The 57,671-nt window shown below is 37.6% G+C and carries 44 protein-coding genes and 1 pseudogene (2 of these 45 only partly in view); 35 read left to right on the top strand and 10 right to left on the bottom strand.

Annotated elements, in window-relative coordinates; all coding sequences use genetic code 11:
* On the top strand, positions 1–777 hold the 3' portion of the coding sequence (locus tag ACTQ5J_RS05270) for an extracellular solute-binding protein (protein WP_441751192.1). Its footprint begins 858 nt before the window's first position; 777 of the gene's 1,635 nt are visible here — the last part of the coding sequence; its start codon lies beyond the left edge, outside the window; it ends in the stop codon at positions 775–777.
* 2 nt (positions 778–779) lie between these two features.
* A complete protein-coding gene (locus tag ACTQ5J_RS05265; protein WP_441751190.1) occupies positions 780–2,219 on the top strand; it encodes a glycoside hydrolase family 32 protein in 1,440 nt (479 codons plus the stop codon).
* Positions 2,220–2,341: 122 nt separating this feature from the next.
* Here the strand turns inward: ACTQ5J_RS05265 and ndk are convergent, their stop codons facing one another.
* Positions 2,342–2,740 carry a nucleoside-diphosphate kinase gene (gene ndk / locus ACTQ5J_RS05260; RefSeq protein WP_366927783.1) on the bottom strand — a complete coding sequence of 133 codons (399 nt, stop codon included), beginning with the start codon at positions 2,738–2,740 and terminating at the stop codon, positions 2,342–2,344.
* A 650-nt stretch (positions 2,741–3,390) separates the two neighbouring features.
* Between ndk and ACTQ5J_RS05255 the strand changes: the two are divergent.
* From ACTQ5J_RS05255 to ACTQ5J_RS05235, 5 genes and pseudogenes are all read left to right on the top strand, one after another.
* A pseudogene (locus ACTQ5J_RS05255) lies at positions 3,391–3,579 on the top strand (DapH/DapD/GlmU-related protein); the annotation flags it as partial.
* Positions 3,576–4,316: a type I methionyl aminopeptidase gene (gene map, locus ACTQ5J_RS05250; protein WP_441751188.1), complete on the top strand. Its 741-nt coding sequence runs from the start codon at positions 3,576–3,578 to the stop codon at positions 4,314–4,316. The pseudogene ACTQ5J_RS05255 and the gene map, both read left to right, overlap by 4 nt.
* A 149-nt stretch (positions 4,317–4,465) precedes the next feature.
* Positions 4,466–5,407, top strand: a complete 942-nt coding sequence (locus tag ACTQ5J_RS05245; RefSeq protein ID WP_441751334.1) for an AEC family transporter — start codon at positions 4,466–4,468, stop codon at positions 5,405–5,407.
* Between the two features lie 357 nt (positions 5,408–5,764).
* Positions 5,765–6,109, top strand: coding sequence for a DUF6176 family protein (locus ACTQ5J_RS05240; RefSeq protein WP_441751186.1), 345 nt, complete (start codon positions 5,765–5,767; stop codon positions 6,107–6,109).
* A 432-nt stretch (positions 6,110–6,541) separates the two neighbouring features.
* Positions 6,542–7,474: a 2-keto-3-deoxygluconate permease gene (locus ACTQ5J_RS05235; protein ID WP_441751184.1), complete on the top strand. Its 933-nt coding sequence runs from the start codon at positions 6,542–6,544 to the stop codon at positions 7,472–7,474.
* Positions 7,475–7,864: 390 nt separating this feature from the next.
* On the opposite strand, the gene ACTQ5J_RS05230 is transcribed toward ACTQ5J_RS05235, so the two are convergent.
* A complete protein-coding gene (locus ACTQ5J_RS05230) occupies positions 7,865–8,767 on the bottom strand; it encodes an ArsR/SmtB family transcription factor (RefSeq protein ID WP_441751182.1) in 903 nt (300 codons plus the stop codon).
* Positions 8,768–9,153: 386 nt separating this feature from the next.
* Here ACTQ5J_RS05230 and ACTQ5J_RS05225 point away from each other — a divergent pair, with 386 nt between their 5' ends.
* The 15 genes from ACTQ5J_RS05225 (at position 9,154) to ACTQ5J_RS05155 (ending at position 31,822) form a co-directional block, all read left to right on the top strand.
* Positions 9,154–10,110 carry a glycoside hydrolase family 43 protein gene (locus tag ACTQ5J_RS05225; protein WP_441751180.1) on the top strand — a complete coding sequence of 319 codons (957 nt, stop codon included), beginning with the start codon at positions 9,154–9,156 and terminating at the stop codon, positions 10,108–10,110.
* Positions 10,111–10,134: 24 nt separating this feature from the next.
* Complete coding sequence (locus tag ACTQ5J_RS05220; RefSeq protein ID WP_441751178.1) at positions 10,135–11,589, top strand: alpha-N-arabinofuranosidase; 1,455 nt, start codon at positions 10,135–10,137, stop codon at positions 11,587–11,589.
* Positions 11,590–11,625: 36 nt separating this feature from the next.
* On the top strand, positions 11,626–13,125 hold the full coding sequence (gene arfA / locus ACTQ5J_RS05215) for an arabinosylfuranosidase ArfA (protein WP_441751176.1): 1,500 nt from the start codon (positions 11,626–11,628) through the stop codon (positions 13,123–13,125).
* A 28-nt stretch (positions 13,126–13,153) separates the two neighbouring features.
* Positions 13,154–14,668, top strand: a complete 1,515-nt coding sequence (locus ACTQ5J_RS05210; RefSeq protein WP_441751174.1) for a family 43 glycosylhydrolase — start codon at positions 13,154–13,156, stop codon at positions 14,666–14,668.
* A 55-nt stretch (positions 14,669–14,723) separates the two neighbouring features.
* Complete coding sequence (locus tag ACTQ5J_RS05205) at positions 14,724–17,639, top strand: extracellular solute-binding protein (protein WP_441751172.1); 2,916 nt, start codon at positions 14,724–14,726, stop codon at positions 17,637–17,639.
* Positions 17,629–18,537 carry a carbohydrate ABC transporter permease gene (locus ACTQ5J_RS05200; RefSeq protein WP_441751170.1) on the top strand — a complete coding sequence of 303 codons (909 nt, stop codon included), beginning with the start codon at positions 17,629–17,631 and terminating at the stop codon, positions 18,535–18,537. The genes ACTQ5J_RS05205 and ACTQ5J_RS05200 overlap by 11 nt, the downstream gene beginning before the upstream one ends.
* A gap of 13 nt (positions 18,538–18,550) precedes the next feature.
* The gene (locus ACTQ5J_RS05195) at positions 18,551–19,420 is read left to right on the top strand and encodes a carbohydrate ABC transporter permease (protein WP_441751169.1); all 870 of its coding nucleotides are present in this window, start codon (positions 18,551–18,553) and stop codon (positions 19,418–19,420) included.
* An 8-nt stretch (positions 19,421–19,428) separates the two neighbouring features.
* A complete protein-coding gene (locus tag ACTQ5J_RS05190) occupies positions 19,429–21,492 on the top strand; it encodes a hypothetical protein (protein ID WP_441751167.1) in 2,064 nt (687 codons plus the stop codon).
* Entirely contained in the window at positions 21,482–23,875 is a 2,394-nt protein-coding gene (locus ACTQ5J_RS05185) for a DUF5696 domain-containing protein (RefSeq protein ID WP_441751165.1), read from the top strand. The genes ACTQ5J_RS05190 and ACTQ5J_RS05185 overlap by 11 nt, the downstream gene beginning before the upstream one ends.
* A gap of 3 nt (positions 23,876–23,878) precedes the next feature.
* Complete coding sequence (locus ACTQ5J_RS05180; RefSeq protein ID WP_441751332.1) at positions 23,879–24,868, top strand: carbohydrate ABC transporter permease; 990 nt, start codon at positions 23,879–23,881, stop codon at positions 24,866–24,868.
* Complete coding sequence (locus tag ACTQ5J_RS05175) at positions 24,834–25,844, top strand: carbohydrate ABC transporter permease (RefSeq protein WP_216650274.1); 1,011 nt, start codon at positions 24,834–24,836, stop codon at positions 25,842–25,844. Before ACTQ5J_RS05180 ends, ACTQ5J_RS05175 begins: the two co-directional genes overlap by 35 nt.
* A 130-nt stretch (positions 25,845–25,974) precedes the next feature.
* Complete coding sequence (locus ACTQ5J_RS05170; protein WP_441751163.1) at positions 25,975–27,363, top strand: ABC transporter substrate-binding protein; 1,389 nt, start codon at positions 25,975–25,977, stop codon at positions 27,361–27,363.
* A gap of 64 nt (positions 27,364–27,427) precedes the next feature.
* Entirely contained in the window at positions 27,428–28,969 is a 1,542-nt protein-coding gene (locus tag ACTQ5J_RS05165; protein ID WP_441751161.1) for a family 43 glycosylhydrolase, read from the top strand.
* Between the two features lie 80 nt (positions 28,970–29,049).
* Complete coding sequence (locus ACTQ5J_RS05160) at positions 29,050–31,416, top strand: beta-L-arabinofuranosidase domain-containing protein (protein WP_441751159.1); 2,367 nt, start codon at positions 29,050–29,052, stop codon at positions 31,414–31,416.
* A 271-nt stretch (positions 31,417–31,687) separates the two neighbouring features.
* On the top strand, positions 31,688–31,822 hold the full coding sequence (locus ACTQ5J_RS05155) for a hypothetical protein (RefSeq protein WP_441751330.1): 135 nt from the start codon (positions 31,688–31,690) through the stop codon (positions 31,820–31,822).
* A 523-nt stretch (positions 31,823–32,345) separates the two neighbouring features.
* Here the strand turns inward: ACTQ5J_RS05155 and dcm are convergent.
* Positions 32,346–33,647, bottom strand: coding sequence for a DNA (cytosine-5-)-methyltransferase (gene dcm / locus ACTQ5J_RS05150; RefSeq protein WP_441751158.1), 1,302 nt, complete (start codon positions 33,645–33,647; stop codon positions 32,346–32,348).
* A gap of 79 nt (positions 33,648–33,726) precedes the next feature.
* Positions 33,727–35,097: a Sau3AI family type II restriction endonuclease gene (locus ACTQ5J_RS05145; RefSeq protein ID WP_441751156.1), complete on the bottom strand. Its 1,371-nt coding sequence runs from the start codon at positions 35,095–35,097 to the stop codon at positions 33,727–33,729.
* A 266-nt stretch (positions 35,098–35,363) separates the two neighbouring features.
* On the opposite strand from ACTQ5J_RS05145, the gene ACTQ5J_RS05140 reads away from it, so the two are divergent.
* The 3 genes from ACTQ5J_RS05140 to ACTQ5J_RS05130 all read left to right on the top strand — a co-directional run bounded on the left by ACTQ5J_RS05140 (position 35,364) and on the right by ACTQ5J_RS05130 (position 39,414).
* The gene (locus tag ACTQ5J_RS05140) at positions 35,364–36,968 is read left to right on the top strand and encodes a hypothetical protein (RefSeq protein WP_441751154.1); all 1,605 of its coding nucleotides are present in this window, start codon (positions 35,364–35,366) and stop codon (positions 36,966–36,968) included.
* A gap of 101 nt (positions 36,969–37,069) precedes the next feature.
* Positions 37,070–38,290, top strand: coding sequence for a DNA cytosine methyltransferase (locus tag ACTQ5J_RS05135; RefSeq protein WP_441751152.1), 1,221 nt, complete (start codon positions 37,070–37,072; stop codon positions 38,288–38,290).
* A 134-nt stretch (positions 38,291–38,424) separates the two neighbouring features.
* The gene (locus ACTQ5J_RS05130) at positions 38,425–39,414 is read left to right on the top strand and encodes a DNA cytosine methyltransferase (protein WP_441751150.1); all 990 of its coding nucleotides are present in this window, start codon (positions 38,425–38,427) and stop codon (positions 39,412–39,414) included.
* A 193-nt stretch (positions 39,415–39,607) separates the two neighbouring features.
* Here the strand turns inward: ACTQ5J_RS05130 and ACTQ5J_RS05125 are convergent, their stop codons facing one another.
* Entirely contained in the window at positions 39,608–40,525 is a 918-nt protein-coding gene (locus ACTQ5J_RS05125) for a LysR family transcriptional regulator (RefSeq protein WP_441751148.1), read from the bottom strand.
* Positions 40,526–40,724: 199 nt separating this feature from the next.
* On the opposite strand from ACTQ5J_RS05125, the gene ACTQ5J_RS05120 reads away from it, so the two are divergent.
* From ACTQ5J_RS05120 to ACTQ5J_RS05095, 6 genes are all read left to right on the top strand, one after another.
* On the top strand, positions 40,725–42,005 hold the full coding sequence (locus ACTQ5J_RS05120; RefSeq protein WP_441751146.1) for a YeeE/YedE family protein: 1,281 nt from the start codon (positions 40,725–40,727) through the stop codon (positions 42,003–42,005).
* A gap of 24 nt (positions 42,006–42,029) precedes the next feature.
* A complete protein-coding gene (locus ACTQ5J_RS05115; RefSeq protein WP_441751144.1) occupies positions 42,030–43,736 on the top strand; it encodes an FAD-dependent oxidoreductase in 1,707 nt (568 codons plus the stop codon).
* Between the two features lie 41 nt (positions 43,737–43,777).
* Positions 43,778–45,583, top strand: coding sequence for an ABC transporter permease subunit (locus ACTQ5J_RS05110; protein ID WP_441751142.1), 1,806 nt, complete (start codon positions 43,778–43,780; stop codon positions 45,581–45,583).
* 10 nt (positions 45,584–45,593) lie between these two features.
* Positions 45,594–46,367: an ABC transporter ATP-binding protein gene (locus ACTQ5J_RS05105; protein WP_441751140.1), complete on the top strand. Its 774-nt coding sequence runs from the start codon at positions 45,594–45,596 to the stop codon at positions 46,365–46,367.
* 579 nt (positions 46,368–46,946) lie between these two features.
* On the top strand, positions 46,947–47,384 hold the full coding sequence (locus ACTQ5J_RS05100; RefSeq protein WP_441751138.1) for a helix-turn-helix transcriptional regulator: 438 nt from the start codon (positions 46,947–46,949) through the stop codon (positions 47,382–47,384).
* 2 nt (positions 47,385–47,386) lie between these two features.
* Positions 47,387–47,731, top strand: a complete 345-nt coding sequence (locus ACTQ5J_RS05095; protein ID WP_441751136.1) for a hypothetical protein — start codon at positions 47,387–47,389, stop codon at positions 47,729–47,731.
* Positions 47,732–47,793: 62 nt separating this feature from the next.
* Here the strand turns inward: ACTQ5J_RS05095 and ACTQ5J_RS05090 are convergent, their stop codons facing one another.
* The gene (locus ACTQ5J_RS05090) at positions 47,794–48,804 is read right to left on the bottom strand and encodes a Gfo/Idh/MocA family oxidoreductase (RefSeq protein ID WP_441751134.1); all 1,011 of its coding nucleotides are present in this window, start codon (positions 48,802–48,804) and stop codon (positions 47,794–47,796) included.
* Between the two features lie 292 nt (positions 48,805–49,096).
* On the opposite strand from ACTQ5J_RS05090, the gene ACTQ5J_RS05085 reads away from it, so the two are divergent.
* Positions 49,097–51,721, top strand: coding sequence for an HAD-IC family P-type ATPase (locus ACTQ5J_RS05085; RefSeq protein WP_441751132.1), 2,625 nt, complete (start codon positions 49,097–49,099; stop codon positions 51,719–51,721).
* 55 nt (positions 51,722–51,776) lie between these two features.
* Here the strand turns inward: ACTQ5J_RS05085 and ACTQ5J_RS05080 are convergent, their stop codons facing one another.
* The 4 genes from ACTQ5J_RS05080 to aroE all read right to left on the bottom strand — a co-directional run bounded on the left by ACTQ5J_RS05080 (position 51,777) and on the right by aroE (position 54,359).
* On the bottom strand, positions 51,777–52,838 hold the full coding sequence (locus tag ACTQ5J_RS05080; RefSeq protein WP_441751130.1) for a hypothetical protein: 1,062 nt from the start codon (positions 52,836–52,838) through the stop codon (positions 51,777–51,779).
* Entirely contained in the window at positions 52,753–52,947 is a 195-nt protein-coding gene (locus tag ACTQ5J_RS05075) for a helix-turn-helix domain-containing protein (protein WP_441751128.1), read from the bottom strand. The genes ACTQ5J_RS05080 and ACTQ5J_RS05075 overlap by 86 nt, the downstream gene beginning before the upstream one ends.
* A gap of 96 nt (positions 52,948–53,043) precedes the next feature.
* Positions 53,044–53,553: a shikimate kinase gene (locus ACTQ5J_RS05070; protein ID WP_441751126.1), complete on the bottom strand. Its 510-nt coding sequence runs from the start codon at positions 53,551–53,553 to the stop codon at positions 53,044–53,046.
* Positions 53,550–54,359 (bottom strand): shikimate dehydrogenase, encoded by an 810-nt coding sequence (gene aroE / locus ACTQ5J_RS05065; RefSeq protein ID WP_441751124.1) that lies wholly within the window; start codon positions 54,357–54,359, stop codon positions 53,550–53,552. Before aroE ends, ACTQ5J_RS05070 begins: the two co-directional genes overlap by 4 nt.
* Positions 54,360–54,796: 437 nt before the next feature.
* On the opposite strand from aroE, the gene ACTQ5J_RS05060 reads away from it, so the two are divergent.
* The 3 genes from ACTQ5J_RS05060 to aroB all read left to right on the top strand — a co-directional run.
* Complete coding sequence (locus ACTQ5J_RS05060) at positions 54,797–55,606, top strand: prephenate dehydratase (RefSeq protein WP_441751122.1); 810 nt, start codon at positions 54,797–54,799, stop codon at positions 55,604–55,606.
* 102 nt (positions 55,607–55,708) lie between these two features.
* The gene (aroF, locus tag ACTQ5J_RS05055; protein WP_441751120.1) at positions 55,709–56,743 is read left to right on the top strand and encodes a 3-deoxy-7-phosphoheptulonate synthase; all 1,035 of its coding nucleotides are present in this window, start codon (positions 55,709–55,711) and stop codon (positions 56,741–56,743) included.
* Between the two features lie 15 nt (positions 56,744–56,758).
* Positions 56,759–57,671: the 5' portion of a 3-dehydroquinate synthase gene (gene aroB / locus ACTQ5J_RS05050; protein WP_441751118.1), read on the top strand. Its footprint extends 176 nt past the window's final position; the window shows 913 of its 1,089 coding nt (coding positions 1–913); it begins with the start codon at positions 56,759–56,761; the stop codon falls past the right edge of the window.

Raw genomic sequence — 57,671 nt, 5'->3', positions numbered from 1 at the left:
GGCTTAGTAGATGAAGAAGTCTTTGAGCAGAACTGGAACTCATATGTTTCAAAAGGAAATGATCAAAGATACGGTGTATATTTCACATGGGATAAAGCCAATGTTACTGGTGCAAATGATAGCTATGATGTTTTACCAGTTTTAGAAGGGCCACACGGAGATAAGAAAGTGACTAGAACCAATAACTTTGGATTCTTTAGAGGTCGTTTTGTCGTAACAAGTGCTAATAAAAATTTAGAATTAACAGCAAGATGGGCAGATAAAATGTATGAGCCAATCCAATCGGTACAGAACAACTGGGGTACTTATGGTGATGAAGAGCAACAGAACATCTTTACATTAGGCACGAACGAAGCAGGAGAGCCAATGTTACAACATGCACCATTAGAGGGAACAGCACCAGGAGAACTAAGACAAAAAACAGAAGCGGGTGGCCCATTAGCTGTACTAGATGAGTATTACGGAGTGTATACGACATCACCAGATGACGCGCAATGGAGACTAGATTTAATGCATGAGCATTATTTAGAGTTTATCGAAAATGACTATAACTTCCCTCAAATGTTTATGAATGTTGAAGATGCCAATAGAATTGATCAAATTCTTGCAGACTTAAATCCATATATTTATCAACAAAGAGCAGAATGGATTATTGGTGGCATAACCGATGAATCTTGGGATAATTACTTAGCAGAATTAGAAAGATTGAATCTACCAGAATTAATGGAAATTTATGAAAGAAATTATGAAGCATACGTAAGCAACTCGGAGGAATAAAAATGAATCTATTGGAAAAAGCGAACGCATTTGTAAAAGATAATAAAAAAGACATGGTTGAAAAATTTAGACCAAAGTTTCATTTAGCGCCTGAATATGGATGGATGAACGACCCCAATGGTTTTGTCTATTATCAAGGGGAATACCATTTGTTTTACCAATCTAATCCATATGATAGCAAGTGGGATACGATGCACTGGGCACATGCTAAATCAAAAGATTTAGTTGAATGGGAGTATCTTCCAATAGCAATCGCACCCGATCAACCCTATGATAAAAATGGCTGTTTCTCAGGTTCAGCTATCGTCGTAGATGATAAATTGGTTTTGATGTATACGGGGGTATACGAGGAAGATGGAATCGTCAGTCAAGTTCAATGTATTGCGACATCGACCGATGGCATCCATTTCGAGAAACATGTTAACAATCCAGTCATTGATCAAGCAAATCTTGGTGAAGTAGGAACGACAGTTGACTTTAGAGATCCTAAAGTCTTCAAAAGAGGAGACACCTATTATTCAGTAGTTGCGTCAAAAACGCTGGATGAACAGAAGTCTCAAGGACAAATATTTATTTTTAGTTCAAGCGATTTAATCGAATGGTCACAAGCGTCTGTGCTTCTTGAAGGAAATGATCAATTAGGCAATATATGGGAATGTCCTGATTTATTTGAAATTGACGGAGAAGACATCCTTGTGTTAAGCCCAATGAACATGCCGATGGAAGGGAATCAATATCAAAACCTAAATTCATCAATAGCCTTCTTAGGAAAAGTCGATTGGGAAACTCTTTCATTCGAAGTGAAAAGCTACCACGAAATTGACCATGGGCTAGATTATTATGCGCCTCAAACGTGTCTAGATGATCAAGGACGAAGAATCATTGTGGCTTGGCAACAAATGTGGGGTCGAACTAACGTATTGGACGAACTACAACATGGTTGGTCAGGTATGATGACATTCCCTCGAGTGTTATCTGTAGAAGACGGTAAATTAATTCAAACAATTCCAACTGAATTTTACGATCGCTTATCAACTTTGGGCGATGATAAAGAAGAGTTTAAAGAGCAACACTTCATTGAGAATGAAAAGGTTAACTATCTTAAAATTGAATCAGCATCTGAATTAACTGATCTGTCGATTAAAATTGGGAATGACACAGAAGAGTATTTCTCGATTAACTTGGAAGAAAATGTTGTTTCGATTTCAAGAAAGTATGTGAATCCTGAGATTACAGGGGAAGCAACCTATACTAATGAGCGTTCAATGGACATCAATCCAGTTAAAGTTGTTGAAGTTTTAATTGATACGTCTTCAATTGAAGTATACGTTGATGGAAAAGCGATGAGTAGCACGGTTTATTTCGCTTCGCCAATTAAAACAATTGAAATACACAGTGAAACTAAAGAAACTAAAGAAGTAACGATAAGTGAAATTAATTAATCGTTAAACTCATTTATATAAAAAAGAATTTAAACTACACACATATATATAAATATGAACAAAAACGCTCCTATAGCTAGCTTTGGCTAAACATAGGAGCGTTTTGTTCGTTTATCTACGAATCAGTAAAAAAATCGCTTGATTTCTGCTTCAGCCGTTTCAGGCGTATCTGATCCATGAATGAGATTGTAAGTCACATCAGTCGCATAGTCTCCGCGAATGGTTCCAGGCGCTGCTTCAAAGACATTGGTTGGCCCCATCATGGCACGCATGCCTCGAATAACGTCTTCACCTTCAAGAACCATGCCAAAGACAGGGCCAGATAACATATAGCGTTCCAGTTTAGGATAGAAAGGCTGGTCAGTTAAGTGGGCATAATGCTCGGCAATGATAGGCGCATCAAGTGTCATCAATTTGGCTTGTACGATACGGTAACCTTTCTTTTCAATACGTGAAATCACGTCACCCATCATGCCACGCTTGACACAGTCTGGTTTCAACATGATGTATGTTTGTTGAATGGTCATCTGATCACTCTCCTAAAGCTTATTTTTACCATTATATCAAGAAAATGATGACAATGCGCTTGACTGACTTTTATTGTAACTTCTTTTACCTCACTTTCGTGTTGTGTGAAAAATATGGCGAACTAGCCATTTATCAGTTAGAATTAGGTAGAGTCATAAAGATAACACAAGCCAATTTAATTGAACGGTTCACTATAGCATGTCAAAGAATCAGTACGCAATAAAATGCAGTAAGGAGACTAAGGATGTTAACAGAATTATTAGAACACTTAAATGCAGGCAAGGCTTTATTGCCAGGTAGTGATTTAAGTCAGTTAATGAACGAGATTAGTTCAGATACACGTAAAAGACTAGGAGAGGCCAATACCGCTGGATATCTAAACGAGGACGAAATGCATGAGATAGTTCAAGGGGTTTTAAATTATGATATTCCCAAGTCTGTCAAAATTTGGCAACCTTTTTATATGGATTTCGGGCGTAATATACGCTTTGGTGAAAATGTGTTTATTAACGCGAATGTGCATATGCAAGATCAAGGAGGCATTCAAATCGGTAACAACGTATTAATCGGTCACCAAGTGGTCTTAGCAACTTTAGACCATGACTTGTTACCGGCAGATCGAGGCGTTCTACATCCAGCTAAAATCGTCATAGAAGATGATGTATGGATTGGGTCAAACGCGACTATTACAAAAGGTGTGACGATTGGACATGGTTCAGTCATTGCGGCTGGAAGCGTCGTAACAAAAGACGTACCGCCATTGTCGATTGTTGGCGGTGTTCCAGCAAAAGTGATTAATAAGATAAACAAACTAAAAAGAGGGATTATATGATTGCAAAAAATGAAGAAGAAATTAATGGGCTAAAAGAAATTGGTAGAATTTGTGGCATGATTCGTAATGAATTAGTCGCATATACTAAGCCGGGGATAACGACTCAAGAGTTGGATGATTTAGCCAAAGATTATTTTGAAAGAGAGGGCGCTCAATCGGCGCCAATTGAAATTTATGATTTTCCCGGCAATGTGTGCATTAGTATTAATGAAGAAGTTGCCCATGGAATTCCCGGCGATCGCGTGATTGAAGAGGGCGATATTGTCAATATTGATGTGTCGGGTTCTAAGGATGGTTATTTCGCGGATACGGGGATTTCTTTTGTTGTGGGCGAAGGACATCCACATGCGCATTTAGTGTGTAAAGTTGCCAAGGAAGCCTTCGATGCTGGTCTTCTTAAAGCAAAACCAGGTTCTAAGTTAAGTGGTCTGGGTAAAGCCGTTCATAATACAGCCCGTCGTCATGGCTTGACGGTCATTAAAGATTTGACGGGGCATGGTATCGGTCGTTCGATTCATGAGGAGCCAGAACACGTCTTAAACTACTTTTCGCGTTGGGATGATGAGATACTAGTCGATGGCTTGGTGATTGCCTTTGAACCCTTTATTTCGACCTTGGAAGAAGAAGTGGAACAAGCGGATGATGGCTGGACCTTATATACAGAAGAAAGCATCGTGGCTCAATATGAACACACGCTGATCATCACCAATGAAGGGCCAATTATAACGACCCTTTAAGGGGGGATATGACTATGAAGCAGCTACCGCAACTTAAAAGAGTTGGAGGTGGCTGTTTTGTTTAGGTGGTGTCGGCTAGCGCTTTGCCTACTTATATAGTAAGATAATGAAGTATGAAAATTCTTGAGCAAGCAAAGAAAGGTGGCGTCATGGGGACAGTCTATATCAATATTGTCTTTATATTTGTCTTAATGTTTCTAGGTTACTCTTTGACCTACAAGGGCTGGTTTAATGATACCGTTGGAGATGCTTTCTCTAAGCTGGTACTTCAAATTGCCTTGCCGTCTAGTATGTTTCTGACGATTACACGTAATTTTACGCAAGCAGAATTTCTGGAATTAGCCAAAGGAACGATTGTGCCACTTGTTTCGATGCTACTGACATTTGTGGTCAGTTTTATTTATATTAAAGTCTTTAAGGTAGCTGTTTCAAGGCGTGGTATTTTTTCAACCGCCTTTACTTGTTCCAACACAATTTTTATAGGTTTACCGATTAATTATGCAATCTTTGGTAGTCGCGCCATTCCCTTTGCTTTGTTATATTATATCGTCAATACGACCTTATTCTGGACAGTGGGTATTTATTTAATTGCCAGCGACAACCCTCAATTTACCAAAGAGAAAGTTCAATTTAATCCACTGGTTGCTTTGAAGAAGATATTCTCACCAGCGCTCGGCGGTTTTATGCTGGGAGTGACTTGGGTCTTAATCCAGTTGCCTTTGCCTGAGTCAGTCACAACCTTCCTAGCTTATTTGGCTAATTTAACGACACCACTGTCGATGTTTATTATTGGTATTATTGTTTATGGTGTTGGGATTACTAAACTGAGCTTGGATAAAGAAATTATTGGGGTTTTGGTGGGACGCTATCTAATCTCACCACTACTAGTTTGGGCTGTTGGCCAGTTTGTCACCGTGCCACCTCTGATGTTATCGGTATTTATTATTCAAGCAGCTATGCCTGTGCAGAATTCTATTCCGATTCTAGCGCGTTCTTATCAAGCGGACCAGAAATTTGCGGCTTCAAGTTTAGGCTATTCAGTCTTACTTTATTTACTGTATATTCCAGTGTTATTGAAAATTATATTGTAGTCATATGAAATGAAAAACCTTCTGCCGCTATCCTATAAAGGGAAGTGGTTGGAGTTTTTTTGTGAATAGCTATATAAAAGAAAAACATATCTTCAAATTTTTGATCCAAAGCAATACAGATTCTATATTATAAATATTATGCTGCTCTCAAAGTCCTACCAAGTGACTATTATTATTAGCAATGGATTCCTCCTTGTACCGCTTTGGAAAACAAGTCGCTGAGCTGCGCAGGATAGTTCAAAAAAATATTGATGTATTATCAAGTTAAAACTAATAAACGGAATTTAAAGGACTTGGATTTGTACGGATTTATCTAGTCTATTAGAAAGATAAGAATGGAAGTAAGAGGAGCATTCGATGAATGTAGAATTGACAAGGTTTAGAGTAAAACCTAGTAAGAGCCAACAAGTCGATGAATGGTTGGCCTTTCTAAATGGCAATATGCAAGATGTCTTAGTCACATTAGAAGGCGAAAAGATGTATATTGAAACGATTTTCAGAGAAATTTTAAACGGTGAAGAATACTTATATTGGTACTCTGTCCAAGGTGAGGGTGGACAAGACGTTGGAACCTCAAGTCACTGGATTGATAAAAAGCACCTAGAATATTGGGAAGAGTGTATCGATCCGACTTTTATTCCAGTAGACTTAACGCCTGAAGTCGTGATGATTCCTGAAAAAGTCCGTAATAGCATGAACTGAATCTATTAATAGAATATATATTGTGAGGTGAGCTAGAGCTTGCCTTTTTGAGTTTTATAAGGAATAAACACCGCTTATACTTCGCCCAGCTTATTGTTTTTCCAAGGCGGTAGTCGCATTCAAAGTCTCACGGTTGTGAGGGATTTTCCAGTTCAAGCGGCTAGGGTATGACTACTTCGTTGTGCTACGTGTGGTCGTTCAACAAAAGTAGTTTTGTATTATCAAGTTAAAACTGATAGACGGAATTTAATGACATCGAGCGTAGGGATAGTATTTAAAGGGATTGAGATGACAGACTCTGTGCACCTTACTCCGCTATTAATAATTTATTTGCAACTTTTTAATAACTGTTGCATATAAAGGAAATAAAATTGGTTATGTAAGCGTTATAAATATACAATGAGAATTAATAAAATGGAGGAGTTGAGACTTATGTTGAAATTAATCAATAAAGTACCAGCCGGAACATTTCTCGTTCCACTAATAATTAGTATGGTGCTATATACTTTTTGGCCTGATTTATTTAAAGTAGGTGGTTTTACTGAAGCGATGTTTAGTAGTGCGGGTGTGAATCTTATTTCAGGTTTATTAGCTTTTGCGACAGGCTCACGAATAAACATTCAAATTTTGAAGCGTCTATTAAAGCATCAAGGAGCCTTATTGTTAGTCAAAATCGTCATCGCAACTATTTTGTCATTTGCTTTCTTGGCTTTATTTGGGCATCAAGGGATTTGGGGAATTTCAGGAGTTGCATTTGTAGCAGCTATGTTTAGTGTCAATCCCGCTATGCAGTTGTCTATCTTAGAAGAATACGGTTATGAAGAAGACGGCATGATTATAGGTCTATCAACGTCAGTGACTTTGCCGATTTTGCCCATGATTATTTATAGTACGTTCTTTTCAGCAGAAGGATTGACGGGTATTAATTGGTCACCGATATTGTCCGCACTATTCCCATTAATAATCGGTTTTATCTTAGGGAATATTGATCCCGCTTTCGGCAAGTTGTTCGGTCCATTAGTTGGAGCCTTATTACCATTTTTAGGTTGGAATTTAGGTCAAAGTATGAACTTTATGGAAGCTTTGAAATCCGGTGGTGCAGGAATCCTATTAACTGTCATTTTCTTGTTGGTAATGTCAGTTCTGTATGTAGCAGATACTAAATGGTTGAAACATGACGGTTTATCGGCTTTTGCGATGATGTCAGTGGCTGGGGTGTCAACAATCGTGGCACCAACAATTGCGCATGTATTCCCAGAAATTGAACCATTTGTCACATCTGCTAGTTCACAAATACTATTTGCCTCAATTATTACGTCACTCTTTATTCCGTTTGTAATTGGGAAAAAGTATAAGAAGGTGTAGCAAGTATAAATTAGAAAAAATGTTAATTTATTTGATAGGCATATGATATGCCAACGCAACTTAGTATATAAATACTTTATAACAAACAAAACCCAGCTGTTTATTTAACGGCAGGGTTTTATTTATGTGTGTGTAAATATTAATAATTTTAGAAATCAAAGTGTGTAACAGTTAAATTTTCCTCAGCAATGTAATTCACATCTTCTAAGCTTACTTCAGGGTATAAAATTAAACAATTAACAGTCGAAAAAGCAATAACTCGTTTAACTGTTCGCTATACTAAAAGGCTTTGCTCAAAACTAAGAGTTCGAGCAAAGCCTGTTTTTGATTATTTGACGAATTGAGTAAATACGAATGGAGTGTGAAAGAATACTATATCTCGAAATAAATCTAAGAATAGTAAGTTTTTACAACAATATCTTGCTCATGATTACCAAAATTTTTACCAAATAGCGTTAATCCACCGACGTTTTCAGCATCTTGATTTACTTCAAACTTTAGATTCCAGACTTCGAAACCTTGATGAATGTCATCAATAGTTATGTCTGATAGTAAGTCCCCATCTATATAGGTACCATGTTTAGTGATTCGAATGGTTTTAAGTAAGCCATATTGATTTAAGTTATCTGGCCAGTAATCTGGATTGAGTTTACCTCTAGTATCTGCAAAATCTCCAGGGCTAGTCCAAATACCAAGTTTAATGTCATTGAGACAGAAAGTAATGTCTGATGGCCAAACGTCATTTGAGAAAGGGAATTCAGAACTTAACTCCATGCTGATATCAATTTGCTGTAAAGTGTCTGCTTCTTTAAGCAAATTAGGTGTTTTATATTCAACATATCCTGATGTAAACCACAGAATATTTGCATTCATGCGTCTTGAATCCATGAAAAACCTAGGCTCATCTACTTGACCAATGAAATCAGTATCATCCGCTAATCCGCAGGTTGGTTGAATCTGATAATCAGTATAGTGGCCAATTGGGATTGAAGATTCATAAACTTCGAAAGAGGGGTAAATTTTTGTCGGGAATACGACATTAATTTGATCAACTTTTAAAATTGATACTTTCTGAAGTCCAGATACACCTGGAATTCTTTCTGTTTTTATTAATTCGGCTTCTTCAAGTTTTTTGATATGTTTAGAGATAATGGCACTACTTAAATTTAGTTCTGTTGCGAGTTCTTTGATATTCATTTTTTTAAGAGATAAAAGTTGGATAATTTTTAGTCGCACATCACTTGCTAATGCTTCAAACGTTGCTAATGATGCTTCAGAAATATCTAATTGCATTAAGTCACCTACTTTCTTTCTATTAACTTAAATATAATATAAAGCTTTATTTGATTAATGTCAAGGTTAAGTTCATTTTCGTGTTTCTAAAGGGAATATTTGGGTATAAGTGTCTCTTGTGTTGTTATATAAGTGTTTGTATAGTTTGTTTGGATTAAAATGAGATTAATGAAAACGTTGATTTAAAGAAAATAAATTTAGAGAGAGTAACGATAAAGTTATTGACAACGCTTACTTATGTGTATATGATTGACATATAAGTTGAACAAGGATTGAGTTTTGCATTGGTTTTTTTATAAAACAACAAAAAATATAGTATTAATTAGGCAATCAAGTCTTTGGTTAACTAAAGTATTAAGTATGATAATGTAGATGAGGGGAATAGTATGACACAGAAAAAAATTATTTATCAAAATCCGATTGTTTTAGAACGAGCTGATCCATGGGTATATAAACATTCAGACGGTTATTATTATTTTACAGGATCAGTACCAGGTTATCAGGAGATTGAAGTCAGACGCGCTCGGACGCTTAATGAGTTAGAGACTGGTGAATGTGTAACAATTTGGAATGCTCACGTTGAAGGAGAGATGAGCAGATTGATTTGGGCTCCTGAAATTCATTTTATCAGAGGAAAATGGTACATCTATTTTGCAGCAGCTGGCAGTGCAGAGACTGCAGATGGAACGTTTCAACATCGAATGTATGCACTTGAGTGCTCTGATGAAAATCCGTTAACTGGTAAGTGGATTGAAAAAGGTCAAATTAAGACACATCTAGAAAGTTTTAGTTTGGACGCGACGGTTTTCGAACACCAAGAAAAATTGTATTACGTTTGGGCTCAGAAAGATCCTGAAATAGAAGGCAACTCAAATCTTTACATTTCAGAAATGGCAACGCCTTGGCAATTGCAAGGTGAAATTACGATGCTATCAATCCCTGAATATGATTGGGAAATAATTGGTTTTTGGGTCAATGAAGGGCCAGCAGTTATAAAACGAAACGGAAAAGTATTTATAGCTTATTCAGGCAGTGCAACAGATGAAAATTATTGTATGGGTCTACTTTGGGCTGAGGAGAATTCAGACTTATTGGATGCTGAAAGTTGGACCAAGAGTCCAGAACCTGTATTTGTTTCTAGTGAAGCTAATTCTTTGTTTGGACCAGGACATAATAGTTTTACGGTAAGTGAAGATGGGAAAAAGGATGTGTTAATTTATCATGCAAGACCTGAAAAAGTTACGGAGATTGAACCACTAGACGTACCAGATCGTCATGCAAATGCGCAGGTATTTACTTGGGATGAAAATGGATTCCCTGTGTTTGGAAAACCAGGGCAATAATAAACATACTATAGGAGAGAGTAAATGAGTAAAATTCAAATTAATTCACAGCGTCAATTAGGAAAGATTAGTAAGTATATTTATGGTCAATTTGCGGAGCACTTAGGTCGTTGTGTTTACGAAGGTGTTTGGGTGGGGGAAGAGTCAAATATCCCTAATGTAAAAGGTATTCGTCAAGATGTGGTTGAGGCATTGCGTGCGATTCAAGTTCCCGTGATTCGTTGGCCGGGTGGATGTTTTGCGGATGAATATCATTGGAAAGATGGGATTGGTCCAAAAGAAAATCGTAAATCGATGGTCAATACGAATTGGGGCGGCGTAACGGAAAACAACCATTTCGGTACACATGAATTTTTCGAATTATGTGAACAAATTGGTGCAGAAGTTTATATTAATGGAAATGTCGGGAGTGGAACTGTCCAAGAAATGTCTGAATGGGTTGAATACATGACAATGCCTGGGCAATCACCAATGGCGGATTGGCGTCGTGAGAACGGAAGAGATTTCCCTTGGAAAGTTAAATTTTTCGGTGTAGGTAACGAGAGCTGGGGATGTGGTGGAAATATGCGTCCAGAATATTATGCAGATCTCTATCGACAATATCAAACTTACGTACGTCATTATTCTCAAGATAGGATCTATAAAATTGCTTGTGGACCTAACGTTGATGATTATCATTGGATGGAAGTGTTGATGCGTAATGCTGGCCATTTTTTGGACGGCATTAGTTTACACCATTATGCGTTAGCATCATATTGGGAAAATAAAAGACCAGCAACAGGGTTTCCAGAAGAAGAGTGGTTTTCATTAATTGATAGCGCTTTAAAAATGGATGAGTTGATTACAAAACACAGTACAATTATGGACAAGTATGACCCTGATAAAAGAGTTGGTTTGATTGTTGATGAATGGGGATCTTGGTTGGCAGTAGAACCACATACTAATCCTGGATTTTTATATCAGCAGAATACAATTCGAGATGCAATGATTGCTAGTTTAACATTGAATATTTTCCATCGCCATAATGAGAGAGTACATATGGCAAATATTGCTCAGATGGTTAATGTATTACAAGCAATGCTATTAACAAAAGGTGACCAAATGATTAAAACACCTACCTATTACGTGTTTGATTTATATAAAAATCATATGGATGCTGAGCTAATTGATACGACAGGATTGGGATCGGAACATACAGATTACACCATTTCGAAAAAAGAGAATGTACTTACAATTTCGATTTGTAATTATGACTTAAATCATTCAGATGAGATAACTTTTGACATTAGAGATGCTCAAGTGTCTTCAGTGATTGCGGAAGCTTTAGTAGGTACCGAGATGGATCAACATAACACTTTTGAAAATCCAGACAATTTAGTCAAAACAAACTTTACAAACTTTAATTTAAATGATAATCATACACTAACAGTTAATGTTCCACCAATGAGTGTAGTTTCGTTATATGTTCAAACAAGTTAATGAAATAATAATATCTAGAAAAGAGGACTTTATTTAATGGAAGCAAAGATGAGGATTTCAAGAGACTATCGAATTTCTGAAATTGATAAACGAATTTATGGCTCATTTGTTGAGCATATGGGACGGTGTGTGTATGAAGGGATTTATGAACCACAACATGAAACTGCAGATCCGCAAGGATTCCGCGATGATGTGAAGGAGCTAGTAGCAGAATTAAACGTTCCTTTGTTGCGTTATCCTGGTGGAAACTTTCTGTCAGGCTATAACTGGGAAGATGGTATTGGACCGCGAGAGAACAGACCTCGTCGTTTAGATTTAGCTTGGAAAACAATCGAAACTAATGAAGTTGGTCTGCATGAATTTATTGAATGGGCAGAGGAAGTAAACTCTGAAGTTAATATGGCAGTTAACTTAGGAACAGGAACGATTGACGACGCGCGTCGAATTGTCGAATATTGTAATTTCCCAGGTGGGACTGAATTAAGCGAATTGAGAAAACAACATGGTCGTGAGAAACCCTTTGGAATTAAAACATGGAGTTTAGGGAATGAAATGGATGGCCCGTGGCAAATCGGCCAGAAAACGGCTGAAGATTATGGGAAATTAGCAGCTCAAGCTGGGAAATTAATGAAATTAGTGGATGACTCTATTGAGTTGGTATTATGTGGGAGTTCAAGTACGGAAATGCCAACATTTGCTTCTTGGGAAGCCGAAGTATTAGATCAAGCTTATGAGTATGTGGATTATATATCATTGCACCGTTATTACGGAAATCAAGAAAATGATTTAAGTAATTACTTAGCAAAATCTTTAGACATGGATTTCTTTATTAAGAGTGTCACGGCTATTGCAGATTATATTAAGGCTAAGAAGAAAAGTGATAAGACAATTCATTTATCGTTTGATGAATGGAATGTTTGGTATCATTCTCACGAAGAAACACATAATACAGAACCATGGCAAGTTGCACCGCCAATTCTACAAGATATTTATAACTTTGAAGATGCATTACTGGTTGGTTGTTTATTAATTACGCTATTAAAGAATAGTGACCGTGTGAAAATTGCTTGTTTGGCACAGTTAGTGAACGTTATTGCGCCGATTATGACTGAAAAAGATGGTAGAGCTTGGAAACAGACTATTTTCTATCCGTTTCAACAAGTGTCTGACTTTGGTCGTGGTATTGCTTTAACACCGAATGTTCATGTAGCAAGCTATGATTCAAAAGATTTTAAAGAGGTTCCTTATTTAGAGTCAATAGCAGTATTAAATGAAGAGCAACAAGAGTTAGTTATTTTTGCAGTCAATCGCTCTGAATCAGAAGCAATCAATTTTGAAGCATTGATTAGTGAAATTGACGTAACATCTGTGATTGAATTCAGTCAGATGAGTGGATTTGGTATTAAAGATATCAATGATAAGGATTGCGAACGCGTTTATCCAACGCAGAGTCAAGCAATTACTTTAGATGACGATAAAGTAAGTGCTACATTAGAGCCATTATCTTGGAATGTTATTCGTTTGAGTATCGCATAATATTTAATTGTTAAAGGAGTTAGGTTTAATGCTGTTAAACAATTGGAAAACCTATCCAAAAACTAGGCTATCAATTCATGACCCGGCTGTTATTCAAGTTGAAGAAACAGTTTATGTATTTGGTACGCATCTAACCGCTGCCAAATCAAACGATTTAATCAATTGGCAAGTTGCACATCGAACAGAATATGAAGCAATGGAAGAAAATTATTTATTAGGTAATGTAGTTGAAAATTTAGCTAGCTCACTTATGTGGGCTGGCTATGATGATGCGGATACAGAAGGTGGATACGGTCTTTGGGCGCCAGATATTATTTGGAATCCTTATTATCGAAATCAAGATGGTTCCGAAGGTGCTTATTTATATTTTTATTCTACTTCTTCAACTTGGAGAAGGTCTGCGATAGGTTTTGCTGTAGCACCAAACATTGAGAACGCTTTTATTTATGGAGATACAATTGTCTATTCAGGTTTTACTAAAGTTGATGCAACTGACAAGTCCGAACGGAACATTAACTATCGATATACGCATTTGCAACATTTAATCGATAGTGGACAAGTAGCTAGCTTTAGTGAGAATTGGGTAAAGGATGCAGGTATGACATATAATTCAGACTATGCGCCGAATGCCATTGATCCAAGTGTATTCTTTGATGAAGAGGGACTTTTATGGATGGTATATGGCTCGTGGTCAGGTGGGATTTTTATACTTGAATTAGATATTCATACAGCCTTGCCGAAGTATCCAGGGATTGACTCTTTAACTTCTGACGGACAAGTGATAGATCGTTATTTCGGTAAAAAGTTAGTGGGTGGCTATCATCAGTCCGGTGAAGGTCCCTATATTATATACAATAAAGCGTATGATTATTACTATCTATATATGACCTATGGAGAACTTCGGAGAGATGGTGCATATAATATGCGCGTATTTCGATCAAGAAAACCAGATGGACCTTATTATGATATGTTGGGTCAACAAGCAATTTATCAACCAGCAGATCGTAACGAAGATTATGGGTTAAAGTTAATGGGGAATTATCAATTAACTGAAATAACACCTGGCTATAAATCGCCAGGACATAATTCGTTCATTCATTTTAAAGAAAAAGACTTCATCTTATTCCATACACGTTTCGATCGAAAAGATGAGCAACATGAGTTGCGTATCCATCAAGTGTTAATGACGGCAGACGGATGGCCAGTTGTATTACCTTTCGAGTACCTGGGTGATATAGAACAAACCTTTTTATCTATTGGCGAGCTTGTCGGAAGATACGAGTGGTTGAACCATGGAACTTTAAATGAAGACGAAGTAAAAATAACGCAAGCAATCTATTTACATGAAAATGGGCAGATAAGAGGACATAAAGACGGTAGTTGGTCAAGAAATACTGAGAATGAGTTGCAAATTCAATTAGATGGTATTGAGTTTTCTTGTCGAATATATCTACAGAAAGTAATTGGACATTCAAAAGGACGATTAGTAATCGCTGGAACAGGCCAGAACATGACAGTCTGGGGGATTAAACAAGATGTCTAATTTTACTAAAGCAGCGTCAAGTGAACAATCATATAGTAAAAGGGGTGATGATTCAATGATAAAAACATTAAGCACCATGAAAACGACGATTGTTTTATCAATTTTTTTACTCGCAATGACTGTGTTACCCTTATCTAATGTTTCTGTAGCTGCACAATCTATCGCAATGACCCAAAGTTATGATGCTTTTATTCAGGATAGATTATCTGAGGGGCAAGAAGTATATAAACAAGATGAAATAACGTTTCAAGCAACAGAAATTACCATATCACAACAGAACATAAAAAATGATGCGGTGGTTTTAGAAAATCTTCAACAGATTGAAGTTGAACTTGAAGCACCAGCAACAGGTCTATATTATATGGCATTGACTTATCAAGATGTCACTGAAAGCATTCTCCCGGTTTCAGTTGAAATGACAGTCAATGGAGAGATGCAGTACCAAGAAATGCAAAACCTAGAATTTAAAAGTTTATGGCAACGCGTGAAAGAAGTTCAAAGAGATCGTTATAATAACGAAATTTCTCCAGATATTCATAAAGTGAATCAAGCAGTGACTTCATACCTGACTGCTCGTAATGGTTATCATAATGAACCCTTACTAATTTCATTACAAGCAGGTACGAATAAAATCGAACTAACAAGTACAGAAGGTACGCTTAATCTTTTGACAATCCATTTATTAGGACAGAATGACGTTCCTGTGCTAAATGTTGAGTCGGATCCTATCGTAGAAGTTGCTGGTGATGTGAATGTTACGATTCAAGCTGAAGAGGTTTACAGACAGAATAGTTCTAGCATACGCCCTGGAACAGCTTTTAATGATAATTTAACGCCTTATAGTAATGAATATCGCGTTTTAAACTTTCTGGATGGCGCATCGTTTCGCTATGCTAATGACCAGATCATTTATCAAGTTGAAGTACCCACAGCCGGTTATTATTTTGTAAGTTTACACTATCAACAAGATGCGAGAGTTGATTTTCCGGTGTTTATCAATGTGAGTTTAAACGGTCAAATTCCCTCAGAAAGTTTGATTAATCAAGCACTGCCTTATAGCGCTAGTTATCAAGCTGTAACGTTTATTAATCAAAGCACTCAATCAGATTTGCCAATATATTTTGAAGAGGGTATCAATGAATTGAGCTTCCAGATCACATTGAATCCAGTGAAACATGTTCTGGAAAGAACGGAATCATTAATCAAAGATATTCAAACGCTTTCTTTACAAATTGAAAATTTACTAGGGGGAAGTGTTGATACTAATCGAGATATTGATTTAGGAGATTATATACCGGGTATACCCGAACAACTATTGGAATGGGCAGATGAATTAGCCTTATTGCAAGATGAAGTGATCGCATTGACTAAAATTGATGCAACTCCAGGAGCCTTTCAACAATTAAAACTAGCTGAAAATCAATTGCGTGATTTAGGAGAAAACCCACGTAAAATTGGCAATCGTTGGAATGAATTAGCTAAAGGTGGTGCTTCTGTCACTGCGCATTTAGCTACATTGTTACAGGAAGCAACTGATAATGGTGTGTCAATTGATGAAATTGTGATTCATCAAACAGAAAGCCCTCAAATATCGCAAGTTGGATTTATTGAAGGTATTAGCAATTCTTATCAACGCTTCTTTCAATCGTTTTCATCTCAAGATTACGATGTAGCGAATGATTCCAATAATCTTCAAGTTTGGGTAAATCGACCTCGTCAGTATATCGAAATCATGCAACAAATGATTGACCAAAGTTTTACGGTTGAAACGGGCATTCAAGTTGATTTATCCCTTATGCCTGATCAGAACAAATTAATTTTGGCAAATAGCTCAGGTAATGAACCAGATGTCGCACTAGGGGTAGGTTACGCCTTGCCATTTGATTTGGCTATTCGAGGCGCGCTAGCTGATTTAACGCAATTTGATGGCTTTCAAGAGGCGGTGAGAAATTATTCGAAAAACCTACTAATTCCAGCAGCCATCGGTGAATCTGTTTATGCGATGCCTGAAACGATGAACTTTTACGTGTTGTTTTATCGGAAAGATATTCTAGACTCATTATCTTTGCCTATACCTGACACAATGCAAGAGTTAGTCAATTTACTGCCAGCGTTAAAACAAAGAGGAATGAGTGCTTTCTATCCGACCGCAACATTAGGAACATCTTTCAAAATATTTCCATGGACAATGCCAATGATTTACCAAAGCGGAGGCGATTTCTATACCGATTCAATATTAGAAACAGGCTTATCAACGGATAGAACCATTGAAGGAATGAGAGATCTGACCGATTTATTTACAATCTATAGTTTACCAGTTGATGTACCGAGTTTTTATCAACAATTCAGAGATGGATCAATTCCGATCGGTATTTCTGACTTTGGAACTTATCTAATGATTCTAAATGCAGCGCCAGAAATTGCAAATTTATGGGACATAGCGCTTGTTCCAGGTGTAGAAAATGAAGAAGGAGAAGTACAACGTTGGACATCGGGGGGAGCAGAAAGTTCAATTATGTTTTCGGATAGTGAACGAAAAGATGAGGCATGGGAATTTATGCAATGGTGGTTATCTGCGAAAGTCCAAACTGAGTTTGGTGTATTGCTGCAAACCACATATGGACGTGAATACATGTGGAACACAGCAAATTTAGAAGCATTTGCAGAATTACCATGGTCAACGAGTCATAAAAATGTCATCCTAGAACAATCGCAATGGATTGCTGAGGTGCCAAGAACATTAGGTGGCTATATGGTTGAAAGGGAAGTAAGTAGATTATATACCTCAGTTGTAGTTGATGGTGAAAACTTACGGAAATCTAACGACTTATCGATTAAACGAATTAATCGTGAAGTACTAAGGAAACTAGAAGAGTTTGGATACCTTGTGGATGGTGAGTGGGTGATGCCATATGAGATGCCGAATGTTGAACAATTATTAGTTGAGGAGGGAATATCAAATGACGACTGAGACTCAAAAGAAACGTAAACACGCTGAACATCGTACAAATCTTACATTTCTCTTGCCCTATGTTGCCATGTTTACAATTTTTATTGTAGTGCCTATTTCAGTGGCGATTTTCCTATCTTTGACGAACTTTAATACGATTGAAACACCAGATTTTATTGGTTTAACCAATTATGTCAACTTATTAACGCAAGATGATGTATTTATGCAATATGTTATTCCAAACACCGTCATTTTTGCTTTGATAGTTGGCCCAGGTGGATATGTGTTAGGCTTCTTGTTAGCTTGGGTTTTAGCTCAATTACCTAAGGTCCCACGTACTATCTTAGCGTTAATTTTCTACTCACCATCAATGACTTCTGGTGTTGCGATGACAGTGGTTTGGAGAATTATTTTTAGTGGGAATGAAACAGGTTATATAAATAGTCTATTGTTAAGACTAGGATTTATAACGGAACCCATTGTTTGGACCATTAATGCCGATTATATTCTACCTATAATGATATTAATTGGATTATGGGGAAGTATGGGTGTTGGTTTTTTAGCGATGTTAGCGGGTGTATTAAATGGGGATCAGGAATTATACGAAGCTGCTGCTATTGATGGTATTAAAAATCGTTTTCAAGAGTTAATTTATATTACGATACCTTCGATGCGCCCACAAATGTTCTTTGGTGCTGTCATGGCAATCGTGGGAGCTTTCTCAAATGGATTGATTGGAGTGCAGTTGACCGGCGCTAATCCAGTAACAGGCTCTTATGCTGGTCAATTAATCGTCAATCACATTGATGATTATGGTTTCTTAAGGTATGAAATGGGCTATGCGGCAGCTATTTCAGTCATACTATTAATGATGATCTACTTATTTAGCTATGTAGCCAAACAATTGTTTACGGATTGAGAGGAGGAATGAAATGGCCAAACGAAAAATAGGAATTAACCCTAAGAAATTTGAGGTTAGTCAAATAAAGTTTTATATTATTTTGGCACCTTTTGTAGCCTTTATGTTGCTTCCAATAATCTTTATTGTGAATCATGCCTTTAAACCAATGGACGAATTGTTTGCGTTTCCTCCTACATTTTTTGTTAAGCAACCCAGTTTGGAAAACTTTAAAAATTTATTGAAAGCATCTCAAATATCTAATATTCCACTTAGTAGATATGTGTTCAATAGTCTGGTAGTGACAATTTTAGTAGTCATACTAGCCGTTCTGATTACTTCTATGGCGGGCTATGTTTTATCTAAGAAAAATTTTAAAGGTAAAAAAATCGCACTTGAATTGAATAATACAGCGTTAATGTTTGTTCCAACAGCTGTAACTATTCCAAGATACATTATTATCAATGTTTTAGGTCTTGAGAATAATTTTCTGGCACATATATTACCCTTACTAGCCATGCCAGTAGCGCTCTTTCTAATTAAGCAGTTTATTGATCAGGTGCCAAATGAATTAATTGAAGCCAGTCTGATGGATGGGGCAAGTGAATGGACCGTATATTGGAAAGTAATTATGCCTCTAATTAAGCCGGCTTTAGCAACTGCAGCATTGTTAGTTTTTCAAGCAGTCTGGAATAACATCGAAACATCACAGTTATTTATGACAAGCGATTCATTAAGAACATTGGCTTTTTATCTTAACACATTTGCTGCTAATACTAACCTTGTTGTAGGACAAGGTATTGCCGCAGCTGCTTCGCTAATAATGTTTATACCTAACTTAGTGTTATTCATTATCTTACAAAGCAATGTAATGAACACGATGAATCATTCAGGAATTAAGTAGGTGATTAGATGAGAAAAATACAGAATAAAAATAAACAAGCGATTTTTATAAGTTTAATTTTACTAATTGCTAGTAGTATACTTGGATTTTTTCCAAGTGTTGCAAAAGCAGAAACAGCTTATCGTACCTATACACAAGATGGCTACGGTAATTATGTTGAAACACAGACAGGCTATGAGCCAATTCGAACAATATCTTATGTAGGAGAGCTGCCATTAAATAGACCGACTGATATGAAGTTGGGACCGAATGATTATATTTATATTGCAGACTCAGGTAACCAACGTATCGTTATTCTCAATGCTGAAGGTGAGTTTGAACGAGAAATCAAACATGAGGCATTTAAATATCCTACGGGCTTGTTTGTCACTGAAAATGGACGCTTATATATTGCTGATGAATCGGCAGGTATCGTGTTCGTATTTGATGAAAAAGATGAATTAGTCCATCAATTCGAACGTCCAGAAGCAGTCTCGTTTGGTAAAAACGCAACATTCTCACCAACTAAATTGTCAGTCGATAATCGAGAGAATGTTTATGTCTTATCTCGAGGTAATAACAATGGGATTATCATGTTGAATGCTGAAACAGATGGAGAATTTTTAGGCTACTTCGCACCTAATATCGCTCAACAATCAATTTTGACAGAGTTTCGTAAATTGATATTTACTGAAGAACAACTAGATAAGATGATTGGAACAGCCCCTACTAGTGCAACTAATCTAACGATTGATCATCGAGGGTTAATTTATACAGTTACCGCTAATGAGACGATTAATGATGTTTTAAAGAAATTAAATATGGGTGGTGCAAATTTACTAAACTCAAATTATATTCCATTCCCAGCTAGTGTGGCAGTTGGAAATTATGACAATATTTATGTCTTAACAGAAAATGGTTATATATTTGAGTATACGAGTGAAGGAGAATTTCTATTCCTATTCGCCGGGCCAGATGCAGGTTATCAAAGAAGTGGTCTATTAGGTAAAGGTTCAGCAATAGCGATTAACTCAGCGAATCAACTACTAACTTTAGATGAAACAAAGAATGAAATTCAACTGTTTGAACCAACAGAATTTACAAGGACATTGCATAATGCATTAGAGTTATATCAAGATGGAGATTATGAAGAAAGTAAAGTATATTGGGAAGAAATTCTAAAGATGAATGCGCAATTTGACTTTGCGAATCTAGGGATTGGTGAAGCACATTATCGTGAGAATGAATTCAATCAAGCAATGGCATCTTTTCGACAGGCTAAAAATATTGAAGGTTACTCAGATTCATTCTGGGAAATTCGAAATGTTTGGCTTAAGGAGAATATGACAACTATAATTGGTTGTTTAATCCTATTATTCATTGTGGTTAAAGTGTGGTCATATTTGAGGCGTAAATATGGCTGGAAGACTCCTTTAGGCGCACTTTCTCAAAAGGTTCGGCAAATAAAAACCTTTCAAGAACTAGGATTTGTAGCGTATTTTGCCAAGCATCCTATTGATGGCGCTTACGGAATTAAACACGAACAGAAAACGAGTAATCTATCAGCCATTATTATTTACATCATGGCATTAGTAACATTCGTGATTAATAAATATTATGCTGGCTTTATATTTCGAACGGTTGAAGATGGAGAATATACATTAATTAATGACATTCTCATAATTTTAGTCGTAAGTTTATTTATTTCAGTCGCAACTTATATGATTTCAACCATCACTGACGGTGAGGCAACATTTAAAGAAACAATGCATGGTTTTGTTTATAGTTTAGGACCTTACATTCTGATTCAATGGCTGTTACTTATTCTAAGCAACTGTTTAACTTTGAATGAGCAATTCATCATTCAGTTCGGTTATGTGATTATGATGACTTGGGTAATAAGCTTAATGTTGATTGCAATTACAGAGTTGAATGGTTATCGCTTTAAAGAAACCATCAGAACTGTATTCTTGACAGCATTCGCAATTTTTATTGCTGCAATTACCATTTTCATTGTGTATTCACTAATGAATCAACTGATTAGTTTTATTGTGTCAATATTTAGAGAGGTGGTGGCTCGATTTGAATCTTAAAAAAATCATACGTGAGAATTTTCGACTGATTATATTCGTTATATTCGTCTTGGTGTTAACAATCTATTTGTTTATCGAGACCAGTGGTAATCAATCAAGCACCCCAACTATTGTAACCAATGAATTACCGGTCGAAACCGAAGTGTTACCAGAAAACACCGAACCAACTGATAATTTAGTAGTAGACGAATTGGTTGACGAAGTGATTGAAGATGCTCCTGCCATTGAAGAAAATATCTCTCTGGAAGATTTTGTTACAGGAGAAGAAATGATAGAGCGTCGTGCAAGTGTGATTGCTAAGGATGTTGACGCTATCGATGGACATATTAAAATCGCTGAATCCGATCAATTAGCTTTGTATTTGAAAGAAGAAAATTTATCCATTATTGTTCGAAATAAAAATAATGGCGCCATTTTTTATTCTACTGTGGAAAATCCAGAGAAAAGCAATGAAAATTGGAGCAATTTTGTCAAAAGTAGTGTAGTGATTGAATATTTGGTTGATACAAATATTGTTTATTCTCAAGCAGATATGTATAACGGTAAACCAGCAATTGATGTGGAAAAAACTGAAACAGGCTTCAATGCAGAAATATATTATCCTGATTTAGAATTTGGTTTCACTTTGTCGGTTGAATTAGAAGAGGATAATCTATTAGTTGAAATTCCTCAAGCAAGTATTATTGAAGAATCCGATAAATATAAAATTGGTAATGTCTATGTCTATCCGTTTTTAGGTTATTCGAAATTGGATGAAGAAGCAGGGTACTTATTAATTCCTGATGGCTCAGGTGCGACTATTTCACTTGAAGATCATTTAGGTCAGTATAAACAACCCTATTCAGAGATGGTTTACGGAGCCAACATTGGAATTGATGAACCGTATGTGTTATCACGAGTGTTTAATATGGTTACAAGTCAGAAACCGAATGATATATTTGCACCAATATTTGGTGTGATTCATGAAGATAAAGAAGCAGGATTTCTAGGTGTGATTGAATCAGGAGATTGGCACGCCTATATTGAGGCTTATCCTAATGGCGCCATTTTACCTTATAACTGGGTGACAAGTAAATTTGTTTATCGTCAATTTTATAATCAGTCGACGAGTCAAACGAGTGGAACGATGGTCGTTCGTCAGAATAAGAGAAATGATTTTGATATTAGGTTACGCTACTCTTTTGTGGAAGATGAAACAGCTAACTTGATGGGATTGGCTGAGGCATATAGAGATTACTTGTTAAAAGCGGGACTATTACCTGAAATAACAAAAGCAGTTGATTTTCAAATGCGCTTAGATTTTCTAGGTGCGGAGTTAGAAGCGGGGTTGGTTGGACATCGATTAGTCGCTATGACAACATTCAACCAAGCGCATGAAATTCTGTCTGATTTGGGAGACGCTGGATTAACGAATCTTTTAGCCATTTACAGAGGTTGGCAAGCGGATGGAGAATCCGGATCATTGGGTAGGAACCGATTTGACGTCGCATCAGCTTTAGGCGGTAAAGGAGAATTACTTCAATTAGTAGAAGATTTCGAGCAAGAAATTCCAATTTTCTTTGAAGATGATCCACTGCGATATAATCCATTCTTAAATACAGAAGTTGGAGCGAATATTGCGAACAAATTTAATCGACGTGTTCATTACGAAATCGTTTATGGAAAAGTGTTCAGATATTTTAACTATTTAGAGCCGCTTGAAACAGTAAATCGACTGTCAAGTAAAGTGGAAAGTTTTCCAGAGTTAGAAAATTTGGCTCTAACAGGTATTTCAAATACTGTATTTTCTTATTCTAAAAAAGGAACAACTTATGATCGAGTTTCTTCTGCATCGTCATATATTAATAGTTTTAGTGAATTAGTCGGAAATAAGTCCTTGCTTTTAGATATGCCATTACAACCTTATTGGCAATATGCAGTAGGTATTTATAATTTACCTATGAGTTCATCAGGGTATGTGTTTGAAGCGGAAGAAGTTCCATTCTTCGCAATCGCACTCAGAGGTGCTTTACCTTTATACGCCACTTATTCTAATTTTGAATCGAATGCCAATGAGTTTTTCTTAAAGTTAGTAGAAACCGGAGTGAATCCTTCATACCTACTTACATTTGAAGACTCTAGTTTATTAAAAGAAACCAATTTATCGCATATCTTTAGTTCTAACTTTAGCTCATACCGTGAAGAAATTATTGAGCGTTATCAAGAATTAACTGAACTTCATCATCACATTTCAGACAGTAAAATTGTTGCTTACCGAAGAGAAGATGGAATTTCTCAAGTTACTTTTGATAACGGTGTCAGCATATGGGTGAATTTTAATGATTACTCAGTGATGATTGAAGGTCAGCAAATAGGTGCTCAATCTTATAAGGTGGTGGATTAATTGATGAAACGCAAGCATAAAAAAAGTATCCAATCACGTAAAGCACGCATTGGTTATTTGTTTGTAGCTATTTGGATGATTGGTTTTGCAGTTTTAGTATTCTGGCCAATGTTACAATCTTTTTGGTTTAGTTTGAATACCATTCGATTGAGACCTACGGGTAGAGCATTTCGTTTTGAAGGCTTCAATAATTATTTAGATGTTTGGCTGAAAGATATGTTCTTTGTTCAAGAATTGCTTTCATTTCTTGTGAGTACTCTTTTAAGGGTACCTGTTATTGTCGTGTTTTCATTGATTATCGCACTGCTGCTAAATGCGAAGATAAAATTTAAAGGATTCTTTAGAACGATATTTTTTCTACCAGTAATAATTGCTTCTGGACCAGTATTAGAACAATTAATTAGTCAAGGTGCATCGAGTATCCCAATGTTAGATACAGCCTCCTTAAGTAATATTCTTAATCAATTTCTACCTCAGTGGTTAGCGACACCAGTCACTAGTTTGTTTTCAGAAATTGTGATCATACTTTGGTACTCAGGCGTTCAAATACTAATTTTCTTAGCTAGTTTACAGAAAATTGATAAGAGCTTGTATGAAGCAGCCAAAATAGATGGTGGTTCAGTTTGGGAATGTTTCTGGAAAATCACGTTGCCCGTTCTAAAACCAATGATTTTACTTAACTCAGTCTATACACTGATTACATTATCTAGTGGTGGTCAGAATAATATTATTAGTTTAATTTATAATAATATGTTTTCGGCAACCAGAGGTTACGGTTTTGCTTCCGCAATGGCTTGGATGTATGCGGTTATCATATTAGTCATGGTAGGGATTCTGTTCTGGCTGTTTAGAGATACTTCAGCTAAAAAGAACAGAGATCGCGTAATATTCCGTAAAGATTCTGCACCTTCTGACTATCAAAAAAGTTTATTTAGTATCAAGAAAGGAGAGGATATAGATGAATCAGAAGAGTCAATCGATGAAAAAGAATAAGCAATCATTTCGATATGATTGGAAGCAGCGTCTTCAACCCAAACTGGTGCGTTTTCGCAAACTTTTGTTAGGGACCAATGATCGACAAGGTTGGTTGATTCAAAGTGTCATTTATATTCTCTTATTAACCATTGGATTTGTTTACCTGTATCCAATTTTCTATATGGTGGCTACTAGTTTTAAGTCTTTAAGCGATCTATTAGATACGTCTATTCAATGGCTACCGAGTGAATTATATTTGAATAATTATCGACAAGCTATTTCGGTACTAAATTTAAAAGAATCGCTGCTAGGGAGTATTGTCATCTCTTTTGTACCATCGATTTTTCAAGTAATCGTGACTTCAATTGTAGGTTATGGTTTTGCACGCTTTGATTTTAAATTTAAGAAATTACTGATGTTTTTAATGGTGTTTAGTTTTATCGTTCCGCCGCAGGTCTTGATGATGCCGACTTATGTCCTTTATAACGACTTAGGTTTATTAGGATCCTTGTATGCGTTTATTATTCCAGCAGCCTTAGGCCAAGGGATTAAAAGTACAATTTTTATCCTAATATTTTACCAATTTTTCCGTCAAACTCCTCAATCGTTATATGAAGCAGCAGAGGTAGATGGCGCAAGTGAATGGACAAACTTTTGGAGAATTGGTTTACCAATGGCTGTGCCAGCTATAATAATCGTGTTTATCTTTTCGTTGGTCTGGTATTGGAATGAGACATATTTAGTCAATCTGTATATTGCAGGCACAACGTCGAACGCGGGACGTAACTGGGTGACTTTACCTATTGCTTTACAAAGATTCACCACGACATACGAAGCAATGTATCCCGTAACTGAAGGCGGTACAATGAAGATAAATGAAGGGATTACACTTGCGGGTACGATGATTACATTAATTCCTCTATTGATTACTTATGCGATTTTGCAAAAGTATTTCACTGAAAGTGTTGATAAATCAGGAATTACTGGGGAATAATCACGTAGAAAACATAAGGGAGTGTTGCGAACATAAATTACTTGCATTGAAGTCGTCGGGTTGGGATTAACACGCGAGTTGTTAATCAAATACATAACAAAATTGTATAAAATCAGGGAGGAAATTTTAAATGAAACTTATGAAAAAAAGTATTGTTGCTTTATTAGCCGGTATAACAGCATTCACAAATTTAAATTTACCAATTGCCAACGCCCAAGAATTACCTGAAATGACAACTGAAGAAATTACCTTGACATATGCTTCGTGGGATAATTTTTCTGTACAAGAATATCTTGCGAATAAGTTTATGGAACAATACCCTAATATCAAAGTAGAATTGGTAACGGTTGATCAGGAAGTTTGGAATGACGGACTTTCGAATTTAGCAGCTGCCGGTAATTTACCAGACGTATTCTGGTATCAAGGTAACGTCGATGTCCCAATTATTAATGGCTGGTTAGGAGATATGACAGAGTACTGGGAAGCAGATCCGGAATCAGCGGATGTATTGGTTACTTTACAAGAAACAGGTTATTTAGATGGCGAGAGTAAATTGGCAGCTGCAGTTGCCTACCAGCCTTACACTGTGTTCTTAGATGAGAATGTTTTCAACGCACTTAATCAAGACATGCCGTCGGCTGATTGGACATATAGCGAAATGCTAGAGCTAATGCAAACAATGACAGTGCCAGAACAAGGAATTTACGGATACAATGATTTTACAAAATTAGTGACGATGGCACCTATTGTTCAATCAGATGCAAAAGGTGAATTTGGATGGAATGGTGAAACATTTGATTTAACCGGTGACTGGGCAGAAGCATTGACTACACAGGCAGAATTTGTCAGAACAGGTGTACATGCCCCATTCTTTGATACGGATGAAGCAGAAGCAGTCTTTGGTGATCGCTTACTGTGGGCAGCAAGTACGGGTAAAATTGCGATCCAGCTAGATGCGTGGTGGACAAAAGATTTATTTGCGACGGATGAATTTATCGACAAAGGAATTAAATGGGTACCTTATCCAGTTCCACAAGGTGAATCTGCAGAGACATTACATAAACCAGGTTTTGTAGACTTCGGTAGTATCTCTTCAGCTACAGAACATCCTCGTGAAGCCTATGAACTATTGAAATTTATGGGCTGGGGTTCGGATGGTTGGAATGCTAGAATTGAAGCTTTTGATACGTTGACGAATGATGACGGAAGTTTGATGTTTGAAATGCCAGCGGGCTTACCACTTGTTCAAAATCAAGCGCTATGGGATGAGGTTGCAGCTCGTTTGCCACAAGATGACTATTATACTGCTTACTTAGAAAGAGTTAAAGAGCCAGTTCCATTAGGTGGGGCAGTGATTCCTGGTTTCCAAACTTGGTTGGAAGAAGTGTACTTCGGTGGTGAGTATGGAGATGTTGAGAATGCAGCCATTAATGGCGAAGTTAATCCAGCCGATATTGCACCAGAATTAACTGAATTATTGAATCAATATCACTTAGACGCACTAGATGAAATTTTCTAAGGAAAACTAAAAATTAATGAAGTGGGATACGTGTGTATCCCACTTCGTGTTTGGAGGAGAAAAAATGCTGTCTAAATCTCAGCGTAACTCATTGAGAATGAAACGAATTAAGCGAGTAAGTAAGCAGCTTGCCTGTCAGTTATTAGTATTATACGCAATAAATATACCCATTATTTCTGCAGAAGCCTTTTCTGAATCTGACAAGATGGTCGAAAATCCGGTTGTGGAATTTCAGGAAGTGAACGTACACGATCCGTCGATCATTCAAACAGAAGAAGGAATGTATTATGTTATTGGCTCTCATTTGCACTTTGCTAAGTCACAGGATTTAGTATCATGGGAACAACTTTCTTATGATGTTGCTTCTAGTCCATTATTTGAAGATATTACGTTTGAATTTGCAGAAGAATTTGCCTATGCTAAGACAGATACCTTTTGGGCGAGTGACATTATTCAATTAGCAGATGGGCGTTACTACCTATACTATTGCTTGTGTGAAGGAAGTAGTCCACTGTCTATTTTAGGTGTTGCAGTGGCAGATTCAATTGAAGGGCCTTACCAGAAAATTGAAAGTTTTTTGAAATCGGGTTCGCGCTACACGCCAGATATGCAAGCATATGATGCGACGATTCATCCGAATGCGATTGATCCTCACGTATTCTTTGATCAAGAAAACCGATTGTGGATGACTTATGGTTCGTATTCAGGTGGTATTTATATTTTAGAATTAAATCCAGAAACGGGTTTGCCACTTGCAGAAAACTATGATTATGGCACTAAATTATTAGGGGGCAATCATAGTCGAATCGAAGCGCCATATATTTTATATAATCCAGAGACTGGATACTATTATTTATTTGTGTCTTATGGTGGCTTGGGACAAGCAGATGGCTACAATATACGTGTCGCACGCTCCAAGGCACCTGATGGCCCTTATGTTGATTATACAGGTAATCAGATGATTGATGCGAAAGGTGCTACTGGAACATTCTTTGATGATAAGGCAATTGCACCCTATGGTACCAAGTTGTTAGGGAATATGTTGTGGGATTATCAGGATGGTGTGATGAATAAAGGTTATATGTCTCCAGGGCATAACTCTGCTTATTATGATGAAGCAACCGGCGAAAGCTATATTGTCTTTCATACACGATTTCCAGGTCGTGGAGAGACCTTTGAAGTAAGGGTACATCGCTTGATCTTTAATGATGAGGGTTGGCCAAGTGTCGCACCGCAACGCTATGCAGGGGAAGAGCTGTTGTTTGAAGCAGAACTAGATAATATTTCGGGGCTTTATATGTGGAACACGACTCAATTAGAGATTTCGGGAATGAAAGAGCGTTCGATTTTCCTATTAATTGAGGGCGATAAAGCTTATGGATATGAGCAATTGACGAATTCTGACTCAATTGACACAGCGGATTATATAGGTGACATCAGTATTTGGGATAATGGTACCGCACACTTAGAATTTGAAGACTTTGAGATTAAGGGAAACTTTTACTACCAGTGGGATGATGTAATAGGTGCTGAAACGCTAGGTTTTAGTGGTTTTGACAATAATCAGATAGCAGTTTGGTTGTCTCAATTAATTGAAGCAGAGTAGCATCCGTGCATCATTAATTCATTAATAACCAGAGTAGCCATAATGACTCGATTGAGAGAATAAGTAAAAGGAGAAAGGTAATGCACAATATTTCGCTACAGGATTTATATTTAAATGATTCAGAATTACTAACAGCACAACAACATACTGTTGACTATTTGTTATCATTAGATGCTAAACGTTTTTTGTATGAGTTTTACCGAACAGCTAATTTAACTCCGATTACCTCTGAAGGGTACCAAGGTTGGGAGCGAAGTAATGAAATCAATTTCAGGGGGCATTTTTTTGGACATTTTCTAACGGCACTCTCTCAAGCTATCGTTGAGAGCCATCAAACTGAAATTCAAAATGAATTACTTGAGAAATTGACAACTGCAATCAGCGGACTGACCTATGTTCTAGCAAATTCTGAGGGTAGTCCAGGTTATATTTCAGCATTTCGAGAAATCGCTCTCGATGAAGTTGAAGGTTATGAAGTTAATCAGGAAGAACGAGAAAATGTGTTGGTTCCTTGGTATAACTTGGATAAGGTGTTAGCAGGCCTAATTGCTACGCACGTAAACTTAGCAGATATTGATCATGAAGTAGCTCGGCAAGCACTCGACCTTGCCAATTCTTTCGGTTTGTATGTGTATCATCGAATGCAACGTTTACCCAATCGGAATCAGTTACTGACCATTGAGTATGGCGCAATGAATGCTACTCTGTATGATTTGTTTAATTTAACGAATGATAATCGTCACTTTGAGGCAGCAACCTATTTCGATGAATTTGAGCTGTTTGAAGAGCTCTCGAATGATCAAGATGTCTTAGCCGAGAAGCATGCCAACACAACCATTCCTAAGTTTCTAGGTGCATTGAAACATTATCAAGCGATTGATAAGTTACTGGGAGATGAAGCATATTTAGCATTGAACCCAATTTTGCTAGAAAATCGTGAGATATACTTGAAAGCTGCTATCAATTTTTGGGAAATTGTTGTACATAATCACACATATGTTACTGGAGGAAATAGTCAAAGCGAACATTTTCATCAAGCGAATCAGCTATATTATGATGCCGAAAATCGACAAGGTGATTGCACGTGTGAGACGTGTAATACTTATAATATGTTGAGACTCTCTAAAGAACTATTTAAAATAACGGATGAAAAGAAATATTTGGATTATTTCGAACGAACATACATCAATGCTATTCTGTCTTCGCAACATCCTGAGACAGGGATGATGATGTATTTCCAACCGATGGGTGTTGGTTATAATAAAGTCTACAACCGTCCTTTCGATGAGTTCTGGTGTTGTACTGGAACGGGCATTGAAAGTTTTACCAAGTTGAGTGAAAGTATTTATTTCTATGATAATGATGCGAACACCTTACTAATGAATCTTTATTTTTCAAACACTTATTACGCACGCGAGCATAATTTATATTTCGAGACAGTGGTTAATCGGAAGGTGGGTAAAGTGTCTATTAATGTGAAGGCTATAGAATCAGAGAAGCCAACGAGAATGATTAATTTGAAGTTAAGGCTACCAAATTGGGCTGAGCAACAGGATTTTGAAATGAACGATCAAAAGCAAGCGATGCAGAATGAAGACTATTGGTTAGCGACTGTAATGGATGGTGACGTTATAAAAATGAATTGGCAGTATAAGTTAGCGGTATCGGCAGCTCATGATAATCCAGCTTATGTAGCATTTACTTACGGCCCCTACGTGTTAAGTTCTCGTTTAGGGAAGGAGAATATTGATGCCTATCATCCTAATGGAATACTTGTAAGGGTAGGGACACAAGAGACTACTTATCAAGACTACTTAACATTAAAGAAAAAGAGTTTTTGCCCAGAGGCATTAATCGAAGATTATCAAATACTTTCAAGTCCAGATAGACTATTTGAAATTGAGCTTAATAATGTTGATGAACAAATAAAATTTGCACCATATTATCAGGCACATAATGAGAGATATGGCATCTATTATAAAATTAGGCATGCACAAGAGATGCTCGCTGTTAATAATGAGAATCGGACCGTATCACTTGTTGATTTATCACTATTTGATGGGAATAATTCTGAGTATACGCATCACCTTGAACAGCATAAATCAGAAATAGGAGTTGCAGAGGGAAAAACATATCGTCAAGCAAACCCAGGTGGCGCATTTAGTTATCGATTTGATTTAAAGAGCTATACGGGCGCTATAAAAGTCATCTTAACCTTACATAAAGAAGATGTTGATAGCAAACTAAATTGTTCAATTAAGGGTGATACGACTATTGCTCAGATTATCGCACCTGTTGCTATTGAAACCGAAGAACCGTGGGTTAAAGTTGAAATCGAAGCCACTGTTACTACCAATGAACCCGTTCAAATTTCATTCTCAACGGATGCATCGTCATCATCTGCTCGCTTGTTTGGCGTTGAGATACAGAAAGTAATGGATTATTAAATTTTTGAAATGTTAGGTTGCGTGATTGAAATAAAAAAGCCACTGAATAGCCTGAGGACATTAAAGTTTGTTTAGCGGTTCTAACTGAAAAATATAGCGATGTTATTGTTGATACACTTAACTGTGTAAATAATAAAATCCAATAATTCGGTGCTAAGCCTATAATGTCAAATAATATAAAGAAGTTCATTCTGTAGTCCTCCTTTTTTGTACATTTATCTCAGAAAGGGCTGTCGATTCTGTATAAAATTTTAAATGTAAAACAAAGTCAATTACTGAAGCGAAACAATCATTCTCAAACTTGATACAGGAAGCAAACTCAACCGGTGAGCCAATTTACATATTAAATGATAACAAACTCACTAAGATTATTTTAGATAAAAAATGTCTATTAAACAATCGTTAAAGAACGTCAGATGTTAGAAGAAAAATTTTATTATTATCAAGTGAATTCAAGGGTAGCGAAGATACCTGGAAGATTAATACCGTCTAATGAAGTGATAAAGGGAGATCAATCGCATAATCCTTTTGCTAACATTTCAAATGAAGTGTTATTTAACTAATGGTAGAGATATCTTTTGGGCAAGAGGCAAGCAAGGATTATAAGAAGCTTGATGGAGTAATGAAACATTGGGTGGATGCTGCAATTTAACGGATAGAAGTATATGGTGCTAAAGTCCGCAGAATTGGAACTCTCACCGCCGTATTTAGAAACTTAGGAAATATATAGAATGTTAAGTTGGTAGAATTTAAAGGGTTAAATTATATTGTAATAATAATATGTCATGTTTCGTTTAAAGTAGGGGCTTAGTCGAAAACATCGAGGCATGAAAAATAGAGTTTCTGCAATCCCAAATTAATGGATGCAGAAACTCTATTTTTCAGCTTTTAATTATATAATTCATACTTATAGATTTGTTTAATTGAAGCTATTTGTTCTCTAATACAATCACTTTCAATTCATCACCAATGCGTTTAACAATCCCAGTGACTAAAGCATTACCCATGAAAAACATTCTCATACGTTCTCCGACTTCGACCACTTCACCAGTTTCCAACTGCTTATACTTCGTCCAGTCATCAGGAAAATCTTGTAAACGTTCAGCTTCAATTGGTGTGATTAATCGATAACGACCATTTATTTTTAATAAATGTGTAGAACGGTTTACTGTACCTTCTGAAGTTAACATTGTTCTGCCAGGTAAATTTAAATCATCGGTAGGGCTCATACCACCTTCTGAATAAATGTATGAATGTCCTTCTAATGAAGTTCTTTCGATACGTTTAGGTCCGCGTAGGTACTCAAATTTAGCTAATTTTTCACCTTCAATATAGTATTTTTCTGGAACTTCACTTTCCGGAACTATAATCTCACGTAACGTAATAGGGATTTCATTTCCAATTGGTTCTGTGTCTGCAGAATAGTAATAGCCGTGACGCATAACACCTGTATTCCAGAACTTACCATCATTAAATTCGTCAGATACCTCTTTTATATCTTTAGCTAACTGGTTAAATTTCGTTCTGTCTTTTACCTCTGATTCCTTAATAGGAAATTGTCTAGCAAATAAACCATCGTTAAATATGTAGTTTCGATATTGCTCAAAATCTCTTATGCCTAAAAGATTTTCTGAAGAATTATTTTCAAATTGTGAATCGATTTTTTTAGCCCAGTTTGTATCATTTCGGTAAACGAAGAAGAATACGCGACGACGTCTTTGCGCTCTGCCGTATTCAGCAGCATTTATCACACGCCATTCAACTGAATAACCCAATTCATTAAATGAGGCTAACATAACAGCAAAATCACGACCTCGTTGACTAGAAGGAGCTTTTAACAGACGATCAACATTTTCTAAAACTAAATATTCAGGCTTGATAATTTCAGTTGCGCGAATAATTTCCCAGAATAAAACTCCCTTTTTACCTTCAATACCTAATTCGTTTTTCTTACTGCGAGCAACAGAATAGTCCTGGCAGGGAAATCCTCCGACAATCATATTAACACCATTATCACGCATCTCTTCGAATTTCTCATTAGGAATTAGTGCAACATCTGTTGGAATATGCTCCATTTCTGGAAATCGGTACAACCCAACCTCATATGCATCTTGTGATTTTTTTGAGGGCTCATATTGGTTTGAATAAGTCGTTTGGAAAAATTCACTATCAGAGTTATTAAAACCAATGGTGAACCCGCCAACACCATCAAACATTGAAAAAATTTTCATTACATATTATCCCTCTCTACGAACATACTTTCGTATATTATATATTATTCCATTAAAAAGATCAAGCACTTTGCTTGATCTAATTTTTTACAATTTCAGCAATATAATTTCTATCTAACCAATAACATTGCTTGGTAATCATTTGTCCATCAGGTAATTTTACTTTGTCTTTTGCATTAGTTGCCTTAGGTCTAATATGAGTTACTGGATTATCAGTTGCTTTAGGTAAATTATTTGACATGCCTCGTTTGGTAGGAACTAATTTTACTCCATTCTGCAATACATATCTACCTTCTGACCACATTTGTTTCAATTCATTTTGAATCGTTGCCTCCGGCATATTCCATAAAACAATTTTTTTGAAATAAGCTGTTCTATCAAGGCCTTTAGTATAAGGCGTACGATATTCAAATACGATAAAAAGAAATTTAGTTTGTTCGAAACGTTCATAGAATTGAGAGTCTTCGAATGAGTCTAGTAACCATCTGTTGAAGTCAACATTCTCAAAAGACATACTTTCTTTGGGTTTTCCATTAGGTTCTAAACGAATTGTTTTGAACTGAATGTTTGCTTTCGCAAACTCTTCAATATCGTCTAGCTTGGTGCCTTTGATTCCTAACATGTAACTAATCATATTAGCGATAGTCGATTTGTTGGATGGATTAATAACGTAATCGATTTTGTTACTGATTTCTTGTACACTCAATCCAATATAGGGTTCAAAACGTTCTTTAAGAATATCCTCCAATGATTTCTCTTGTAATTCTTGTTTTGAAGTGAAAGAAACTACTTTATCTTTATCTAAATATTTTCTAGCTATAGAGGTCATGTAAGATTGTTTAAGAGAAAATGCTCTTTGCATTGCTGGAATTTTAGAATAGGGCTGTGATCTTAGAGAATTCTTTGAAGCGCCTTTTGTACAAGCACCTAAATACATGGTGTCTGCTTCAGAGATTTCTTCGGCTTTGCCAGCTCGGATCTTATCTACAATAATTTGCCAATCCTGTTTTATAATTTCTAGATCTTCTGCAGGATAAGTAAACAATACAGATTTTAATATTTTATAATCTTTGCGATTAACCGCCTGTTCCCAAAGATAAAACATAATCAGCAGATTTTCGTTTTTCTTCCAAAAGGATGAAGTTTCAAAAGTATAGTCAACTTCCTTCATATAGTTGATGATATTCAATACTAAACGTTCTTTTGCGGATAGTGTTTTATTTTTATTTATTTTAACGGGTGTAACTTTGAGTTCTACACCTAATTCTCCAAAGTCAGCTTCACTATCAGAATTAATTTCATAACCAAATAAACCTTCTTCGATAATTTGTCCAAGACCACCTTTGTTTCCTGTTGAAGATAGCCTTCCTTTAACATCGAATTCATCAAAATGTTTACCTTCAGCGCCTTTTGCGATAGCTAACAATTCATCAATTGATTGGTAATTCATTTGGGACCTCCTTTAATAGAGATTTTAAATTAACTACTTTAATTGTATCATGCGTAACAAATTATGGTATATAGATTTTGATTTGTATAGTTTTGAAAACTAAGAAATGATCAGAAGGTCTTAGTGTTTTAATATTGTTGCAGAGACTTTATAGATAATAATAGTAAGTCAAATTTTTCCAAGAGATATAAGCTACAAATTAGCTAAGAATTCGCTATAATATAGATAAAAGATGAATGATTATCAATATGAAGAGGTGAGATTCAGTGTGGATGGACCTAGAGCCAGAAAATAAGCTGAAATATAAAGCATTGATTACTAATTTTGCTAGTTTAAGTGAAGCTTTTTCTCAGAAAAGTGAGGACTTAGAAAGTGAAAGTATTTTGAATTCATCAATAGCACCTATTGTGAATTCAAAATTTCAAGAAACCGTCTTTCAAAAATCATTCGGAGCGATGGCAGAGGATATCGCGAATACGTCCTATGATGTGTCGTTAGTCTTGAATGAATATCAAAAGTACCTAGTTGGAATTAAATCTTTTGGCTTCAATTCGGGGGACCAAAAAATTGCTCAGTTTAAGAGTAGTAGCACATCAGAAAATTGGGAAGAAACATTAAGTCAAATCAAGCGAAATGCTGATAGTGTTGATACAAAAGAAGACGCGGATGGGATAAATGAGCCTTTATACTTAGAATTAGCTCGTCGCATATCAACATTAAGGAACACACGAATTGCTTCCTCTACGGAGCAAATCAGAGGATTTGAGGTCGATGATACCAAGGTAGAAGCTATCTATCATGTATTGATGCCATCTGGAAGAAATGAAGCACCCAAAATATTTGTAGGTGAGATTGCTTACTTACCTATTGAAATAGACAATATTGAAATAATTGGTTCCACGAACAAACGAACGCCAACGAATTTTAAATTTTCGGATGGACAGCATCAGTATAAATACACTTCTGCGGATAGTCAGTTGTATATGTCATTTCGTAATAAAGAAATCATCCTTGATACATGGGACGTTGAATACGTGAAAGACCCATTCTATCTATTCGAAAACTTACATTTACTGAGTGATACAGAACATGTAAAAGGGCCAATAATTTCAAAAACAGTATCATGGATGATAGCAAATCAAGATGGTGAAATAGAGAAAAGTTCTGGCTTTAATGGTTTTGCAGGCGCATCTAAATTAGCAAGAAAAAATCAGTATAGAGAAAAAAGAATTGCAAAAATTAAAGAGATTTATGGGGAACTGATTTCAAGTAATGCGATGAGAAAGACTGTAAACGCACTTGAAAATATCTTATTACCAATTAGAAGTACTGATGATGAACGGGAAGAAGCAAAGACATTGCGTGAAGAATTAGTTGCGTATATTAAAGAGTTGAATAATCCAAGTCTACTTAAAGAAGTTGAAACCATGGTCTTTAGACCCGAAAGTGAAATGTATATTCCTATTCCTAACTCGAAAGAATTTCATCTAAATAATCCTGATTTTTTTGGCAAAAACATTGGAAGTTTTGAGGAAGGAAATAAATTATCCTTACCTAAAGAAGAGCGCTCGTTTAAAATGAAGTTTTTAGCCTCTGGAGAAATTATTGAGTCTTATATCAACCAAGATAATGGGAAAGCAATTCAATCAATCGAACGACAAGATATACTTGGGGAATGGATATTAAGAGGCGTGTTTCAGTTAGAACCTAGAGAGCCCTTAACGGCTAAACGATTAGAAGAAATTGGCATTAATGCAATTCGTTTAAGTAAGTATGAGCCACCTATAGAAGAGATTGGGATAGAGTTTATTTGGATTGATACAGATACTCCGCCGGAAGATGCCATTGGTTGGGTAGCAAATCAGTCTTAAATATATTTCTAAAAGTAGCCAAATAAAACTGGACTGTTTTTTTTATGGTTATGTTATACTAAGTACTTTAAAACAAAAAAATTGAAAGAGGAGAGGGCAATATGCAAAAATCTGTAAGTTCCACATCAATGAAAGAACACACTGTTGCATCTTTTTTTGCTGGTGTAGGTGGAATTGAGCTAGGTTTTGAACAGACTAGTGAGTTCAGAGTCGTATATGCTAACGAAGTTGATAAGAATGCACACATTACTTATCAAATGAACTTTCCGGATGTATTCTTAGATGTGCGGGATATTCACGATGTAGAGGCTGTAGAAGTCCCTTATGTCGATGTTATTACCGGAGGATTTCCTTGTCAGGCATTCAGTATTGCAGGTTATCGTAAAGGTTTTGAGGACGAACGTGGGGATTTATTCTTTGAAATGCTTCGAGTCATTAAAGAAAAACAGCCAAAAGTAATCTTTATTGAGAATGTGAAGAACATGGTAACTCATGATCACGGAAACACTTTTAAAGTCATTCGCGAGTCACTTGTAGCGAATGATTACTATATAAAATGGAAAGTACTCAATGGTAAAGATTATGGGAATATTCCACAAAATAGAGAACGTATATATATTGTAGGGTTTAGAGATAAGCCAGCTTATGATGCTTTCGAATTTCCCGAACCAGTGGAAATGACATCGACTTTAAAAGATATTATAAATTATCAATCCATAGAGGATGAGAAGTACTATTATCGTGAAGGAAAGCAACCTTTCTATGATAAAATCGAGGAATCAGTCAAATCCTATGATTCTGTTTATCAATGGCGTCGCCAGTATGTTCGCGAGAATAAGTCAGGTGTTGTGCCTACTTTAACAGCCAATATGGGAACAGGCGGACACAACGTTCCAATAATCTATACTGAAAACGGTATTCGCAAACTCACACCCCGAGAAACCTTTAATGCTCAAGGTTATCCAAGAGATTATGAATTACCAGATTTGGCAATGTCACATTTATATAAGCAAGCGGGAAATAGTGTGGTCGTTCCTGTTATTAGAAGAATAGCAGATAACATTTCAGAGGTGCTGAACCAAACGCAGATTGAAGATGATCAACTAATTACTCAAGATTATAAATACGCCTTAATGTATACAAAAAATGAAGGAAATAACTCAGGTGAAAGTTATATTCATTCTTATGCCAATAGTTTGGAAGATATTAAAAGTATACTAGAAAGTAATGAGGAACAGATTCCACTGCTCAATGATGTGGACTATAAAGAATTAGTAAAAAAAAGAAAATCTATGATATTTTATTCAATTATTACTTTATAAGAAATTAAGTCCTAAGTAACCTTAGGGCTTTTTTGCATAAAAAGAACCAAACTACTTGAAAGGGGAACGTACGTTCGGTATAATGGTGTTGGAAAATATAATGGTGTTGGAAAATATAATGGAGGAAGATGAATATGAAGTATAAGGTACTATCTTTATTCTCTGGCATCGGAGGAATAGATCTTGGATTTGAACAAACTGGTGATTTTGAAACAATTCTAGCAAACGAATTTGATGTAAATGCTGCGAAGACATATGGAAAGAATTTTGATAATTTACTCTTAGTGGAAGATATTCGAGACATTGATGAAACGAAGCTACCAGATTTTGATATTCTTCTTTCCGGTTTTCCATGTCAAGCATTCTCAATTGCAGGTTACCGTAGAGGCTTTGAAGACGAACGTGGAGATCTGTTCTTTGAAACATTACGAATCATCAAGGAAAAACGACCACGAGTAGTCTTTTTAGAGAACGTCAAAAATTTAGTGACGCATGATAATGGCAACACTTTTAAGGTTATTAAGGAAGCCTTGTCTCACCATGGCTATTATATAAAATATCAAGTTATGAATGCAAAAGAATATGGAGACATCCCGCAGAACCGAGAACGAATTTATGTAGTAGGCTTTAGTAATAAAGAGGATTATTTGAATTTTAGTTTTCCAGAAAAAATTAAGCTTCAAACATCATTGACTGATATCATTGATTTTAAAAACAAAATAGACGATTATTTCTACTACACAGAAGATAGACATAGTTTTTATTCCCACTTAGTGGAAGGAATTACATCTCAAAAAACAGTGTATCAATGGCGACGTAAATATGTACGGGAAAATAAAAGTAATGTTGTGCCGACACTAACTGCTAATATGGGAACTGGAGGTAACAATGTACCGTTAATTCTAACGGATAGAGGGATACGCAAGTTAACTCCGAGAGAATGCTTTAATGCCCAAGGGTTCCCAAATGATTTTCAACTTCCAGAAGATTTATCCATTTCTCATTTATATAAACAAGCAGGGAATTCTGTTGTTGTTCCTGTAATTGAACGTATTGCTCAGAATATCTCGAGTGCTTTAAAAGGTTATGCGTGTCCTAATGTGCAATTGGAATTATTTGCATAGTGAGGGGCATATTGATAAAATTTTTTTAATAATTATTTTAATTTGACAAATCGAACCTAGATTAAAAAAGATAATCCTTAACTAGTCTTGCGTCAATGAAAATTGATATAAAATATGCGCGCTGAGCCACTTACATTAAGGGGTTCGGCGCGCTTATTTAGTCTTGAGTTTTGTTGGTAGAGCCTGTTTAACTCTAGAAAAGACCAACTGGTTCTAAGAAAGAATGCTCTTCGTAACAATTAGCAATGTATTCAATAAATGTGTAATCAGCATTACTCAAAGCTTTATCCTTGGCTTTAACTAAGGAAATAGGGGCAGGTTCGATATCATTTTCAAGATAGATTCGTTTCAGATCTTGATTTTTTAATTCTTCTTCAACGACGATATCGAATAAGAAAGCAATTCCGTGATTGGCTTTTAGGCGTTGCTTTATTAGTTTATTACTGCAATTAATTGAAATGTTTGAAAACTCTTGGATTTTGCTGTTGTTACTTTCTAAATACATATTGATACATTTAATAATACATGAGTCTGATTCTCTCAAAATCAAGGCTTCATTGTAAATATCTTGTAAGGTGACAGTCTGTTCAGCTAGTGGATGCTCTGGATGACATAACAAGTAAATATCAAACTCACCAAAGGTGTAAGCTTCTAAATTGGGGTCGGTCAGGGGTGCTGTAATAAGTGCGAAATCAAGTTTATCTTCTATAATCATAGGCAATAGTTGTTCGCAACCATTGATCATCAAACTAGTCTTGATATTAGGATGTTGTTCATTAAACTCTAGCTCGAAGAGGGAATCAAAAAATTCAATATAAGTATGACTCGCTCCCAGAACCAATTCGGTTTTATCTGTGATTCTCATTGAATGGTCAATGATTTGTGATTCGACTGTGGCCAATTGACGAAAAAGTGGTAAAACATCTTGTCCTAAGCTAGTTAATTTTAGTTCATTCTCGTTTTTAGTGAAAAGTTTATTACCTAAGGAGTTTTCAAGAAATTGAATGTGTTTTGAGACAGTTGATTGCGATACATGTAATACTTGAGCAGTCGTTGTGTAATTTCTGATTTCAGCTAAATGGATAAATGAATATATTGAATTATGCAGCATATGAATATCCCTCCTGTTAATGAATATTGTATCACAAAAGAAAGACATTAATATACCCTTTATTCCATTATGGAATAACCAAAGGCTATTTATTCATTGGACATAGCGCTCTCATAACACTTATTATGATTGTATAGAAGTTCACAAACATCCGGAAAATTGTGAGGGTTTCAATTAAAGCTATTGGAGGGTAAGAAAAATGGAAAAATTACGTAATAGAGAATTGCCAATGATACAAGTTGGTATAGGGATTGTCTTACTGTTTATTGTCTTCATGTTTGGTCATTATGTTAAAACACTTGGTGCAGCGCTACCAATGCAATTATTTATCGGTTTTGTGATGGGGTATGTATTGGTACGGGGACGATTTGGTTTTGCTGGTGGTGTAAAACGATTGTTTGTTAGAGGTGAAGGAAGTCTATCTAAAGCCTTATTATTAATGATCGTTGTTATTTTAATAGGCTATCTAGGTATTCAATGGCAAGCCGCAAGTGGAGGTGCTTTACCCTCATTTTTAGCTGGAGCTGACGACACGGTTATACCCGGTACGCAAAACGTTTTAGGTGTCAATTTAGCTTTAGCAGCTGGAGCATTCCTTTTCGGTATCGGAATGGTAATTTCAGGTGGTTGTGCGTCCGGAACATTTTCTGACTTAGGTGAAGGAGAAGGGCGTGCGTTTATTACCATGATCTTCTTCATTATCGGTACTTTGCCAGGTCGTTGGGTTCGCTATCGTCATGATCAATCATTTTTAGGTAAATTGAATGCGAATGTCTATTTCCCAGAATATGTTGGCTATATTGGGGCATTCTTGGTGTCGTTGCTGTTTGTTTTAATCACTTACTTGTTAGTCGTGAAATACGAGAATTATCGTAAAGCAAAAGGGACTTATGCTGATCCTAAAGGAGACTGGGAAGAGTTTGAAAAGCCATTAAATCCAATGACAAACGAAATTTCTGCAAGCTATAAAGTTTACCACAAGTTATTTGTTGAGAGATGGAGCTTTACGGTAGCGGGCTTAATTTTTGCGATGACAGTTATTTTCTTACCAGCTGCGTTTGGGACAGGTTGGGGAGTAACGGGTACATTCATTAATACGATTACTACTTTAATTAATGGGGCAGGTTGGGAATTTGCGACACCTCCTTTACAAGCATCAGTAGTGGATAATTGGCTAGCTAATGCTATGAATATTCGCAACATAGGTATTTTTGTAGGAGCGCTCATTAGTTTCTTATTGGCGGGACGTTTCAGTATTAAATTTAATTTCACGTCGAAAGATGGTTTGTATTATTCATTAGGCGGTCTGTTATTAGGATTTGGAGCTATGTTAGCGGGCGGTTGTAATGCTGGTGCTTTAACATCTGGTATTGCTTCATTTTCATTATCAGGCTGGGTATTTATGATTTTCATGACGTTGGGTGGTCTAGCAAGCCTTAAATGGTTTGCGGGAAAAGTAGACACGATTCCAAGCAAATAACAATATCTATAGGAGGAATTAATTGTGAGAAAAAGATATTTAGTTGTGGGCGGCGTAGCGGGTGGAGCTTCGACAGCTGCACGTATTCGACGTTTGGATGAGACAGCGGACATTATTATTTACGAACGTGGCCCTCATGTGTCGTTTTCGAACTGTGCATTACCTTTTCATTTAAGTGGGATAGTTGAAACAGCTGATGAGCTAGTTCTTATGACGCCACAAGATTTTAAAGAACAATATAATATTGAAGTTAAAGTTCAACATGAAGTAACGCTAGTTCATCCAAAGGATAAAAACATTGAGATTAAAAACTTACTAACTGGCGAAGTAGTAATGGAATCATATGATAAATTGGTACTTTCACCTGGAGCCTCACCTATTCTACCTCGTTCAATAAAAGGGATTGAACAGGGGCATGTGTTTACAGTACGTAATGTAGTGGATATTGATCGAATTAAGCGTTACTTAACAAACAACTCAATAAGTAAAGTTGCTGTAGTCGGAGCTGGTTTTATTGGCTTAGAAGTTGCGGAAAACTTACGCTTACAAGGTGTTGAGGTGGCTGTGATTGAAGGTTCAGATCAAGTGATGCAACCCTTTGATTATGACATGGCCCAAATTTTACATAAGGAAATAATGGACCATGGGGTTGATTTATATGTCAATGAAAGTGCGGCAGAAATTACCGACTCAAAAGTCGTCCTACAATCGGGTAAAGAAGTTGAAGCGGGCGCGGTGATTATGGCAATCGGTGTAGCTCCAGAAACACAATTAGCTAAAGCAGCGAATTTAGCGATTGGTGAAACTGGTGGAATCTTAGTAAATCACCATTATCAAACATCTAATCCGCACATTTATGCGGTAGGTGATGCCATTGAGGTTACTCACCTAATTACTCGTAAGAAGACACGTCTTGCTTTAGCAGGTCCTGCCCAAAGACAAGCACGTGCAGCAGCTGATCATATGTACGGCAAAACTTATCGTAATACTGGCGTGATTGGATCTTCAGTGTTACAAGTATTTGACTTAAATGCTGCTTGTACAGGTTTGAATGAAAAAGAATGTCAACGTGCTGGCATCGAGTACGAAACTGCAAACTTAATACCTAAGGATAAAGTAGGCTTAATGCCAGATGCTAATCCACTTCACTTTAAATTAGTTTATGCTGTGCCAACTGGTGAAATACTAGGTGCTCAGGCAATTGGTAAAGGTAATGTAGATAAACGAGTTGATGTGATTGCGACAGCAATTATGCTAGGCGGAACCTTAGAAGATTTAAGAGAAATGGAATTTGCTTATTCACCGCTGTATGGTACTGCTAAAGATGTTGTCAACAACGCTGGTCTTGTCGGTTTGAATGTCTTAAATGGTGTTTACAAACAAGTACCTGTGACTGCAGTTCGTGAATTGGTAGAGGCAGAAGCGTTTATTATTGATGCGCGTGAAGCAGATGAGTTTGCGGAAGGACATTTGAAAGGGGCGGTCAATATACCGCTGACTGAATTTAGACAACGCTTAGACGAAATACCAACAGATGTTCCTGTTTATATTCATTGTTTATCAGGTCAAAGAAGTTACTTTATGACAAATGCTTTGACTAATCTAGGTTATGAACAGGTATACAACATCCAAGGGTCATTCTTGGGGATTAGTTTATACGAGTATTTCAATGATGTGACTTTAGGTAGAGAACCGATTGTGACTGATTATCGTTTCACACTACTTGGTTAATTTAACAAAGAGTTTCGCTAGAGTGCCAAGGGGGAGATTAAATGAAAAAAAGATACGCAACAGGCACCTATATGGCATGGATGGTCGTGCTATTAGCGTGGTTTATTGTAACAGAAACCGGTTGGGTAGTGAGTAGTTTAATCCCTTCTCCACTTGCTGTCATTCGTGCATTTGGAAGCTTGGTCAAAAACGGCTATAATGGAAATTCTTTGCTTTATCATTTAGCGATTAGTGGTTACCGCTTAATCATTGCGAGTGTAGGTGCGGTTTTACTAGGTGTACCATTGGGATTACTGAGTGGTTTCTCCAGCAAAATACGCGAAGTATTGGATTCTTTTATTCAATTTTATCGTCCTTTACCGCCGTTAGCCTATTATACCTTGTTGATTTTATGGTTTGGAATTGGTGAATCCTCAAAGATTTTACTCTTGTTTTTAGCGGCTTTTGCTCCAATTTATATTTCTAGTGTGAACGCAGTTGGACAAGTAGATGAGAATTATATTCGTAATGCTAAATCGTTAGGTGCATCACGTAAACAAATATTTCAAACGATTATTATTCCAGCAACGTTACCACATATTATGACCGGTATTCAAACTGCAGTAGGTGTTGCTTATACGACTCTAATATCTTCTGAGATGGTTGCCTCGACATCAGGTATCGGATGGATGGTTATTGATGCTTCGCGATATTTGAAAAGTGATGTGATGTTTGTAGGGATCATCTTGATGGGTGTGACAGGTATTGCTTTAAATTCTTTGTTGAAAAAAATAGAGCGACGATTAATTTATTGGCAATATCTCGATGAGCAGAAAACCTCAAGTAAGTTACTAACGGTTATTCTGGCGGTGATAGTTTTACTGTCCTTAGTTTTTGGTTTGTCGCAAGGAGTGTCTTGGGGTAATCAGACGTTGATTCGGATTGGTACGATTCGAGTGCCCAATGACAAACAAGTCGCAATTTCGATGGGGTATTTCGAAGAAGCGTTTAGTGATATAGATGTTGATTTAGAGTATATATTCTTTGACTCGGGTGTAGCGGCTAATCAAGCCTTACTTTCAGGGAGTGTTGAATTTGTTGAAATGGGTTATACGAATGGCATTGTTGCCTTAGCCAGTGATATTCCGGCAGAATTGATTTGGGTCCATGATATTCTTGGGGAGAATGAAGCCTTAGTTGTTCAAGAACATTCAGACTATAAAACTCTAGAAGACTTAGCTGGTTCAAAAATCGCGACGCCATTTAGCTCGACGAGCCATTACAGCTTACTAAATGTATTAAACATGGTGGGCTTAGCAGATCAAGTGACGTTATTAGATATGGAAACAAAAGATATTGTCGCTGCTTGGCAACGTGGAGATATCGACGGTGCTTATACTTGGGAACCGACGCTAACAGAACTAAAAGCGACAGGACGTACCTTGATTGACAGCCAAGAATTAAATACAGCTGGCTTCGGAACGTACAATATTGGACTCGTACATAAAGAATTTGCAGAGACGCACCCTGAGTATGTAGTCTGCTATATCCAAGCATTGGACCGAGCCGTCAAGAGTTACCGTCAGAATGAAGAAAACGTGGTGTCTGCAGTAGCTCAGTCATTAGAGCTATCAGAAGCCGAAGTGAAAGACCAAATGGCGATGAGTCAATGGGTATCGAAAGAAGAACAACTGGCTGAAGCGCTCTTAGGTACTGAACCAGAGAATGGTACGATGGTTAAAACGTTTGAACGCACGATTGCTTTTCTTTATGATAATCAATCAATCACAGTTAAACCATCCGAAACAGCTATTCGAGATTTCATCAATACTAGTTATATTGAAACTATTGAAACCAATGAAAGGTAGGTGCCCTAATATGTTTGAACAAGCAACAGACTTAATTCAACTAATAGCAGTAAACTTAAATTTCGACCAAAATACGACAAAAAATCATGTGCTTAAAGACATAGATTTGACAATTAATTCTGGTGAATTTGTTTGTATTATTGGGCCCTCTGGTTGCGGAAAAACTAGTTTATTAAATATCATTGCTGGATATCAGCCGGTATCTTCAGGCACAGCCTTGATTAAAGGTGAAATGATTACAAAACCAGATTGGCATCGCGGAGTTGTTTTTCAACATTCAAGCCTATATCCTTGGTTAACGGTTGAAAAGAACATTGCTTATGGCCCAACCGTGCGTGGCTTACCTCAAGATGAAATAAATAATATTGTTAATCAATTACTAGATATCGTCCAACTAGAAAAATATCGTGAGTATCATCCAAGTCAATTATCAGGTGGTATGCAACAAAGAGTTGCTTTCGCCCAAACGATGGCGAACCATCCAGAAATTATCTTAATGGATGAACCTTTCAGCGCACTTGATTCGCTGACACGAAAACTACTTCAAGATTTTATTCGTCAAATGTGGGCAATCAATGATCAAACGATTCTTTTAATTACGCATGATATAGAAGAAGCACTTCTCCTCGGAACTAGCATCTATGTCATGGGTAAGGAACCGGGACAGATAATTGATAAAATTGATGTCGATTATTCTCGACAAATCTTGGCGAATGGTAACTCAGACGTCAAAGATCATAATTTTCATCGATTAGAAAAACTCATTTTTGACAAAATAAAATAAAAAAACGTCCTAATTTATCCAAAATTTCCAACCCGACGTTTTGACACACGCAACTTTTCTTGCGTGTGTTTTTTATTTTGTAAGGAATTATAAAGTTTTAAAGTGATTTCATAGCATGTATGCCTTGCTCACTGTAGTGATTTTACAAGGTGGTGATCGCTTTCAAAGCTTCACAGGTGTTCGTGCTTTCCAGCTCAATCGACTAGGCTCTGAATAATTCACTTTTCTCGCAGATAGAGAAACAACACGGGGTACCAAATATACCACATGAAAAACCTTTATGGAGAGCTACACAAGAAAAGTCGCGATATATTATAACGTTAGCAGCAACCAATTGTCGGTGGAATTAGATTTAATACCGTTAGGCATATTAAATGTATTTTGGCTGAGTTATAAAAAGCTTTGTCATGTAAATGGTCAGGAACTCGTGTAAAATGACATTAGACTTTATTGCCATTAATAAATCCCATTAAAACAGGATTTTAGCCAAATGTTAAGAATATTTGCGCAAATGAATAGGACATTTGGTAGTCAATAATCGGCTAGTATTGTATGTTTTTATCAGGAGGTAAGAGAATTATGACGACATTTAGTGAAAAAGTATTTCAATTAAGAAAAGAGTTCGCTTACTCGCAAGAAGAGTTAGCTGAAAAATTAGAAGTCTCGCGACAAACCATTTCAAACTGGGAAAACGGCACAGCACAGCCAGCATTGGATAAAGCAGTCGAGTTATCCAACTTATTCGATGTTTCCTTAGATGAAATGGTAGGGGAAAAAATTCGACAAGCCAAAACAGTAAGTCCGATACTCAAGGCTTTTATTGGTCAAACAGTTTCTGTATTTCTTAATCCAAGTTCAGATGCTTGGATGTCTGTTAGCCGTACAGAAGTGAAAAACTGTGAGGTAATCGATGTAAGTGAACATAGTTTAAAGGTGATTATTGATGAAGGAAAACAAAGAATCGAACGTGTCTTTATGTTAAAAGATATCAATGGCTTTAAAGAAGAGGTGATATAAGAATGTGGTTATTTATAATCGTCTTCGCAATTATGATTTTTACTCGTTTGGATGATTTGATTGAACTCTTTAAAAGTAAGGAGCCAAATTATCAAGAATCAAAAGCAAAAGAACAGATGGAGTTATTGAACCAAAGGGCAGAATTGGTAGAACGCCTCCATTCATTAATCGGTTTAGATTGCCAAATCGAAAGCCAATTATTCTATTTAATGTCTTTATCTAGCAAGGTAGAGGTAACAATCCAAGCAGTGGATCAAGATTGGGTGGAGCTGTCTGTCAAACAAAGAAAGCCGTTTGACTTAGTCGTAAAGATTGAAGATGTGACATCTGTATCGAGGATTGTGTAGAGTTTAAGTAAACAACAAGCGCGGTGCGTTCACTTAAGGTGAGGCACCGCGCTTGTTTTAGTTTAATTGAGTCCTTTAATACCGCTCTCTAGAATTTCCATCAAGAGTATCGTTTCTTCATCTTTAACAACTTTAGGTGCACCATGGACGATGCTTTGGTAGACACCTTCATAGAGACGACTGTAGTCGCCTGTTTGCGAAGGAATGGCTTTTTCTTGTGGTTCATCATTATGGTCGAGATAAGTCAGCATGCCGTAATGTTCAGGTCGATCGAGGCCGAAATCGTCATTTGTTGGCATGTAGAAACGTTTGAGGTCTGCTTCTTGACGGTCTTTGGTTTGTTTTGTAAAGACGCCATCTTGACCGTACACAACAAAGCTAGGACGTTCTTTCAAACGGAAATAACTAGATTTCACGGAAACTTTTAACGTGCCATAATAAAAATCTAAGTCAAAATAATCATTCATACGCCCTGGGCCAAGTAGCTGACGAACGTCATAATGAATCGCGTCCGGTTGTCCCCAATAAGACAAGACTTGATCAATCGTATGACAACCGTGCCCATATAAGTAACTGTCAACGGCTGAAAATGTGCTATGTTCAGGTATTTCGGGACGATAGTAGTCAAAGTGCATATCGACTTCTAACAGTTCGCCGAGCGCTTGGCTTTCAATTACTTGTTGTACAGTTAGGAAATCTGAGTCGAAGCGGCGGTTTTGGTAACATTGGATAAATAATTGCTTTTCTTTGGCTAGCGCAAAGAGTTCACGTGCTTGAGTTGAAGTTTCGCAAAAGGGCTTCTCTACTAGAACGTGTTTGCCATGTTCGAGGCAGGCTTTGGCGAATTCATAGTGACTGCTTGCAGGTGTGCAGACGACGACAAGTTGAATAGCTGGATCCAGAAGCACATCTTGAAGATTAGTCGTGTAATCGACATGTTCAAGGGGCGACCAAGTGTCCTTGAGACTGCGGTTGTAGATGGTTTTAATTTGGATCCCTGCTACTTTAGTCGCGAAGGGTAGATGATAACGGTTTGTGCTTTTGCCGTTTCCGATATAAGCGATGGTTAACATGGATAAAACTCCTTTCGGTGTTGCGAGACTTTGTAAGTGCTTCATACTATAATTTTACAGGATGTTTGAGCCAACGGCTATCAAGATGAGTAAATTTGTTTATTTGCGGGGCTTGAAAGATTTACTAGGTTAATTATTTTATTGTGATGTGAATAGCGTAATGATGGTAGCCTTTACAAGAAGTTTTAGGGGCATATTTTGCATAGGGGACTGCAATTTTTGTGGGTTGGAGTGGGTTTAGTGGGTATATAATTCTTTCATTAGCTCAAATAAATGAAGGGGGACTGATGGGATGAAGTGGCATAACAAGACGAAATTCGAAGTCATGGAGTTGTTGCAGACGAGTAAAGAGGGTTTGACTCAGGATGTTAGGGTTGAGCGTTTGGCGCGTGATGGTGAGAATGTGTTAGCGTCGAAAGCGGCTCAGCCTTTGTGGAAAAAGGTTGGGAAGCACTTTGTTGATTTATTGATGTTAGTGTTGGTTGTTGCGGGTGTGTTAAAGGGTTTGACGGGTAGTTTCGTTGAAATGTGGATCATCTTTGCGGTTGTGATTATCAATGGTTTGATTGGCTATGCGCAGGAGCGTAAAGCTGAGGAATCGTTGAATGGTTTGAAGCAGATGATGAGCTCGAATGCGGTCATTTTATCCGAGAATGTCACTCAGGTAGTTGAGGCGTCGAGTTTAGTTGTGGGAGATATAGTGGTCTTGAAGAGTGGCGATGTGGTGCCGGCGGACCTGAGGATGTTGGAGACCTTTGACTTAGTGATTGAGGAGGCGGTCTTAACGGGTGAGTCTTTACCGGTTGAGAAGCAGACGGATTCCTTAGTGGAGGAGATTCCTTTAGGTGACAGAAACAACATGGCTTTTTCTGGTACGTTGGTATTGGCGGGGTCGGGTGTTGGTGTGGTAACAGCGACCGCTGCTGAAACTGAGGTTGGTAAAATTAACCAGGCTTTACAGTCGGTTCAACAACAGACGACACCATTAGTGCGTAAGATGAATCAGTTGAATCATCAGATTTTTAAAGGCTTGATCATCTTCATCTTGTTCTTAGTGTTCTACACGATTTTCCGTTTCGGTATGGACTTGGATATGTTGTTAGCTTCGGCAATTGCTTTAATCGTGGCGGTTGTGCCGGAGGGCTTGCCAGCAGTGCTTACGATGATTTTATCGATGGGTGTTAAGGAGATGGCAGACGAGCAAGCGATTATTAAAAGCATGCCAGCTGTTGAGAGTTTAGGATCGATGACGGTTATCTGTTCGGATAAGACAGGAACGTTGACAAAAAATCAGATGGAAGTCAGGGACTTAGTGTTGGCGAGTCAAATAGGTGTGGGTGCTTCTTCTAATAATGCGGCTGAAGGGCGCGAGGCAGATTTGGCGAACTTGCGGTTAATTATGAATAACTGTCAAGATCTGCGCCGTGACCCACAGCAGCCACTGGCTGAGTTAAAGGGGAACCCAACCGAGTTAGCTTTGTTGAAGTATACTGCTGAGACGGAAGTAGCTCATTTACAACAATTAGATCGAATACCCTTTAGCTCTACCTACAAGTATATGGCTACGTTGCACCCGGCATCTGAGTCTTCAGAGTCACAAGTGATTTTTGTTAAAGGTGCGCCAGATGTCTTGTTAGAGTTAGCTGAGATGAGTAGTGAAGAGGAGCGCTCAGCTTGGTTAGCAGCAGCGGATGAATTAGCACGTAAAGGGCAGCGTATTCTAGGTTTTGCGATGAAGACGGTCGAGCCAGGTCAAATATTAAGTCATGAGAATTTAAGTAACTTGAAGATGGTTGGTTTGGCAGGCTTAATTGACCCACCAAAGGAGTCAGCGATTCAAGCGGTAGCAGAGTGTCAACAAGCAGGGATTGTAGTGAAGATGATTACAGGTGACCATAAGGAGACTGCCCGAGCGATTGGACGTCAAATTGGTTTAGCACACACTAGTAATGTATTAGAAGGCAAAGACTTAGATAATATGACAGATGCTGAGTTGTCGGAGGCGGTTAAGCAGGTGGACGTTTTTGCAAGGACGACACCAGAGCATAAATTACGTATCGTGACAGCTTTACAGGAACAAGGTGAAATTGTTGGGATGACGGGTGACGGTGTAAATGACGCACCAGCCTTAAAGAAAGCCGACATTGGTGTAGCGATGGGTATCAAAGGTAGTGAAGTAACGAAGCAAGCTGCAGACATGGTATTAGCAGATGACAACTTTGCGACGATTGCGAAAGCGGTCAAAGAAGGACGTCGTATCTTCGATAACTTAATGAAGACCATTAATTTCTTCTTACCAACAGCATTAGCTCAAGGTTTGGTCGTCATTCTAGCCCTGATGTTCAACTTGCCGCTACCACTAACGCCGGTACAAATATTATGGGTAAACATGGTCAGCACGTTAACTTTATCTTATGCGTTCGGATTCGAGCCCGCACATTCACAGATTATGGAGCGCAGCCCGCGTCAGCCGAATGAGGCTATTTTGACAAAATACGCAGTGTTTAGAATCCTCTACGTATCATTATTAATCACAGTTCCTTCTTATTTCTTAGCGATGCAGTTTGACAGCCATGTGGTTCAACAGACCGTGTTACTTCAAAGCATTGTTTTGGTGCAAGCATTCTACATGTTAAACTGCCGCGAGTTACTTGAGCCAGCTTTAAACCGTAGTTTGTTCAGCAACAAAGCCATCTTTGTCTCATTTGCTTGCTTGGCCGTACTACAAATGGCGGTTTTAAGCTTACCAATGATGCAAGGTATCATCGGCACGACTCACTTAACATGGATTCAACACGCTTTAATCTTCACGAACGGTATGATTGTCTTCTCAGTCGTAGAGGTAGAGAAATATCTAACGCTACGCATGAAGCGTCAGAAGGAAAAGAAAAATGTCACGAGTTTGCAAGGTGAGTAAGAGAACATAATTAAAACAGGTATCGGCTGCGGCTGATACCTGTTTGCGTTTCTTATTAGAGATAAAGATAGCGGATGGTTTGACGCAAGGTGTCGAGTTCTTTTGGCGTCGGCACCATCGATACGTAATATATTTTGGCGGGGCTGGTTGGTTGGAATGTGTAGTTCGCAATGATCAAATCATGAGATTGGATTTGGTCTGGATTGGCAGTCGTTAGCTCGACACGTGGCCCGAGCGTGGCCTGTAGCTCCTGTGCAAGAAAACTTTTCCAAGCGGGTTCTCCCTGAAAGACTAAATACGCTTTATTTTTTTGAGGAGCCACTTGGTAAATAGCGGTCTGAATTAGTAAAACTGCTGTCGAATTTGCATATTCGGACGCCTTCAATATGCCAGCAAAGCGATAATTACGCATTTCCTCTTGCACCCATCGATACAGCTGCGGAAATTTAGCCTGCACCACAACCAGCACATCATGATATTCCATCAAGAACTTATCCAACAAGCGACGCGATTCAAAATACTTTATCAAAAATAGCGTGATGTTTTCAGTCAGTTGGCTGTTGTTAAGGGCGGGTAATTGATAATGCTCGCTCAGAGAATGGACGAACAAACGGCTCTTTTCAAGCAAGACTGAATAATGCGTACGGAGTAGTTGCTTGAACTGCTCATCAACAGTATAATTCCAACTGTCCATGAAACAAAAGAAAGCAAAAAATAGTTCGTCGTCTGCTAGTTGGATCCCTTCATAACCATACAATTGAATCAGATCCTGATGATAGAGCTGATAAAGTGGGTCTTCTGGATCGTAAGTAAAGGCTTCAATCATTGCTTGGGCACGTTGGCGAATAATATTGATGTAAAACCAACAAGTTCCTAAAATGACTTCATTCTGAACACCTAGTTGCATGCGTTCGAGTCGATTGAGAAAGCGGTCATAATTCGCTTGTTGAATCGCATAGTTGTTGAAGAAAAAATTTGTATGTGTGAAGGGCAACAGTAAACGATGGTAGAAGATGCGTACGCTTGACTCATCACCTTGCCAACTCATGCTTTGGGGGTGTGAGTTCGATTTGAATTTGATAGGCTTGAATACTGGCATTAATTTTCTTCGTTTCACGTTTAAGGCTCTCATAGGATAAGCCTTGATGATGAATGAATTGCGGAACAGCAACTTGACGGCTGAATAAGAGTTGCTTCACTACCTGAATACCGAGCGATTTCTGCATGTAAAGTTGCCAGATTTCAGCAGATTAGTGACAAGATGTCACTAATGATTTATATTGTCGTAATATTCTGGCAGGTTAAAAATCACTTTGGTAAAATTAATGCTTGCTCAGTGTCTTAGGCAAATGTTCGATAATTCGTTCAACGGTCTCCTCAAGCGAGGTGTCATTATCAATCACGATGTCCGCGTACTGGTGGTAGAGGTGGTTGCGCTGATCGTGAAGCTTATTCAGGCGCTCGACGCCGTCTTTCAGTAAGGGGCGCATTTGGATATCAATATCGCCTGTGATCGATTTAACGCTACGATTCAGGAAGATAATCAGGCCCTTTTCTTGTAGGGGAATCATATTATTGTGGCGCAAGACGACGCCGCCACCGGTCGAAATAATCGTCTGTCTTGCTTGGGCGACCTTAGTCGTGACCTCTGTTTCAATGTCACGGAAATAGGTTTCGCCTTTTTCAAAGAGTTCGGAAATTGTTTTGTGAGTATGGCGTTCAATCTCAACATCGATATCAACAAACTGAAGACCTAGGCGCTGGCTTAATAGCCGGCCTAACGTTGTTTTACCGCTACCGGGCAGTCCGATTAAAACAATGTTTTCTTTCATAAGGCACCAGTCCAATTCTCGCGGAAATAAGCTAATAATTGGCTGACTTGATTTGGAGTGAATGTGTGATCTTCCCATATTTCAACCGAGCGCATTGCTTGGCCAACGAGCATATCTAAGCCATTCGTTGACTCTTTTCCGAGTTCTTTCGCCCATTTCAAAAACAATGTTTCGACTGGATTATAGGTCATATCAAAAATTACTTGAAAAGATTGAATCACGTCTTTATCAACCGGTGAGGCGTCAACGTTCGGATACATACCAATCGGTGTGCAGTTCACGAGAATATCACCTGACTGAGTCCGTAACTGATCGTAAGTCAGGTAATCCCATTCACCTTCTTGGTTAGCAGCTGATCTAGAAACAACGCAAATTGAACTCGCCCCCTGGTCCTTGAAGTAATGGGCTGCGGCATGGGAGGCGCCTCCTGAACCTAGAAGGACTACCTGTTGGTCTTTGACGCGCCAATTTCTTTGGTTGAAGGTTAGAGCGATGCCATCATAGTCCGTGTTAAAGCCAGCCAAGTGGCCGTTGACTTGCTTGATCGTATTGACCGAATGGAGGCGTTCAGCCAAAGGTGAAACTGTATCTAACAATGGGATGACTGTTTTTTTATAAGGAATTGTCACATTGGCCCCGCGAATATCGAGTACTGTCATCGCGTCGAGCGCTGACTTTAATCTGTTTGGTTCGATTTCAAATATTTTATAGGCCGCTTCAGTTTCAGCGACTTCGTAGATTTTGCGATGGATTTGGGGAGAAATGCTGTGGGCTAACGATTGGCCAAATAATCCATAGAATCTCACATACCTCACTCTTTTCTTAATCGTATTTTCATTTTATATAGGCTAATAGTATAATTTATCACACTTTGTATCAAGTTTTTTTACAAAATTAGAAATAAATGAGATCACACTTGATTTTTTAATCTGATTGATATATGCTTAGAATCATAAAAGGAAAAGGGGTAAGAACATGTTAAACACGCAATCGATTAACTTATCATTATATTTTAGCTATTTTAGATAGGTTCATATCTGCACTTTAGGTATGAACAGTGAAGAACTTTCATATCTAAGGTGGCTTGCTTGACATGCTTTACAAGCCGCTTAGTAATAACTTAGCGGTAAGTAAAAATATAAATTTCATGATTGAACGAGGATGATGAAATTAAATTTTAACTCTGCTTAGTTATTACTAGGCAGAGTTTCTTTTTGTACAAAAATTGGGGAGGGGTAACTATTTGAAAGTAGGTTATTTAGGCGTGCCGGGTTCGTATAGTGAGGCAGCTTTACAGAAAGAATGTCAAACGATGGAAGAATTTGAGGCAATTGGTTATCCAAATTTCCAAGCAATTATCGATGCTTTAGCTAGTAAACGAATTTCAATGGCAGTGATTCCGGTAGAAAATTCGACGACAGGCTTTATCGCCCGTTCGGCTGATTTATTCCGTCATCAACCGATTGTTGCGGTCGCCGATCGCTTTGAATCAGTTCAGCATTCGTTATGGGCCTTACCTGGCAGTCAATTGTCAGATATTACCGATGTATATTCTCATCCAGAAGCCTTATCGCAATGTGACACGTTTTTCGCAGCCAATCCGCAATTAACACAACATGCTTACACTGACACCGCTCAGGCGGCAGCTTTTATCCAGAGAAGTCAGTTGCCTCATCAAGCAGCAATCGCCAGTCAACGGGCTGGAGAACTCTATGGCTTAGAAGCTTTGCGACAAGATATTCAAACCGAAGAGTCGAATACGACGCGGTTTTATATTATGAAACATCAAGATAACGTGCAGTTAACCGGCAAGCAGTTATCACTGTACCTTGAAGTTCGACATGAACCAGGTGCTTTGTCGAAACTGCTGCAAGTCTTTGGTTTACTCGATTGTAACTTGTTATCGCTAAATGCGCGGCCGATTCCCGGCAAGCCTTTTGCGTATGGTTTTTACCTTGAACTCGACTTGTCTCAAATGAGCATTGGGTTTAATGACTTAATGAAAATTGTCGACAAAGCTTCCGATTATTCTCAAATACTAGGCCGCTTCTAAGCACAGACCTTGCATAGGAAAGGTCGCTTTGAAAGGCATCATCCATCCTGAATATAAAAATTAATCAGATAAAAAATTACACATAAAAAGGGAGAAATTAAAATGATTATTGTAATGAAAAGAAACTCAACAGCACAAGATGTGAAGGACGTTGTCGCAGGAATAAAAGCAGCAGGTTTGAATCCGGTCATTATTGAAGGCCAAGAACGTAATGTGATTGGTGTAACCGGCGAGACAGCTAAAATCGATATTCGTACGATTCGTGCGGATCATAGAGTAGCTGAAGTGCTACGTGTATCAGAACCTTACAAGTTAGCCAACCGTGCTTTCCATCCGGAAAACAGCCAAATTCAAGTCGGCACAGAATTAATTGGTGGCGAACGCTTAGCGATTATGGCAGGCCCTTGTTCGGTGGAAAATGAAGACCAAATTGTTAATTTAGCTAAACGCATGAAAGCCGCTGGCGCAAACTTCATTCGTGGGGGAGCTTTCAAACCGAGAACCTCTCCTTACAGTTTCCAAGGATTAGAATTAGAAGGGCTTCGCTTATTAGAATTAGCTAAACGCGAAACTGGCATGCCGATTGTTTCAGAACTCATGTCATCAGACTACTTAGATGAGTTCGTTAAGCGCGTCGACATGATCCAAATTGGCGCCCGTAATATGCAAAACTTTGATTTATTAAAAGCAGTAGGTAAAACTCAAACGCCAATCTTGTTGAAGCGTGGTTTATCAGCCACTTACAAGGAATGGTTGATGTCAGCTGAATACATTATGTCTGAAGGTAATCAGAATGTCGTTTTATGTGAACGTGGTATTCGTACCTTCGAAACGGAAACACGCAACACTTTAGATATCCAAGCGGTACCCGTTATGAAGAAGAAAACTCATTTACCAATTATTATCGATGCCAGTCATGCCGGTGGACAAGCTTACTTAGTTCCAGCAGGTGCTAAAGCTGGTGTCGCTGCAGGTGCAGATGGTTTAATGATTGAAACGCATGAAGATCCAGCGAATGCTTGGAGTGATGGTGAGCAATGTCTGACGCCAGATGAATTCGATAAATTAATGGATCAAATCCGCATCTTAGCACAGGTTGAAGGCCGCACGATTGCACCTAAACTGGCTCGAATCTAATAAAAGAGGTGACCTATGACTGTATTAACCGTTGAAGTACCAAACACTACTACTCACTATCCCTTGAAGATAGAAAAAGGCTTAATGGCCCACGTTGCTGAGGAAATTAAAAACGTCTATACAAATAAGAAAATTGTGATGATTACAGATACAAACGTCCATCAGTTGTATGGCGCCAAGTTAGAACAACAGTTGACAGATTCAGGCTTTGAGGTGAAGCTTTTGGTGCTTGAAGCTGGCGAACAGACCAAATCGATCACTAGTTTGATGGGGATTTATTCTGAACTGACTGCCTTTAACCTGACACGTAGTGATTTATTAATTGCCTTGGGTGGCGGTGTGATTGGTGATTTAGTCGGTTATGCGGCAGCAACCTACCTCAGAGGCATTGCTTTTGTTCAAATTCCAACAACACTGCTAGCGCAAGTAGACAGTAGCGTCGGTGGGAAAGTGGCCATCGATTTACCCGAAGGCAAAAATTTGGTTGGCGCTTTTTACCATCCAATCCTTGTGCTGATTGACCCGAATGTTTTACAAACCTTAACAGACTCAGCCTTTAATGATGGCATGGCCGAAGTAATTAAATACGCCTCCATCCAGAATATTAACTTTTTTCACCAATTGGCAAGTTATCAATCGCGTGAAGCAGTCATGGCTGAGATTGAAAAGGTCATTGAATGTTGTTGCTCAATGAAGCGTGACTTAGTGCAAGCGGATGAAAAAGATACCTCTGAGCGCATGTTGTTGAACTATGGGCATACGGTAGGTCATGCGATTGAAGCTTTCTACCATTATAAAGGCTATACGCATGGCCAAGCAATTTCCATCGGCATGGTTGCGATAAACCGTTTAACCGAAGCCGCGGGCATCAGTCGCAAGGGCTCGACCGCTCTTGTTAAAGCTTTACTTGAACAGTATCATTTGCCGA

This window comes from Fundicoccus sp. Sow4_F4, from assembly GCF_052116145.1.
Lineage (GTDB): Bacteria > Bacillota > Bacilli > Lactobacillales > Aerococcaceae > Fundicoccus.
This window is presented reverse-complemented; position numbering and strand designations above follow the sequence as displayed.

Bases quoted from the DNA above. Each gene is read 5' to 3' on its own strand.
- ACTQ5J_RS05265 (WP_441751190.1), top strand. From the start codon at position 780: ATGAATCTATTGGAAAAAGCGAACGCATTTGTAAAAGATAATAAAAAA.
- map (WP_441751188.1), top strand. From the start codon at position 3,576: ATGATTGCAAAAAATGAAGAAGAAATTAATGGGCTAAAAGAAATTGGT.
- ACTQ5J_RS05245 (WP_441751334.1), top strand. From the start codon at position 4,466: ATGGGGACAGTCTATATCAATATTGTCTTTATATTTGTCTTAATGTTT.
- ACTQ5J_RS05240 (WP_441751186.1), top strand. From the start codon at position 5,765: ATGAATGTAGAATTGACAAGGTTTAGAGTAAAACCTAGTAAGAGCCAA.
- ACTQ5J_RS05235 (WP_441751184.1), top strand. From the start codon at position 6,542: ATGTTGAAATTAATCAATAAAGTACCAGCCGGAACATTTCTCGTTCCA.
- ACTQ5J_RS05230 (WP_441751182.1), bottom strand. From the start codon at position 8,767: ATGCAATTAGATATTTCTGAAGCATCATTAGCAACGTTTGAAGCATTA.
- ACTQ5J_RS05225 (WP_441751180.1), top strand. From the start codon at position 9,154: ATGACACAGAAAAAAATTATTTATCAAAATCCGATTGTTTTAGAACGA.
- ACTQ5J_RS05220 (WP_441751178.1), top strand. From the start codon at position 10,135: ATGAGTAAAATTCAAATTAATTCACAGCGTCAATTAGGAAAGATTAGT.
- arfA (WP_441751176.1), top strand. From the start codon at position 11,626: ATGGAAGCAAAGATGAGGATTTCAAGAGACTATCGAATTTCTGAAATT.
- ACTQ5J_RS05210 (WP_441751174.1), top strand. From the start codon at position 13,154: ATGCTGTTAAACAATTGGAAAACCTATCCAAAAACTAGGCTATCAATT.
- ACTQ5J_RS05205 (WP_441751172.1), top strand. From the start codon at position 14,724: ATGATAAAAACATTAAGCACCATGAAAACGACGATTGTTTTATCAATT.
- ACTQ5J_RS05200 (WP_441751170.1), top strand. From the start codon at position 17,629: ATGACGACTGAGACTCAAAAGAAACGTAAACACGCTGAACATCGTACA.
- ACTQ5J_RS05195 (WP_441751169.1), top strand. From the start codon at position 18,551: ATGGCCAAACGAAAAATAGGAATTAACCCTAAGAAATTTGAGGTTAGT.
- ACTQ5J_RS05190 (WP_441751167.1), top strand. From the start codon at position 19,429: ATGAGAAAAATACAGAATAAAAATAAACAAGCGATTTTTATAAGTTTA.
- ACTQ5J_RS05180 (WP_441751332.1), top strand. From the start codon at position 23,879: ATGAAACGCAAGCATAAAAAAAGTATCCAATCACGTAAAGCACGCATT.
- ACTQ5J_RS05175 (WP_216650274.1), top strand. From the start codon at position 24,834: ATGAATCAGAAGAGTCAATCGATGAAAAAGAATAAGCAATCATTTCGA.
- ACTQ5J_RS05170 (WP_441751163.1), top strand. From the start codon at position 25,975: ATGAAACTTATGAAAAAAAGTATTGTTGCTTTATTAGCCGGTATAACA.
- ACTQ5J_RS05165 (WP_441751161.1), top strand. From the start codon at position 27,428: ATGCTGTCTAAATCTCAGCGTAACTCATTGAGAATGAAACGAATTAAG.
- ACTQ5J_RS05160 (WP_441751159.1), top strand. From the start codon at position 29,050: ATGCACAATATTTCGCTACAGGATTTATATTTAAATGATTCAGAATTA.
- dcm (WP_441751158.1), bottom strand. From the start codon at position 33,647: ATGAAAATTTTTTCAATGTTTGATGGTGTTGGCGGGTTCACCATTGGT.
- ACTQ5J_RS05145 (WP_441751156.1), bottom strand. From the start codon at position 35,097: ATGAATTACCAATCAATTGATGAATTGTTAGCTATCGCAAAAGGCGCT.
- ACTQ5J_RS05135 (WP_441751152.1), top strand. From the start codon at position 37,070: ATGCAAAAATCTGTAAGTTCCACATCAATGAAAGAACACACTGTTGCA.
- ACTQ5J_RS05130 (WP_441751150.1), top strand. From the start codon at position 38,425: ATGAAGTATAAGGTACTATCTTTATTCTCTGGCATCGGAGGAATAGAT.
- ACTQ5J_RS05125 (WP_441751148.1), bottom strand. From the start codon at position 40,525: ATGCTGCATAATTCAATATATTCATTTATCCATTTAGCTGAAATCAGA.
- ACTQ5J_RS05120 (WP_441751146.1), top strand. From the start codon at position 40,725: ATGGAAAAATTACGTAATAGAGAATTGCCAATGATACAAGTTGGTATA.
- ACTQ5J_RS05110 (WP_441751142.1), top strand. From the start codon at position 43,778: ATGAAAAAAAGATACGCAACAGGCACCTATATGGCATGGATGGTCGTG.
- ACTQ5J_RS05105 (WP_441751140.1), top strand. From the start codon at position 45,594: ATGTTTGAACAAGCAACAGACTTAATTCAACTAATAGCAGTAAACTTA.
- ACTQ5J_RS05100 (WP_441751138.1), top strand. From the start codon at position 46,947: ATGACGACATTTAGTGAAAAAGTATTTCAATTAAGAAAAGAGTTCGCT.
- ACTQ5J_RS05095 (WP_441751136.1), top strand. From the start codon at position 47,387: ATGTGGTTATTTATAATCGTCTTCGCAATTATGATTTTTACTCGTTTG.
- ACTQ5J_RS05090 (WP_441751134.1), bottom strand. From the start codon at position 48,804: ATGTTAACCATCGCTTATATCGGAAACGGCAAAAGCACAAACCGTTAT.
- ACTQ5J_RS05085 (WP_441751132.1), top strand. From the start codon at position 49,097: ATGAAGTGGCATAACAAGACGAAATTCGAAGTCATGGAGTTGTTGCAG.
- ACTQ5J_RS05075 (WP_441751128.1), bottom strand. From the start codon at position 52,947: ATGCAGAAATCGCTCGGTATTCAGGTAGTGAAGCAACTCTTATTCAGC.
- ACTQ5J_RS05070 (WP_441751126.1), bottom strand. From the start codon at position 53,553: ATGAAAGAAAACATTGTTTTAATCGGACTGCCCGGTAGCGGTAAAACA.
- aroF (WP_441751120.1), top strand. From the start codon at position 55,709: ATGATTATTGTAATGAAAAGAAACTCAACAGCACAAGATGTGAAGGAC.